Origin of the sequence: Pseudomonas saliphila (assembly GCF_008638345.1) — a bacterium.
GTDB lineage: Bacteria > Pseudomonadota > Gammaproteobacteria > Pseudomonadales > Pseudomonadaceae > Halopseudomonas > Halopseudomonas saliphila.
On the sequence record NZ_VTVA01000003.1, the window covers coordinates 261643 to 319313 of the forward strand.

Here is a 57671-nt window from a genome sequence, read left to right on the forward strand (position 1 = left end):
CAATCCAGATCTCGCTCACCCCGCGCGCGGAGAGACTCAGACCGATGTAGGTACTCAACAGGCCGCTGCCCAGCAGCATCAACAGGGTAGCGAAATACAGGGAGGAGAAGGCAGTAAGGGCTTTGGGCATTAAAACTCCACGTACAATCCGATTAACAAGCGAGTTGGTTCAAGTGCTACAGAGGATAGCCGCTATGGTCCGGGAGTTCCCCAGACGCATGTGCTGTCCCCTATAGCTTTAACAGATTTGGTTGACGCTGAGGTTGCAGATGCCGAATCTGACGGTTCGGCATCCGAGAGCTGACAGGTCGCGAAAACCGCGCAGCTTACTGACAGTGCCGTTGCGAAGATAGCCCCCTTTGAGCCCCGCGTGCACTTTTCTGACAAAGTCCGCTATGCCGTGTTTATCAGCCGCCATACCGGCTCAGGCCGCGGTGCTTATTTCTTCAGAAATTCCAGCAGCGCCCGGGTGAACTCATCGCCCATCTGGACATTGGACATATGTGCCGCGTTGAATTCCACCAGCTCGGCACCTTCAATTGATGCCTGCATATAGCGTCCATGTTCTGGGGTTGTGACCTCATCACCAGTACCGGCAATAATCAACGTAGGCGCCTTGATTGTCTCAAGCTGGCCACGGAAATCGGCGTCCCTGACCGCCGCACAGTTGCCCGCGTAACCTTCGGGCGAGGTCGCCGCCAGCATCCGGGTGATGCGCTCAACGGTCTGCGGATTGGCCTCAGCGTAATCAGGTGTAAACCACCGCGCCACCGAACCATCGCGCAGCTCACGCATGGCCTGCTCCCGGCCTTTGAGCACTGTTTCGATACGCCCGTTCCAGACTTCGTCATTGGCAATCTTCGCCGCTGTATTGCACAGGATCAGCTTGTCGAGGCGCTGGCCGGCGTTGATGCCAAGCCACTGACCAATCAGGCCACCCATCGACAGGCCGCAGAACGAGGCGCGCTCGATTTCCAGGCTATCGAGCAGCGCCAATACGTCCTGCCCAAGCTGCTCGATGCTGTAAAAGCCTTCACTGACCACAGACTTGCCATGGCCACGGGTGTCGTACCGCAGCACCTGAAATTCCCTGGTCAACGCGGGCATCTGCGCATCCCACATACCGAGATCTGTCCCGAGAGAATTGCTCAGCACCAGCACCGGCGCACCGGCCGGACCTTCGAGCTGGTAATGCATGGCGCCGTTGGCTGTGTCTACGAAAGGCATAGGAAGCTCCTTGTACAGGTGAAAGATCGGTAATCGTTATTCGTCGAGTCGCCAGATCTGCAGGCTGCCCGAACGTAAAACGCCCCGAACTTGATTAAGACAGTCCGGGGCGCGGTTTTTTTCACTTCAATTCAAATCAGACAAGCTCAAGCGCCAGCGCGGCACCCTGCCCGACACCCACACACATGGTCGCCAGACCGCGACGGCCGCCGGATTTCTCCAGCTGATGCACGGCCGTCAGCACCAGACGCGCGCCGCTCATGCCCAGAGGATGACCCAGGGCAATGGCGCCGCCATTGGGGTTGACCTGCGGCGCATCGTCGGCCAGACCCAGATCGCGCAGTACTGCCAAGCCCTGACTGGCGAAGGCTTCGTTCAGCTCAACTACGTCGAAATCCGTTACCTGAAGCTCCAGACGTTGCAGCAGTTTGCGCACAGCCGGGACCGGCCCGTAACCCATCACTCGCGGTGCTACGCCAGCGCTGGCCATGCCCAGCACCCTTGCACGCGGTGTCAGGCCATGTTTCTTGACCGCTTCCGCGCTGGCCAGAATCAGGGCAGCCGCGCCATCGTTGACGCCAGAGGCGTTGCCAGCGGTAACTGTCTTGTCTGGACCATTGACCGGCTTGAGCTTGGCCAACGCTTCGGCCGTCGTCTGCGGACGCAGATGCTCGTCCTGCTCGACAACAGTGTCACCCTTGCGGCCCTTGATAGTGACCGGCACGATTTCGTCGGCAAAAAAACCGGCTTGCTGCGCTGCGCCGGCGCGTTGCTGGCTGCGCAGTGCGAAGGCGTCCTGATCTTCACGGGAGATGCCATACTGCTCGGCCACGTTATCAGCGGTCTGCGGCATGGAATCCACACCGTACTGCTCTTTCATCAGCGGGTTAACGAAGCGCCAGCCGATGGTGGTGTCTTCGAGTTTCTGGCCACGGCCGAAGGCAGTATCAGATTTGCCCATGACATAGGGCGCGCGAGACATGGATTCCACACCCCCAGCAATGGCCAGTTCCATCTCGCCGCTGGCAATTGCGCGGAAGGCGGAACCGACAGCATCCATTCCCGAGGCGCACAGGCGATTCAACGTGATACCGGGAACACTTTCCGGCAGACCGGCCAGTAGCAACGCCATACGCGCGACGTTACGGTTATCTTCGCCAGCCTGGTTGGCGCAGCCCATGAATACTTCATCGACCTGAGCAGGGTCCAGCGAGGGATTGCGTTCAAGCAATGCCTTCAATGGCGCAGCGGCCAGGTCGTCTGTGCGGACGGCGGAGAGACCGCCACCGAAGCGGCCGATGGGTGTGCGTATCGCGTCACAAATAAAGACGTCGCGGCTCATTCTTCACCTCCGGTTTGACCATGGGCTGCAGCAGTGCGGGCTTCCAGCGCGCGTAGCGCTTCCAGTTCTTCGGGCTTGGGCGCCTCGGTCTCGACGACATTCTCGGCGAAACGGATTTTCCAGCCGGTGTTTTCGACCACCTGTTCGCGAGTAACGCCTGGGTGCAGCGAGGTCACTACGAATTCCCGGGTGCCCTCCTCGGGCTCCATGATGCACAGATCGGTGATAATGCCCATCGGACCGGCACCAGGCAGCCCCAACCGTTTGCGATGATCGCCGCCTTCGCCGTGGCCCACAGAGGTAATGAAAGACAACTTGTCGACAAAGGTGCGATGCGACTGCTTGAGAATAATCAGCACTTCCTTGGCGCTGCCGGCAATTTCCGGTGCGCCACCGGCGCCGGGCAGGCGAACCTTTGGCTGATTGTAGTCGCCAATGACTGTGGTATTGATGTTGCCAAACCGGTCGACCTGCGCCGCGCCGAGAAAGCCGACGTCGATGCGTCCGCCCTGCAGCCAGTAACGGAAAATCTCGCCGGTGGGCACCACAGTGTCGGCGGTTTCTGCCAACTCGCCATCACCGATCGAGAGCGGCAATACGCTGGGCTTGCAGCCAATAGGGCCGGATTCGTAAATCAGCACTACGTCAGGCGAGGTAGTGAGCCGCGCCAGGTTGGCGGCCTTGGATGGCAGGCCAATCCCGACAAAACACACAGCGCCATTCTTCAGGCGCCGCGAGGCGGCCACGGTCATCATTTCATTGGTGTTGTAGGCAGTCATTATTTGCCCTCCTGCGGTGCGGCAAGCGTGGCTTGACTGAGTTTCTGAACAAAAGCACCGAAATCAGCGGTGCCACGGATGTACTCATCAATCCAGGCGGAGAAGGTCTCGCGGTCGCGGGCGATCGGATCCCAGCTCTGATAGAAGCGGTTGTCCCGTTCGGTATAGCCCAGCGCGTAGGATGGGTGCGCACCGCCCGGTACGTGACACACAGCAGTCAGCGCCCACTGCGGCAATACACAGGAGTTCATCGGTGCTTGCAGGTCGTCGACGATTTCCTCGACGGTGACGATGCAACGCTTGGCTGCCAGCGCGGCTTCCTTCTGCACACCCAGGATGCCCCAGAGCAATACGTTGCCCTTGCGGTCAGCCTTCTGCGCGTGGATTACCGTGACGTCAGGGCGTACCGCAGGCACCGCCGCAAGCTCTTCGCCGGTGAATGGGCAGGTTACGCTCTTGATCAGCGGATTGACCTTGGGCAGATCTGATCCTGCGTACGCGCGCAGCACGGCGAAGGGCAGACCGGAGGCACCGGCAATGTAGGCGTTGGCCAGATCAGCATGGCTGTGCTCTTCAATTTCCAGCGGCTTGGGCCAGCCCTTCTCGACTGCGTCACGCAGACGATGCAGGGATCCAACGCCCGGATTGCCACCCCAGGAAAAAATCAGCTTTTTTGCACAACCCGCACCGATCAGCAGGTCATACACCAGATCAGGGGTCATGCGGATGAGGGTCAGATCCTGCTTGTTCTGACGGATGATCTCGTGCGACGCAGCGGTCGGAATGAGATGGGTAAAGCCTTCGAGGGCGATGCTGTCGCCATCGTTGACGTAGCGGTCTATCGCTTCGGCAAGGGAAATGATCTTGGACATCGGTATAGCTCTCGACTGAATGAGGGGGGCCACCGGATTGGGGTGGCGTAAGTCCTACCTTAAGCCGCCTCTACCTGGCAATCAATCCGATTATCGGATTAGTGTTCGATTATCGAACGAATCGGGCGTCAGCCAACCGGCTCCTGTTCCTGTTCCTGTTCCTGTTCCGCAAGAGGTTCAGCCGCAGGCCGGCGCAGACTCAGCACCAGGTGCGCCGCTACGCGGCAGGGATTCTGGTTCCGACTACTGAAGGCGATTCCCTGCCTCAGCGCTTCAAAACCAGATAACACCCATACCCGATAACCACCCCCCAAAGCGCAGAGGACAGCCCAAACAGCGACATGCCTGACGCGGTGACGATAAAGGTGATCAGCGAAGCCTCACGGTGACTGGCGTCTTCCAGAGCCGAAAACAGGTTGCCCGCAATGGCACCCAGCAACGCCAGCCCAGCCAGTACCGCAACAAAGGCGGCAGGCAAAGACGTGAAAAGGCTGACGATGGTACCGGCGAAGATGCCGCCCACCAGATAGAAAACCCCGTTGAATACACCGGCAACGTAGCGCCGGGAGGGATCTTCATGAGCGTCCTTGCCCGTACAGATGGCTGCGGTGATGGCCGCCACCACGGTGGTTATCCCGCCGAACAACGCGATAGGGATCGAAACCAGGCTGGTGACACCGATAACCGGCCTTGCTCTAACCGCGTAGCCCGCGCTCTGCAAGATGGCCATGCCCGGCAGAAACTGCCCAGTCAGGCTGACCAGCACCAACGGAATGGCCAGACTCAGGGTGGACGTCAAAGACCACTGTGGCTCAATGAACTGGGGTATCGCCACGCTCCAGCGCACACCAGAGAGCGAAGCCCCCTCGAGCACCACTGCCAGAAGAACCCCGACGATCAGAAGCAGAACCAGAGTGTATTTGGGGCAGAACCGCCGCAGCATCACGTAAGCGGCCAACATTCCAATAGCCAGTGCAGGAGTAGACTCAATCGCCGTGAAAGCGCCGACGCCGAACTGAAAGAGGATGCCGGCCATCATCCCGGCGGCAATGCCCCCGGGAATGGCGCGAACGAAGGCGTCGAAGGTGCCGGATACACCGATGATAAAGATGATGACGGCGGCCGTGATATAGGCGCCAACAGCCTCATTCAGTGACAGGTCCGGGAAAAGCGTTACCAGCAATGCCGTCCCCGGCGCTGACCAGGCAGTGACGATCGGCGCCTTCAGCCAGACTGACAGGATGATGCCGGACACCCCCGCCCCCACAGAGATGGCCCAGACCCAGGAGGTCATCATCTGCGTGGAGATTCCGGCACTCGAGCCGGCCTGGAAGAAGATTGCCAGCGGACCGGAATAGGACACCAGAACAGCCAGGAAACCGGCCACCACCGCTGGCAACGAAAGGTCTTTCACAGACTTAATTCCTCAGCTACCGGTGGTTCTCATTGCTGCGGCAGGGACGGCAGTTGTTTTGGGTTCCACTCCGAATCCGCTACGCCCTACCAGAGCGATGGCAACGGTGGCGATGACGCCCGGGACGGCCAATGCCAGGAAATTCAGATGGTGTGGCATAGCCATCGCCAGCAAGGCGCCGCCCACCAGCGGACCGACAATAGCGCCGTTGCGGCCAATACCCGAAGCCCATCCCAAACCGGTGGAGCGGATACTGGTGGGGTAGTATTGGGCGACGTAGGCGTACAGCAGTATCTGCGAGCCGATGGTAGTCGCTCCGGCAATACCCACCAGTGTATAGAGAACCCACATCGGGTTGTCGTAGCCCAGGGCTACGAGCGACGCCGAAGCCAGCATAAAGAAGGCCACCAGCACCGACCGCAAAGACAGTCTATCCGCCAGCCAGCCACCGCCTACCGCGCCAATGATTGCCCCCACATTGAGCACCATCAGGAACATCAGGCTTGAGCTCAGGGCATAGCCAGCGCTGGACATCAGTTTTGGCAGCCAGGAACCCAGCGCGTAGACCATCAGCAGACAACAGAAGAAGGCAACCCAGAACATCATGGTGCTCATGGCCCGGCCATCGCGAAAGAGCTCCAGCACGGGTGCCTTGCTGTTGCTGGTCGGCGGCACTTCTAGCACGTCTTCCTGACGGATATCCATCAGCGGAGCGACCTGGCGGAGCACATGGCGCGCTTCATTCTCGCGCTTTTGCGCCATCAGGAAAGCGACTGATTCAGGCAGATACTTCAGCATGAGCGGCAACAGAAGCAGCGGCACACCGGCCAGGAAAAACATGATCTGCCAGCCAAAATTCGGCACGATCCAGATACCCAGCCCGGCGGATATCATGCCGCCAACGGCGTAGCCACTGAACATCAGCGCTACCAGCGTGCTGCGCCGGCGAGCCGGCGAGTACTCGCTCATCAGTGAGACAACGTTGGGCATAACGCCGCCAATGCCCAGGCCGGCAATGAAGCGCAACGCGCCGAACTCCCAGGGGGTGGTGGCCAGGCCATTGATCACCGTGGTCACGCTGAACAGCATCACGCAGCCGATGATGACTTTCTTGCGTCCTACCCGGTCCGACAGCATGCCGAAACCCATGGCTCCGAACATCATCCCGAATAGCGCACTGCTGCCGAGCAAGCCGGCCACATAGGGGCTCAGCTGCCACTGGTCCATCAGGATGGGCAGCACTACGCCGTAGATCACCAGATCGTAGCCGTCGAAGATAATGATGAGGGTGCACCAGAACAGCACCTTCCAGTGAAAGCGGTTGAAGATGGCGTTATCGATAACGTCATTTACGTCTATGTTTTTCATCAGTCTGTACTCACCTTACTTGTTTTTATGCGGGAGTTACCGTCCTGGCGTGGGTGTCGTGCTATGACCTCCTTGTTTTATCCGAGGTCTCCGCCAGCCACAGGAATCACTGTGCCGGTAATGAAGCTGGCAGCATCCGATGCCAGGAACAGAATGGGTTCGGCCTGCTCGTCCAGCGTGCCGTAGCGGTCCATGAAGCTGTGCTGCCGGGTCTGCTCGACCAGCGTCTGGTACCAGGCTTTATCCTGTTCGCTCTGCTCACTGGTATTGCGCGGCGTCAGCCGTGGCGGCGCTTCAGTTCCGCCGGGGGCCGTGGCGTTCACGCGAATGTTGTGCGACGCATATTCGTAGGCCAGGTTGACGGTCATGGCGTTAACGCCCCCCTTGGCAGCGCCGTAGGGCACGCGCATCAGACCCCGCGTGGCTACTGAGGAGACGTTAACGATCACCCCGCCCTTCTGCTCCAGCATGTAGGGCAACACCGCGCGGCAGCACCAGAGGGTCGGAAACAGCGACCGCTGGATCTCCTTCTCGATCTGCTCAGGGCTGTAGCTTTCAAAGGGCTGCGCCCAGATGGTGCCGCCAACGTTATTGATGAGGATGTCGATGCGGCCAAACTCGCGATGGGCTTCGGCCATGACCTGCTCGGCGCCGGCCCAGGATTCCAGGTCAGCCTGTACCGCAACGGCCCGGATGCCCTGATCTCTGAGTTCCGCCGCGACGCCCTGCACATAGTCTGCGATATCGACCAGCAGCAGCCGCCCGCCCTCGGCGGCCGCCAGCTCGGCAACGCGTTTGCCAATCCCCTGCGCAGCGCCGGTGATGACCATGACCTTGTCAGTGAAGCGGGCCTTCATGCGACCTGCTCCTGCACCGCTGCCAGGCTGGGTGTGAACTTCTCGTAATGGAAGGAGTTCGGCGTGATGCCCTGCTCACGGAAGTAAGCCAGCACCGAGTCGACCATGGGCGGCGGCCCGCAGAGATAGACGTCAACATCACCTTCGTTGAGCGGCGCTCCGTCCATGTGCTCAGTGATGTAACCCTTGCGCTCGTGACCGCTGTCCTTGCTCGATATGCAGGTGACGTACGTGAAATTCTGCAGCTCCTCGACAAAACGATCGAGGATGTCCAGACACACCAGATCGTCGTCGGTGCTGACGCCGTAAACCAGGTGGGTAGGCAGATCGCAACCATTGGCCTTCATGTGCTCGAGCTTGGCCAGGAACGGGGCCAGGCCGGTGCCGCCGGCCAGCATCAGCACCGGGCGCTCGATGGGGCGCAGATAGAAGCTGCCCATCGGTCCCGTGAGGGTTACCTTGTCACCCGTACGTGCCTCGCCCACCAGCCAGGAACTCATCAACCCGCCTGGCACGTTGCGGATCAGGAAACTCAGATCACGGCTGCCGGGCTTGGAGCTGAAGGAATAGGCGCGGGTTTCATCGGTACCCGGGACCTGGATATTGACGTACTGCCCAGGCAGAAACGCCAGATCCTGCTCGACGCTGATTTTCAGTTCGATAGATGTCGACGAGATGAGATTGACCTCAGCCACGGCGCCGGACACGGTGGCATTGCCGGTCTTGCACATGGTCGAGGGCACCGGCACCTCAACCACACAGTCACTGGAGGGCACCATCTGGCAGGTCAGAACCATTCCCTGGCTCACTTCCTCATCGGACAATGCTTCCTCGATGTATTCCTCGCCCAGGTCGAACTCGCCCTGACGGCAGGCACCCTTGCAGGTGCCACAGACGCCGTCGGAGCAGTCCATGGGCAGGTTGATCTGCGCACGATAGGCCGCATCCAGTACGGTTTCGCCTTCGTTGCAGGGCACAAAGCGGGTAACGCCGTCTTCAAAATTCAGTGCGATGTTGTAGCTCATGATGATGCTCTCCCATCAATTACAGGTGGTAAATGTCCAGCACCTGATTGATGCAATCGTTGTTCAGAACCAGACGCTTTTCCCGGATCAGCGGCTGGTCGCCGGTGACATCCAGGGTGTAGAAGGAGGTGCCGAAGAATTCGGCGGTCTTCTTGTAGCGATAGGCCTTGGTAAGCCAGTTGAACCGCAGCTTTACTTCACTCTCGCTCTGGGACAGAACTTCCAGGTTGCTGGTGAAGTGTGTAGTGCGCGGCTCGGGCATGGAGCTGGCACCGGAGCGATCGGTCTTGATGCGGTAGATCCGATCTTCCAACCCGTCCTTGTTGGGGTAATAGATGAGCGATATCTCGCGCTGCGGGTCTTCGGTCAGCTCATCGTTGTCATCCCAGGCAGGCATCCAGTAAGTGACCTCTTCGTGGTAGCACGCCAGCCACTGGTCCCACTGGCGGTCATCCAGATAACGCGCTTCGCGGATGATGAACTGCTCGATGTCGTGATAGCTCAGGCTCATGCTGAAGCCTCCTCTGTAGTCACAGGAATGAGGCTGGCACGCTCGGCCGCAATGGCGCGGGCCATCTCGACCTGCCAATGCTGGTGGTGATTGACGTACAGGCCTTCATCATCGGGTTTGGCACCGCTCATGATGGGCTTCATGTCGATCTGATTGGCGTGCTCGTCAGGGCCATCTATCCAGTGCGCGGCGCCACGGCTCATGTCATTCCAGCGCATGCCCTGGGCTTCATAACCGTTCTGACAGGCGCGGAATTCCTCCAGGTCGTCAGGCGTACCCATGCCAGTGACGTTGAAGAAGTCCTCGTACTGGCGAATGCGCTTGGTGCGAAGCTCGGCCGACTCGTTCTTCGGGGCGAAGGCGTAGATGGTCACCTCGGTCTTGTCGACGCTGATGGGACGCGTCACGCGGATCTGCGTGGAGAACTGATCCATCAGGTACACGTTGGGGTACAGGCACAGGTTCTTGGTAGTGCCCACGATCGAGTCGGCACGGGCCTCACCGAAGGTCTGGCGCAGGCGCTCGAGCTGGCTGAAGATGGGCCGCACTTCCGGGTTGAGCAGGCGCGTCCAGAGCATCATGTGGCCGTTTTCAAAGGAATAGAAACCACCATCAGCCGACCAGCTCTTGGCATCAACGGCCTCGGTGCCGCCCTTGTCGTAGTTGCGCTGGCCCATGGTGGACAGGTAGTTCCAGTGCACGGTGCCGACGTGGTAACCGTCCGCGCCATTCTCCGCGGTGAGCTTCCAGTTACCCTCGTAGGTATAGGTAGAGGTACCACGCAGGATCTCCAGGCCGTCTTCCGACTGATCCACGATGTTGTCGATGATCTTGGTGGCTTCACCCAGGTGCTCTTCAAGCGGCACCACATCAGCGCTCAGGCTGCCGAACAGAAAGCCCCGGTAGTTGCCGAACTTGGGCATCTGCTTGAGATCATGCGAGCCATCGGTATTGAACTGCTCGGGATAGCCGCCCTTCTTCTGATCCTTTGCCTTGAGCAGCTGACCGTCGTTGCGGAAGGTCCAGCCGTGGAAGGGACAGGTGAAGGAGGCCTTGTTGCCACGCTTCCTGCGGCACAGGGTGGCGCCCCGGTGCGAGCAGGTATTGAGGATGGCCTTGAGCTCGCCATCCTTGGTGCGGGTGACGATCACCGGCTGGCGCCCCACCGTTACCGTAAAGTAATCGCCCGGCTCAGCGACCTGGCTCTCGTGAGCCAGGTATACCCAGTTGCCTTCGAAGATGTATTTCATCTCCAGGTCGAACAGTTCCTGATCGGTGAAGATGCCGCGATCACATTGGTAGCGGCCGGTTGCAGGGTCTGCTACCACTGCGCCCTTGACCTTTTCGGCAAGCATGTCGAGTCTGTTGGTCATGTCGTTTACTCCGTGGTTTCCAGGGCGCGGCGGCGAGCATGGCGCTCTTGCAGCTCGGCCTTGTCAGTGGCTACCAGCGTCACGTTGAACTCGACCTCAGTAATCGGGCCGGTAAGTCCGTGCTGCGCAGCGGTATCGGAGTGCTGCACAGGCTTGGCCTCAACCACCAGCTCTTCACGCGTTGCGAAGGCAAAGTCATCGAAGGTGTATTCATCACCGGCAATGTTGATCTGGGTGGTGAGGTGCTTGAAGCCCGGCTTGGAAACGAAGTAATGGATATGTGCCGGGCGCTGGCCGTGGCGGCCGAGCTGGTTCAACAGCTTCTGGGTAGAACCGTCGGGTGGGCAACCGTAACCAGAGGGCATGATGCTCTGGGCGGCGTAACAGCCGTTGGCATCGGTCTTGATGCGGCGGCGCAGATGGTATTCGCTCTGCGACTTGTCAAAGAAGGAATAGGCTCCCTTGGTGTTGGCGTGCCAGATGTCGACCACGGCGTCGGCCAGTGGTGCGCCCTGATCATCGGTAACCCGACCCTTGATCAGAATGACTTCGGCATCCTTGGCGGAGCCGTCGTCCATACGGGCGAAACCTTCACTGATGGGGGCACCGGCCACATACAGCGGACCTTCGATGGTGCGTGGCGTGCCGCCGGCCAGACCGGCCTGCTCGTCTTCAGCGTCCAGACGGATATCCAGGTAGCGATCCATGCCCAGTCCCGGCGCCAGCAGCGCTGTTTCACCATTGGCGCCCAGCTCACTGACGTAGTAGACGGCACTCCAGAACTCTTCCGGGGTGACATCGAAATCCTCAACGATCTGGAAGATGTCGTGCATGACGCGGTGGACGATCTTCTTCACGCGCTCGTCACCACCGGATGTGTTGAAGCCTGCTACCTTTTCCAGCAGCTCTTTCACGTCGGCAGATTGCATGGTTTTAACAGTCATTGTCGTTCTCCTCAGTTTCTTGTTGTAACGTCTCGGAGGCGCTTGGATCTGTGGATGCGCCGGTTCCGGTGGGGTATACCTGTCAGCTGTCGTCGTCACGGATGGAGGACGGATGGCGGCACAGGGGTGCGACGGAAATGTCCATATAAGGAAACAGGGGCAGACTGCTGATCAGCTCCTGCAGCTCGGTGTTGTCCTCAACATCGAAAATGCTCACGTTGGCGTAGCTGCCCGCCACGCGCCAAAGGTGACGCCACTTGCCCTGCTGCTGCAGGTCCTGAGCGTAGGTCTTTTCCGCGGCCTTGATATCCGCAAGCCTGTCCGCAGGCATGTCGTGCGGGATGTTCACTTTCATTTCTACTTTAAAAAGCATGGTTGCTCTCCGGTTGTTGGGCCTTGGGCCGGTTATGCCTTGCGGCGATAGAAGGCCAATTTGTCTTCGTCCAACTCCACACCCAGGCCGGGACCAGTGGGCAGATCCACACCGTTGCTGTGGAAATTCAAAGGCTTGATGACGATGTCGTCCTTCATAAGCAGTGGTCCGAACATTTCGGTACCCCAGTGCAGGGTGTGCAGCGTCGACCAGGCATGCAGCGACGCGGCGGTGCCGATCGTGCCTTCAAGCAGCGTGCCCCCGTACAGGCCAATACCGGCTGCCTGGGCAACCGTTGCCTGCTCAAGCGCACGCAGAGGGCCGCCGGCCTTGGCGATCTTCATGGCAACGGCACCTGCAAAACCGGCCGCTGCCAGAGCAAAGAGGTCCTTGGCATCGGCGACCGATTCATCGGCCAGAATGGGGATATGAAACTTGCTCGACAGCCTCACCAGCGACGCGAAATCCTTCATGGGGGTGGGCTGCTCGACCAGATCGATACCCGCCGCCTGCAACTCGGCCATGCCCTTTGATGCCGTGGTTTCATCCCAGGCCTGGTTGACGTCGACCCGCACACTGGCGTCGTCGCCAACCGCGTTCTTGATGGCTGCCACATGGCGCACGTCGTCCATCAGCGCTCGGGAGCCGATCTTCAGCTTGAAATCGCAATGGCGTTTTTGCGCCAGCAATGTCTGAGCCTCGTCGATATCCTTGGCGGTGTCGCCGCTGGCCAGTGTCCAGAGCACAGGAATGTGAGCATGCAAGGCGCCGCCGAGCAGATCCGACATCGGGCGATCCAGATGCTTGCCCTGAAGATCCAGCAAGGCCGTTTCAATAGCGGACTTTGCCAGGTTGTTTCCTCGGATAGCTTGGTTTAGCCTTACCCTGAGGGTATTGACGGCCGCAGCGGGCTGATTGAGCAGAAGCGGTTTGAAATAGGTATCGATGCTGAGCTTGACGCTTTCCGGGCTTTCCGGGCCGTAAGCCAGACCACCGATGGTAGTCGCTTCACCCAGACCTTCGAGGCCATCGGAATCCATCATGCGTACTATCACCATGGTCTGAACGCCCATGGTTGTCATGGATAGCTTGTGCGGCCGGATGGTCGGAATGTCGACCAGGATGGCTTCGATGGACTGAATGGTTGCGGACATGTGCTCTCCGAATCGCAATTTGATAAACCCGTGATTCGAACAGTACGAAGTTTCAGTATGATGAACCAATACAGTTTAGGTTCGCAGCGATACCTTGGAGGTATGGATGGAGCTAAGACACTTGCGCTACTTCATCGCGGTGGCTGAAGAGCAGAACTTCACGCGGGCCGCAAAAAAGCTATTTATCGCCCAACCGCCGCTGACCCGCGCCATCAGACAGCTCGAAGAAGAGGTGGGCGTCGAGCTGTTCATTCGCAAGCCCCGCGGCCTCGAGTTGACGGCCGGCGGCAAGTATTTTCTGGAGCAGGCGCGCCAAATCCTCGACAAGGTGACGAGCACCATCAGTGATACCCGACGAATTGCCCAGCACCGCAAGACGGTTTTCTCCATCGGCTTCGTCCCCTCTGTGTTCTACGGCCAGCTACCCTCCATGGTCCGGCGGCTGCGACAGAATAAGAATCTGGAAATCGTGCTGCACGAGCTCAAAACCCGCGAACAGGTGGATGCGCTCAAGGCGGGCAAGATAGATATAGGCTTTGGTCGCATCCGTATCGAAGATCCGGACGTGGATCAGGAGCTGTTATTCGACGAGCCCATCATCGCCGCCATTCCATCGGGTAGCACCTTGACGAGCCATCGCCCTTCCATGAAGGAGCTATCGGCATGGCCCATGATTGCCTTCCCTTCCGGCCCGGGTCCTAATTTATCCGATCTGACGCAGGGCCTGTTCCACCGCCGCGGTTTGCGCGTCAATGTTATTCAGCAGGTCAACGATCTGCAGACGGCGTTATCGCTGGTGGCATCGGACATGGGGTTCACTCTGGTGCCAGAGCAGGTCCGGCGGCTTCAGCGTGAAGGGGTGGAGTACATGCCGCTGGAGGATGAAAACATCACTGTGCCGGTAATAGCCTCCCGGCGACGCGGGGAAAATCCGAATGCGGTGATGCGGCTGACCAATACCATCCTCGACGGGCTGGTGGAAAATCGATTGACTGGCCGCTACCCCTGACTGCCAACCCAACTAAAACGCTTACGCGATGCTTGGCCCGCCTCAAGATCTATTCAGACCGGATTGAATAACTGGCTGCTCAATTCTTCGCTGGCCTTCAGCATTACGGGCAGTATCCGCTGCTCAAGATCAGCCGCCGGCACTCGACCCGCATGGGTACTGACGTTCATGGCCGCCAGCACATGCCCCGCCGAATCGAACACCGGTACCGCGATCGAGCGCAGCCCCTGCTCCAGCTCCTGGTCGACAATGCACCAGCCCTGGCGCCGCACCTGCTGCAGGCACTCCCAGAGGCCTTCTGGCGTGGAAATGGTGCGGCTGGTCTTGGGCTGCAGCTCAGCGTTCGCCAGATAGTCGGTGAGCTCTTCATCGCTCATCGCAGCGAGCAGTACCCGCCCCATCGAGGTGCAGTACGCAGGCAGACGGCTACCGACACTGAGATCCACCGAGATCAGCCGCTGAGGGATCGCGGAGCGGGCGATATACAGCACCTGATCACCTTCCAGCGTCGCCAGATTGCAGGCTTCGTGCAGCTGCTCGCTGAGCCGATCCAAATAGGGCTGCGCGGAGACCGCCAGCGGCGTGGAAGACAGATAGGCATGGCCCAGCGTAAGCACCTTCGGGAGCAGAGAATAGGTCCGTCCGTCTGTGGTGGCGTATCCAAGCTTCATCAAGGTGTACAGACAGCGACGTACCGCCGCCCGCGGGATCTCCGTGCGGTGGCTTATCTGCGCAATGGTGAGATGCCGTTTGCGTTCCTGAAACGCATTGATAACCGCAAGCCCCCGGGCCATGGACGTCATGAAATTCGGGTCGCCACTCATCGCGGCGATGCGCTTGGCCGGTGAGATATAGGCAGGCGGAGCGAGGGACGACCTGGGTGGCAGCGTATCGGGCATCAGTAGACTCTGACGAAAGAAATAATAGGCGATTATCGGACAGGTGTGCGGATAGCGCAACATGCGCGCCACAATGGGCGACGGGTACTGGATTCGTGGCGGTGGATTGACGGGGGTTTAGAACGAGAACGGCCGGTAAGGGGAGCATTTTGCTATGGTGCGCGAGCCCGGATTCGAACCGGGGACCTACCGCTTAGGAGGCGGTCGCTCTATCCAGCTGAGCTACAAGCGCAGATTCACAGCAAAAAACCGATCCGCATATTAACCGATCGAGCGCAAGCTTGGCCACTTGGCAAACAAGTTTGATGCCAGCTAACGCAGCTACGCCTGCAATCTGTCACATTCTGCAGACATTTTTTTGTCACAAAGGTGGGAAAATTAAAAAAAACAGGTATAAAGGAGCATTGAGCCTGAATCTGTTGTCTGCATCACATCGGGGGTTCCGCTCCTCCTGAAAAAAAGCCGGCGCACGCTCTGACGGAGTATCAAGCAGCTTCAGTTGCCGCCATCGACCATATCTAGACAAAGCGATTATCCTTGCCTTATGAAAACTGCAATCCAACACTACACCAGCAGGACCGCGGACAAATTCGTTGTACGATTGCCGCAGGGTATGCGGGACCGTATAGCTGAAGTTGCCAAGCAGCATCACCGCAGCATGAATTCCGAGATCATCGCGCGTCTCGAGCATAGCCTGCTGGATCTGCCCACCCTTCCAGAACAGCCATCTAGGCAGGTGTTGAACGATCAGCAGCTCGAATCACTGAGCCATCCCGAACAGGAACTTCTGGTACGCTTCCGCGAAATGAGCCGTCGTCAGCAGAATGCCCTGCTAGCACTATTGGTAAACGAAGCGTCCTGATCGTTGTAGGGCAAAAAAAACCCGCTCACTGAGCGGGTTTTTTTTCGCTTCTACTACCTAGCCGACAAACGTCAACAGGACACCTGCTGCCACCGCCGAGCCAATCACACCTGCAACGTTCGGCCCCATGGCATGCATGAGCAGGAAGTTGTGCGGATTGGATTCCAGACCGACCTTATTGGATACCCGAGCGGCCATGGGTACGGCAGACACGCCCGCCGAGCCGATCAATGGGTTGATGGGGGTCTTGCTGACAAGGTTCATCAGTTTGGCCATCAATACCCCGGTAGCAGTGCCCATGCAGAAGGCGACCATGCCCAGCACCAGAATGCCCAGCGTCGTCAGCTGCAGGAAGGCTTCGGAAGACAGCTTGGCGCCAACCGACAGACCGAGACCAATGGTCACGATGTTGATCAGAGCGTTGCGACTGGTATCCGCCAGACGCTCCACGACGCCTGACTCGCGCATCAGATTACCCAGACAGAACATGCCGATCAACGGCGCCGCATCCGGGAGCAACAAGCCAACCAGCATCACCAATGCCAAGGGAAAGATGATCTTCTCAGCCTTGCTCACTACACGCAGCTGAGTCATGACGATTGAGCGTTCTTTTTCCGTGGTCAGCGCGCGCATGATCGGCGGCTGCAGCAGTGGCACCAGGGCCATATAGGAATACGCCGCGACAGCGATCGGCCCCAGCAGCTCAGGAGCAAGCTTGGAGGTCACAAAGATCGAGGTCGGACCGTCCGCTCCGCCAATAATGGCAATCGACGCCGCCTGCTTGAGACTGAACTCAAAACCCGGGATCCCCCAGGCGGTAAGGGCCAAAGCACCAAGCAGGGTACCGAAGATACCAAATTGTGCAGCGGCGCCTAGCAGCAAGGTACGCGGATTGGCCAGCATGGGTCCGAAATCAGTCATCGAACCGACACCCATGAAGATCAGCAGCGGAAAAACACTGGTCGGAATACCCACGTCGTAGATCAGTTTGAGGATACCCATACCCTCAGACATGTTCGCGACCGGGATATTGGCCATCAAGCCACCAAAGCCGATCGGAATCAGCAGTAAAGGCTCGAATCCCTTCTTGATTGCCAGGTAAATCAAACCGAAGCAGATGAAGATCATGAACAGCTGACCCGGCTGTATGTGATACAGGCCGGTGGAGTGCCAAAGAATCAAAAGCTTATCCATTCAAGGATCTCCTTAACCGATCGTCAGCAAAGTGTCGCCGACGTTAACCGCGTCGCCCACTTTGACATTGACCGTACCGACAGTCCCCGCTCTGCGCGCGCAGACTTCAGTTTCCATCTTCATGGCTTCCAGAATCATCACTACCTCGCCGTCCTCTACCGCATCACCCGGGGCAACCAGAACCTTGAAGATATTCCCCGCCAGCGGCGCAGGTTGCGCTTCGCCAGCGCCGGCAGCGGGAGCTGCAGCAGAGGCTGCAGGTGCGGCAGGCGCTGAATCAGCGACCGGTTTGATGCCAGTAACGTCGCCGCCATCAGCAACCTGAACCACAAACTCCTTACCGTTCACCGTAACCGTGTAGACCTCTGCCTCGCCGGGCTTGGTTGTTTTGGCAACCATTTCCTGGCCAGTCGGTGCCGGCTCGAAGGCATCCGGATTACCGCGGTTCTCGAGGAACTTCAGGCCGATCTGCGGGAACAGCGCGTAGGTCAGTACGTCGTCAATTTCATTGCTGGCCAGCTTGATGCCCTTCTCCTGTGCAATACCTCGGAGCTCGGCGGTCAGCTTGTCCATTTCCGGTTCCAGCAGATCAGCTGGCCGGCAGGTAATCGCCTCGGCACCTGCCAATACACGCTGCTGCAACTCGTAGTTAAAGGGCGCCGGTGCTGCGCCGTACTCACCCTTGAGAATCCCGGAGGTTTCCTTGGTGATCGACTTGTAGCGCTCACCCGTCAGGACGTTAATGACTGCCTGTGTGCCGACGATCTGGGAGGTAGGTGTCACCAGCGGAATAAAACCCAGGTCCTCACGAACGCGGGGGATTTCTGCCAGTACTTCATCAAACTTGTCGCCGGCGTCCTGCTCTTTCAACTGACTTTCCATGTTGGTGAGCATGCCGCCTGGGACCTGAGCAACGAGAATGCGCGAATCCACGCCTTTCAGATTGCCTTCGAATTTGGCGTACTTCTTCCGCACTTCACGGAAATAGGCCGCAACTTCCTCAAGCAGCAACAGATCCAGGCCGGTGTCGTGCTCGGTGTTCTGGAAAATCGCCACCACGGACTCGGTCGGCGAATGGCCATAGGTCATCGACATCGAGGAGATAGCGGTATCGACATTATCAATGCCGGCCTCGACTGCCTTGACAATAGCGGCAGTGGACAGACCTGCAGTCGCGTGGCACTGCATGTGCACAGGAATGCTCAATGATGCTTTCAGGCGCGAAACCAGATCGAAACCAACGTACGGATTCAGGATACCCGCCATGTCCTTGATCGCGATGGAATCAGCGCCCATGTCTTCGATGGTCTTGGCCAGATCCACCCACATCTCGATAGTGTGAACCGGGCTGGTAGTGTAGGAAATCGTGCCCTGGGCGTGCTTGCCCTGGGCCTTGACCGCCTTGAGCGCAGTCTCCAGATTCCGCGGATCGTTCATCGCATCGAACACACGGAACACATCTACACCGTTAACCGCGGCTCGTTCGACGAACCGCTCGACCACATCATCAGCATAATGACGATAACCAAGCAGGTTCTGCCCGCGCAGCAGCATCTGCTGGCGCGTATTGGGCATCGCTTTCTTCAGCTCGCGAATGCGCTCCCATGGATCTTCACCCAGATACCGGATGCAGGAGTCAAACGTCGCACCACCCCAAGACTCAACTGACCAGAAGCCTACCTGGTCCAGCTTGCCGGCTATCGGCAGCATGTCCTCAAGGCGCATGCGGGTGGCCAGGATGGATTGATGGGCGTCTCGGAGAATGACATCAGTGATGCCCAAGGGCTTCTTGGTATCGGTCATAGTTGTATGGCCTTTTTGGATTTTATAGTGAAGTTTTCGTCAATATGGATCAGGACGCACGCGAACGATGCTGCTTTACGGCAGCGGTGATCACGGCAATAAGTTCGGAATCGACTACGTCTGGAGCAGGCTGCGCCCGACGTGCCGGCTTGGAAACCGGGACCGCTTCGGGAAAATATTTCCCCAGCAGCTTGGACATCAGCGTAACAATAATCACCAGGGAGATTAGGAACGTGAAGACCGCCCCCATTCCCATCAGCATCAGATCGACGCCTTCCATAAGCAGTTCGGTTGAATTCATTCTTGTCTCCCGCCCTCGCACGCCCGCGAAGCGAGCTGTTGAATATTCGATTTTACTGTTCGGAAAAAGCGACACCGGCCTGTCGATTTGACCGGTTCTGCTCGCGCAAAACCGGTGTAATGTATCCTGATGTGACATTCTTGGCAATCCAGGCGACATCATAAACGACACCGGAAAGGGAAGCTGGGCCCGGCCCCGCAAGGTTTTATCACGCTCAAAAACCTCCCGCCAGACCGACCCCACACGAGGGAAAAAGTTTCGGCCGACACCGATGGACCCGACGTCAAAGCAGAAATATTGTAGCCAGTCCAAGGAAAATGAAGAACCCACCGCTATCGGTTATTGCTGTAATCATCACACTGGCGCCAAGCGCCGGGTCGCGTCCCATACGCATTCTCGCCAGCGGGATAACCACCCCCATGATCGACGCCAGCAACATGTTCAGCGTCATGGCTGCAAGCAGCACGATAGCCAGCGCCACGCTTGCATAGAGCCAGTAGGCGATCACTGAGAGCACTACACCCCAGAACAATCCATTGATCATGGCGACCAACGCCTCCTTGCGGATAAGCCGTCTGCCGTGGGCAACCTGAACCTGACCGGTGGCAATGCCGCGCACAATCATGGTGATGGTCTGATTACCCGAATTACCACCGATGCCGGCCACGATCGGCATTAGCGCCGCCAGCGCCACCAGCTGCTCAATGGAATTCTCGAACAGCCCGATCACCCGGGATGCGATCAGGGCGGTACACAGATTCACTGCCAGCCAGGCCCAACGATTGCGTACTGACTTCCACACCGACGCGAAGATATCCTCTTCCTCGCGCAGGCCCGCCGCGTTGAGCGCTTCGGTTTCACCTTCTTCACGGATATAGTCAACCATCACATCAATGGTCAAACGGCCTTGCAACCTGCCCTGCGCGTCAACCACTGGTGCAGATACCAGATCGTAGCGTTCGAACGCCTGCGCAGCCTCGCCAGCATCATCCAGCGGGCCGAAAATGACTGGCTCGCCGGCCATGGCGTCATATACCAGCTCATCCGGCGAACCCACCAGCAGGCGCTTGATCGGCAGAACGCCCTTCAGCACGCCTTCACCGTCGACCACAAACAGCTTGTCGGTGTGGTCAGGCAAGACTTCGAAGCGACGCAGGTAGCGGATCACCACTTCCAGCGATACATCATCCCTGATGGTGACCATGTCGAAATCCATCAAGGCCCCGACCTGGTCGTCATCGTAGGATAATGCTGATTGCAATCGCTCGCGCTGTTGCGCATCGAGCGTATCCATCAGTTCGCGTACCACATCACGTGGCAAGTCGGGCGCGAGATCAGCGAGCTCATCGGCGTCAAGACTGTTAGCCGCCGCTATGATCTCGTAGTCGTCCATATCCGCTATGAGCGTTTCACGCACCGCATCGGATACTTCGAGGAGAATTTCCCCATCCCGCTCCGAACGTACGCGCTGCCATACCGCCAGCCGCTCTTCAAACGGAAGGGATTCGAGGATATAGGCAATATCGGCAGGGTGAAGCTCGTCAAGCAGACGCTGTAACGCGATCAAGGATGCGCCATAGGCGAGACTGCCTTCAGTCTCTTCTACTGCTCCACGGTGATCACCGATACCGAGCTGATCGAGCAACAGGACAACTTGGTCAAGTCGATCCTGGAGACTGTCGGGGGAGTTGGGGCTGGAATCTGACATGGATGCTTCCCGAGGGGTCTGGCGGTACGTCAGCGAGACAGGCCAAGCGGCGCAATGTCTGGCAAGCCTGGTGTCAGCCTAGCAGTTTGTGCGTTCCGCCATACCTTCACCGATCAGGTGAGGAGCAAAAAAAAACCCACCGGCTTTAACCAGTGGGTTTTTCGTTTGGTGCACTCGGAAGGATTCGAACCTTCGACCGCTCGGTTCGTAGCCGAGTACTCTATCCAGCTGAGCTACGAGTGCATTGTGGGGCGTATTATAGGGCGTTAATTTCAACTGTCAAACATTTTTTTCTTTAGAATTCAGAAGCTAACGTCTGACTGCCACTACAACCACAAAGTGGCGGAGAGGGCGGGATTCGAACCCGCGATACCCTTTTGAGATATACTCCCTTAGCAGGGGAGCGCCTTCAGCCACTCGGCCACCTCTCCGTAACGCGCTGAATATTACCGATGCGCTCTGCCCAATGCAATGAAAACTTTAAGAAATTTAAACGCTTGGCTCTTCACCTTTCTCTTTTTGAATACGCTGATAAATTTCCTCGCGATGAACGGCCACTTCTTTGGGCGCATTCACCCCGATGCGAACCTGGTTGCCCTTGACACCCAGCACGGTCACGGTTACTTCATCACCTACCATCAGGGTTTCACCAACCCGACGAGTCAAAATTAGCATTCCTTTCTCCTTGATTTTGATCAGCACACAGCAGTCTGCAAAAACCGGCTAGTTGCCTGTCGGCCGCCTTGCTGGCATGGATGTTGACCACGCGATGCATCAGGGGTTCGATGCATCCTATGGTTAACTGATGCCGGGTAGCCAATATGGCACGGCCTCCACAATAGCCGTGCCCTCGAAAAGCTCCCAGAGGCGCTTGTTAGACTATGGACGACAACTCAAAGACGATCAGCCCCTGATACTTCGGTATCCAGATCAAAGGCTGAGTGAAGTGAACGCACCGCGAGCTCAAGGTATTTTTCGTCGATCACCACCGAAATCTTGATTTCAGAGGTGGAGATCATCTGAATATTGATACCTTCTCGCGACAGCGCTTCAAACATCTTACTCGCCACACCCGCATGGGAGCGCATTCCAACGCCAACAATCGATACTTTTACGATCTTGCTGTCGCCAGCCACTTCGCGGGCCCCGATCTCGGTAGCAATTTGACGCAGAATATCTTCGGTCTTGCGCACATCGTTGCGATTGACGGTAAAGGTAAAGTCAGTCGTATTATCCTTCGACACGTTCTGCACGATCATGTCGATCTCAATGTTCGCCGCGCTTACCGGCCCCAGGATCTTGAACGCCACACCGGGGGTGTCGGGCACGCCACGAATGGTCAGCTTGGCTTCGTCACGATTGAATGCGATGCCTGAAATGACGGGTTGTTCCATGGATGAGGCTTCCTCAAGGGTGATTAGCGTACCGGGACCTTCTTTGAAGCTATGCAGTACCCGTAGTGGAACACTGTATTTGCCGGCAAACTCGACCGCCCGAATCTGCAGCACCTTAGAGCCCAGACTGGCCATCTCGAGCATTTCCTCGAAGGTGATCTGGTCCAGTCGCCGGGCACTTTCGACAACGCGCGGATCGGTGGTATAGACCCCGTCGACGTCGGTATAGATCTGGCATTCGTCGGCTTTGAGCGCCGCTGCCAAGGCGACGCCTGTGGTGTCAGAGCCTCCACGACCCAGCGTGGTGATGTTGCCCTGCTCATCCACGCCCTGAAAGCCTGCAACGATGACCACCCTGCCCGCGTCCAGATCAGTGCGAATCCTGGTTTCGTCAATGTGCTGGATCCGGGCCTTGTTGAAGGCATTGTCGGTCACAATGCGCACCTGGGATCCGGTGTAGGACACCGCCGGCACATCAATGGCTTTCAATGCCATGGCCAGCAGGCCAATAGTGACCTGCTCGCCGGTCGACAGGATCACGTCCAGCTCCCGGGCATCAGGATCGGTCTGCACCTGGCGCGCCAGCTCAATCAGGCGGTTGGTCTCGCCGCTCATGGCAGATACCACCACCACGAGATCATCTCCCCGGGCCCTGAAGCCTTTTATCTTCTCGGCGACCTGGCAGATGCGCTCGACACTGCCAACCGAGGTACCGCCAAATTTCTGGACAATAAGTGCCATCGTATTGCACCAACCCCCATAGCGAAATCGGAAAACCCGATCATTCTCCAGGCATCACAGATGCCCGGGCCTTTAGTGCCTTTACCCCAGCAACATATTCAGTGCTTCGGCCAACGCATTGTCCAGGGCCGCAACATCGGTGCCGCCGCCCTGAGCCATGTCGGGACGTCCACCGCCCTTGCCGCCTACTAGCGCCGCGGTGTTGCGAATCAGATCACCTGCTTTGACGCGGGCGGTCAGATCTTTAGTCACACCAGCGACGAGGATAACCTTACCGTCCAGCTCACCGCCCAACAGAATAACCGCCGAACCCAGCTTGTTTTTCAGCTGATCGATCAGCGCCAGCAATGACTTACCATCCTGACCGTCGACCCGCTTGACCAGTACCCGCATGTCGCCAAGCTGCTGCGCCTCGGCCGCCATATCGGTGCCCGCTGCGCTGGCGGCCTTGGCCTTGAGCTGTTCCAAATCCTTCTCCAGCTGGCGGTTGCGCTCGATCAGACCGGTCAGCTTGTCGATCAGGTTGTCGCGGCTGCCTTTCACCAGCTGGGCGACCTGCTGGAGCTGCTTTTCCGCTTCGGCCATGTGTGCCAATGCCGCCTTGCCGGTGACCGCCTCGATACGCCGGACCCCTGATGCAATACCGCTTTCGCTGACAATCCGCAGCAAGCCAATGTCACCGGTGCGGCTCACATGGGTACCGCCACAGAGTTCGACCGAGAAGCCATTACCCATCGTCAGCACGCGCACTTCATTGCCGTACTTCTCGCCGAACAGCGCCATAGCGCCTTTTTGCTTAGCGGTTTCGACATCGGTCAGCTCAATCTTCACTTCGGTATTGAGCAGGATCTGCTCATTGACGATATCTTCCAGCGTCTGCAGTTGCTCAGGCGTGATGGCTTCGAAATGACTGAAATCGAAACGCAGGCGCTGGCTGTCGACCAGCGAGCCTTTCTGCTGCACATGCTCACCCAGCACCTGACGCAATGCCGCGTGCAGCAGGTGCGTGGCCGAATGGTTGAGTTTGGTAGCCTGGCGCACGCCTTCCTCGACAACCGCCTTGATTGAGGCGCCAACACTCAGGCTGCCGCTGGCCACGATCCCATGGTGCAGGTGGGCATTACCGGCCTTGGTGGTGTCGCGTACATCGAAACGTACGCCCGCGCTTTCGAGGTAACCGGTATCGCCAATCTGACCGCCCGATTCCGCATAAAACGGCGTCTGATCCAGAATGACCACGCCCTTCTCGCCCTCGACCAGACTATCGACTTGCTGACCGTCACGGTACAGCGCCAAAATCTTGCCGGCGCCGGTGGTGCCTTCGTAACCCTGGAAACGGGTTTCGGCATCGACTTTCACCAGGCTGTTGTAGTCCAGACCAAACTGGCTGGCGGACCGGGCGCGCTTGCGCTGCGCCTCCATAGCTGCTTCGAAACCGGCTTCATCCAGCGTCAAGCCACGCTCACGGGCGATATCGCCGGTCAGGTCCATGGGGAAGCCAAAGGTGTCATACAGTTTGAACACCACCTCGCCGGGAATTTCATTGCCCTGAAGATCCGCCAGATCCTGCTCGAGAATCCGCAGGCCCTGTTCAAGCGTCTTGGCAAATTGCTCTTCTTCGGTTTTCAGTACACGTTCGATATGCGCCTGCTGAGCCTTGAGTTCGGGAAAAGCGTCGCCCATCTCGGCAACCAGACCCGCAGCAATTTTGTGAAAGAAAGGTCCTGACGCGCCCAGCTTGTTCCCGTGGCGACAAGCGCGGCGGATGATCCGGCGTAACACGTAGCCGCGCCCTTCGTTGGACGGCAGCACACCGTCAGCGATCAGGAAACTGCAGGAACGGATATGATCGGCCACGACTTTCAGTGACGCAGCGTTGTTCTGCTCGCAGCCAATGGCTACTGCCGCAGCTGTCAGCAGGTTCTGGAACAGATCAATATCGTAGTTGGTATGCACTTTCTGCATCACCGCACTCACCCGCTCCAGGCCCATGCCTGTGTCCACGCTGGGTGCCGGTAGCGGATGCATCACACCATCGGCGGTGCGATTGAACTGCATGAACACCAGGTTCCAGATTTCGATATAGCGGTCACCGTCTTCGTCCGGACTACCCGGCGGGCCGCCCCAGATATGCTCGCCATGATCGAAGAAGATTTCGGTACAGGGACCGCACGGACCGGTATCGCCCATCGCCCAGAAGTTATCCGAGGCGTAGGGGGCGCCCTTGTTGTCGCCGATACGCACCATCCGCTCGACCGGCACGCCGATTTCCTTGGTCCAGATATCAAAGGCTTCGTCATCATCGGCGTAGACCGTGACCCAGAGCTTTTCAGACGGCAGATTCATCCACTGTTCGGAGGTCAGAAACGCCCAAGCGTATAGGATTGCATCACGCTTGAAATAATCGCCAAAGCTGAAATTCCCGAGCATTTCGAAAAATGTGTGATGCCGCGCGGTATAGCCGACGTTCTCCAGATCGTTGTGCTTGCCACCGGCACGCACACACTTCTGGCTGCTGGTGGCGCGGGTATAGGCACGCTTGTCCAGCCCGAGGAAACAGTCCTTGAACTGATTCATGCCGGCATTGGTGAACAGCAGTGTCGGGTCGTCCGCCGGAACCAGCGAACTTGAGGCGACACGGGTGTGCCCCTGGCCTTCAAAGAAACGAAGGAAGGCTTCACGAATTTGTGCGCTTTTCATAATCCCCTTACCAGAACAGGTCAGCCGGACAGTGAGGACATAATGTCTGTCACCAAGGCCAAAGGCCGCATTATATAGGTATGAACGCCCAGCGTGCATTAGCAGCACGCTGGATAATCCCTATCGTATCAATAGACTCACCTGAGCGCGGTCAGGTCAGGTCATTGGCAGCCGTTCAGGCCTGGCGGGCGCACAAGGATACGGCTCGTACCGGCGTGCCAGCACGCACGCCGAGGCGCGCGGCGGTTTCCGGCGCCACCACCAGGGTGCCTGCGGCAACCCGTGCGGGCGCGCAAGTGATGCGGCAGCCTTCGCGTCCGCGATTATGGATGAGAAAGGATTCGGCGGTGTCACCGGGCGTGCCGGTGGCCAGCACCAACACCTGACTCTCATGAATAGCGCGAATCTGCTTCAGTGGCGCTTCAAGTGTTGCGCCGCCATCGAAGATGTCGATATAGCCCTGGTAGCTCATACCCTCTTCCTGAGCCATTTCCAGATTGGACTCCGAATCGGGATGCACCTTGCCCATCGCGTTCCGCGCTTCTTCGCTGAGAAAACAGGCGTAGAGTGGAAACTTCGGCATCATCTCGGCAATAAACGCCTTGCTGCCGATCCCCGTCAGATAGTTCGCACGCGAGAATTCCATACGGAAGAAGTGCCTGCCCAGGCTTTCCCAGAAGGGCGAACGGTCCTGCGCGTCCGAGACGCCGCGCATTTCAACAATCACTCGTGAAGAGAACGACTGCGGGAATTCGGCCATGAACATGAAACGCGCCTTGGACAATAACCGGCCTACCTGGCCACCACGGTGCTGCGGCTCGAGATACAGCGAGCACAGCGCCGACGCCCCGGTCAGATCATTCACCAGAAACAGCGTTGGATGCTGACGATAGACCTGTAATTCGCGGCTCGCCGTAACGGTAAGCCCCAGGCGATAGCTATACCAGGGATCGCGCAGACCGGCGGCGGCGAGCATCCCGGTGGTGCCGATAATGTTGCCGCTTTCATCCTCAAGCACCAGCAGGTAATCCGCGTCAGCCTTCTCGACTTCGCCGCGAAAGCTGGCTTCAACGTTGCGCAAACGGCGACTGAGGTCTTCTTCACTGGCGGGCAGCGTGGTCAGCACCGCTCCTGCAGTAACCGCCAATTGGGTCAGGCTCGCCAGATCACTGACGCGTGCAGCACGAACCAGCATATCAAGCCTCCCTGACAAGTCTGAGGGTGTCGCCGGCATCCACCTGAAGCAGGTCGGCCTGCTCTGCCGAAAGCACCAGTGGTGCATCCGCACGGCAGGTCAGACGCAATGCGCAGGCCCGATACTCGGCAACTTGAGTGTTCGCAGCCAGCCAGAGGGCATCGGCTGGCTCCGGGACGCCTATTTCCACCTGCGCCACCTGACTGGTAGCCACGGTGCGCAGCGCAGCGGTTCTGGCTTGAACCACCGGCCCGCCATCGAAGATGTCTATATAGTTGTCCGTCTCGAAGCCTTCACGCATCAGAATGTCGAAAACCGCCTGAGCCGTTGGATGCACCTGGCCAATCACCTCCTGCGCTTCATCCGATAGCATCGGCACGTAGATGGGATACCCCGGCATCAGTTCGGCGAGGAAATTGCGGCCACGACTGCTGCCGATCTGCTCCGCCTCGCTATAGCTGACTGCGAAGAAATGCCGGCCTACCGCATCCCAGAAGGGCGCATTGCCGCCATCACTGATGCCGACGATTTCTGCCGCGGTGGATTCTGCGAAACGCTGCGGATGACTGGCCATGAATAACAACCGCCCCAGCGCATTCAGCTCGCGGGCGCTGGATTGCGATCTGGCTGCTGGCTCCAGATGGAAACCCGTCAGCAGGCTGTGCCCGGTCAGATCGTGACACAAGGACAACACGTGAATCCGGTTATGCAGGCCCAGCTCGCCCGACGCATGCACAAAGGTTTCATTGCGGAAGGTATAGAACGGCTGGCTGAATCCTGCAGCGGCGATCACGCTGCTACAGCCAGCGAGCCGCCCCGATGACTTGTCTTCCAGCACGAACAGATAACGCTCTTCCCCACTGAAGACAACGTCTTCCGCCATCGATGCCACCGAGGCCTCGATGATATCGACCAGGCGTTGACGCTCGGCCGGCAGCGCCGTGACGCCCACCGGGCTGGCGCTGGCAAGCCGCTCTATTTCAGGCAGGTCAGCCAGGGTGCATAAACGTTGAATGAGCATCGACGGCGCCCCGGCTCAGCCGACCAGAGCGGATAAAGCAGTGCGCAACCGCTCCAGCGCTTCGTGTATGTCTTGCGTTGAAATGATCAGGCTTGGCGCCAGCCGCACTACGTCGGGGCCGGCCTGCAACACCAGCAGCCCCTCGCGCTGCGCTGCCTCCTGAATCTGTCTGGCCTGGCCTTTCCATGAGGGCGACAACACGGCGCCGATCAGCAAGCCTCTGCCACGTACCGACTCGAACACATCCAGATCGGCGGCAATGGCCATCAGGCCATCGACCAGCAGCTTATTACGCTCAGTTACGCCCTCCAGCACTTCACTGGTATTGACGATATCCAGCACCCGCTCGGCCACCGCGCATCCCAGCGGATTACCGCCGTAGGTACTGCCGTGCGTTCCCACACCGAAATGCCGGGCGATACGATCAGTGGTCAGCATCGCCGCAATCGGGAATCCCCCACCCAGACTCTTGGCACTGGTGAGTATGTCCGGCTGCACGCCACTGTGCATATAAGCAAACAACTTGCCGGTACGCCCCATGCCAGTCTGCACCTCATCGAAGATAAGCAGCGCGTCGTGCTCATCACACAATTGCCGGACAGCCTTGAGATACTCATCGCTGGCGAGAATAACCCCGCCCTCGCCCTGAATGGGTTCGATGACCACGGCGCAGGTACGCTCCGATATCGTCGCGCGCAGCGCATCGATATCGTTGTAGGGCACATGGCTGATGCCTTCAATGGCAGGCCCGAAGCCTTCGGAGTATTTCGGCTGACCACCGACGCTTACCGTGAACAGGGTGCGGCCATGGAAGCTGTTGGTGCAGGCGATGATTTCGTGCTTCTGCGGGCCAACAACGTCATGCGCGCGGCGCCGCGCCAGCTTGAACGCCGCCTCGTTAGCTTCGCCACCGGAGTTGGCGAAGAACACCTTGTCGGCGAAGGTGGCAGCGATCAGTTTGGAGGCCAGACGCAGTGCCGGCTCGTTGGTCAGCACGTTCGACACGTGCCACAGTTTGCCGGCTTGTTCGGTCAAGGCCTCGACCAGAGCAGGATGCGCGTGGCCCAGCGCATTGACCGCGATGCCACCTGCGAGGTCAACGTACTCACGACCTTGCTGATCCCACACGCGGGCACCAGCACCGCGCACCGGAATCATGTCCACCGGAGAATAATTTGGCACCATGACCCGGTCGAAATCCGACCGGCTGACCTGCGTCGACTCTGTCATTCCTTTCTCTCCTGCTGCCGCGCTATGCGGCGTGAACACATACCTGATGAATCCGTCGCCCCGCTGGGCGCCGGCAAAAATTACTTGGCGGCCACATCGGCCACTTGCTGCGCCCGGCGTTGATTGCGATCTTCACGCGGCGTGACGCCAAAGCAGTTTCGATAGGCACTGGAAAAATGCGGACCTGATGAGAAGCCGCAGGACAGACCTACCTGGATGATCGATTTACTGGTCTGCAACAGCATCTGTCGCGCCCGGTTCAAGCGCAGCTCCAGATAATACTGCGAGGGCACGCTATTGAGGTATTGCTTGAAAATCCGCTCGAGTTGACGCCGCGATACGCACACATGCCGGGCAATCTCGTCGGTGGTCAGCGGCTCCTCGATGTTGGACTCCATCAGGATCACCGCCTGGGTCAACTTCGGATGGGCGCTACCCAGACGATTGCGTAGCGGCACGCGCTGGCGCTCACTGCCATCACGAATGCGCTCAATCACCAGATCTTCAGCCACCAGTGCCGCCAGCTCCGCCCCGTGGTCTTCGGCCACCAGCGCCATGAACAGGTCGGCGGTAGCCTGCCCACCGCTGCTGCTGAGGCGACCGCTATCCTGTTCGAACAACTGAGTGGTGGCCTGCACAGCAGGGAATCGCTCGCGAAACTCATCAATCACCCGCCAATGGACGGCGCAGCGGTGATCGTCCATTAATCCGGCCAACGCCAGCGGAAATACCCCGCCTTCCAATCCGCCCAGCACCACGCCTTCGCGAAGCATTTCCCGCCAGCGCAAAATGATGGACGGAGAAAGGGATTCCGGTGGAGCAGCAAGATCAGCGACGATCCAGAAGCGATCGAACGCCATGTCTTCATTCCAGGGCTTTGCAGGCAACTGCCAACCTTCGTCGCTGAGAGTTGGCTCGTCATCCAGCGTTAGGCATTGCGCCATGTAGCACTCGAATCCAGCCATTCTATTCGCGGACCGTAACACCGACAGGCCAGCCATCATCGCCGCAGGGTGACTACCCGGCCACATCAGAAAGGCGATCTTTCGCTGCTCAGATGACATCAGCCGACCTGCGCGCACTCATTAACACGAATAGGCTCCGTTCGAGCTATAAACAGTGACGCATTGTGCCACAAGCGGTTGAAACTGGCACCGCGCGGACAATAAAAAGGCGCACCCCGCGGAGTGCGCCTTTAACCTGGACCGTCGCCAGACGTCATGGCGTAGACGTGGCCAGTCGTTTCTCCATCAACCGCGTCATCTCGGCATAGACCGCGTCGGGATTGGTCTGTTTCAGCGCCCACGCCTGCCGCCCGCTTTCGTGCGGCAAGATCATGAATCGCCCTGCTTCGCTCTGCGTATAAATACTCTCTGCCACCTCCGCAGCCGATATCGGAGAGCTTTGCAGCAACTTGGCAATCTGGTCCTTGGAGGCCTGGTCCGGGCCGCGGTAGGAATCCAGCAAATTAGTCTGGAAGAACGACGGGCAGGCTACATTGACCTCTATGCCCAGCGGCTTAAGCTCTGCCAGCAGACTCTCTGACAGCGCGACCACGCCCGCCTTGGCGACGTTGTAGTTGCTCATGCCCGGGGACTGCATCAAGGCCGCCATCGACGCAATATTGATGATGCGCCCGCTACGCTGCCGGGTCAGCATCGGCACGAATGCCTTGCAGCCTTTGACCACGCCCATCAGGTTGACGCTGATCTGCCACTCCCAGTCCTCGAGCGTGAGCTCCCAGAACAGTCCGCCCGAGGCAACGCCAGCATTGTTGATAAGCACGTCAATGCCCTCCATGCGCTCCTGGCAGCTTTGCGCGAGCGCCGCGAGCTGGCTGAAATCCCGCACATCACACCGCTGAGTAAACCCCCATCCGCCCGCCTCCCTGACCATCGCGAGAGTTTCTACCAAGCCGTCGTCATGAATATCGGCAAGCGCCAGCTGCGCCCCTTCCCGCGCGTAACGCAACGCCAATTCGCGCCCCAGTCCGCTACCCGCCCCTGTGATAACTACCCGTTGCCTCGAACTCTGCATAATCGCTCCCGGTTCCATGCGGCCCTGCGCCAGAACGCTTTTCAGTGGCCTGTTGTTGTTATTCGATACTCATCCAGTTTAGCGGCAAGCGGACCGGTAACTCTTGCGACGCGACCCAAAATAAGCGCGGCGAATAGCACGCACGCAGTCAGACCCTAGAGGGGTGATTCCGATGGAAGCGCTCTTCGCCCATGGCTTCGATCTGACCGTTGATCAAGGCCTCGAACGGGGTGAGTAATGCGCGAAAATCAGTATCGGGCTCAATAATATTCAGCGCTGCCACCCCGGCCTCAACAGTCGATAGCGCGCCCTCCATCGGCGCCTTGCGCACTCGATAGCGACTATGCAACCCCGCCGGCAGGGCGACACGGGGCAGATGCTGTAATACCGGATTGAGATACAGAAGCTTGCGTGCCTTGCGCCAGGTGCCATCCAGCAGTACCAGCCGACGCGGTCGATCGTCGTCTGCAGCGCAGGAGATTAACGTCGCCTGGGCGCCAGGAAATAACAATTCGGTACGCCAGCGGGGATCCTGTAGCTGCTGATACCAGGCACAGTCTTCAGACAACTGTTCGGTAATCAGCAGATGCGCATTCTTCAGTCCACGCACCAACAACCTTGCGGTATTCAGCGGATGGCGCTGCTCGCTTGGATGCTGAATGACCAGCAGGCTGGTGCGCGAATCCAGATCTGGTATGAGGCTACACAGGCAATGGCTGACCGGTCGTGCGCAGGCAGCACACCAGGGTCGTCGATTTGGGCAGGTGGTCATTCGGCTAACCGACATCTCAGGACTGGCCATGTTAACGCGCCTGATCAGAGCAAATCCATTTGTAAGCCCGGTGGCGCAAACTGACTGCAGTCCAGCTGCTCGCTCAACTCACGACGGTTCAGCCCCAGCCGCTTGATCGCCAGGGTAAAGCGTTGCGACAACAGCGTGGCGAATGCACCCTCCCCGCGAAACCGTTTACCGAAGCGGGCATCGTAAAGCGCGCCACCACGACATTGCCGGATCAGACTGAGCACATGGCTTGCACGCAACGGCATGTGTGTTTCCAGCCATTGCTCAAACAGCGGACCGACTTCATGGGGCAACCGCAACAATATATAGGAGGCACTACTCGCTCCCGCATCACGGGCCGCCTCCAGCAGCCGCTCCAGTTCCGCGTCATTGACCATGGGGATGATCGGCGCGCACAGCACGCCCACCGGAATGCCCCGTGCCGATAACGCGCGAATGACCTTGAGCCGTGCAGCTGGTGCGGCGGCACGGGGCTCAAGTGTGCACTTCAGTTCGTTATCGAGTGTCGTCAGACTGATCATGACCTGCACCAGCCGATGGCGTGCCAGCTCCTCGAGCAGATCAAGGTCCCGCAGAATCAAGGCGCCTTTGGTGACCAACGTGACTGGATGCCGGAAACGCAGCAGCACCTCCAGGCATTGGCGGGTGAGCTGATGCTCGCGCTCGATTGGCTGGTAGGGATCGGTATTGGCGCCGATATTGATTGGCGCGCAGCGGTAGGCCGGCTTAATCAATTCGTTTTCGAGCAGCGCGGCAGCATTGGTCCGGGCAATCAACCGCGTCTCGAAATCCAGTCCCGCAGACATATCCCAATAGGCGTGGCTGGGCCGCGCGTAGCAGTACACGCAACCATGTTCACACCCCCGATACGGGTTAATCGAGCGGTCAAATGGCAGGTCCGGAGACTGGTTGCGGGTAATGATGGTTTTGGACTGTTCGACCCGCACTTCCGTCGCGGCAGTTGGCGGCACATCGTCAGCCCAACCGTCATGCTCCGCTTCGCTTGTGGTACTGGCGAAACGACTAGGCGGGTTGGCTGCGGTGCCGCGGCCGCGGATAGCACGTCCGGCATCGGAATGGAGCTGTGTACTGTTCATTCATACAGTATATCCGCGACACTCTGTCGTAGGCGACCGCTGGTCAGGCAAAAAAAAGCGACCAGTCCGAAGAGTGATCGCTCAAAGGCCTTGCGAGCCATGCCTGTGCCGGGTCGAGGATGTCGACCCGCAAATCTGGTGACGTCAGTGAGGGCGCTTGATTGCTCGGGCCGGCTTGCGGCTGTCGCGCCAAATAAACACACCCACACCGCCAAAGAAAGCGACCATCAAGCCAACAGTCAGGATTCCAGCGATTACGGTTTCGTCGATAAACATGAGAGGTGCTCCTCAATCCGGTCTAGATTCAAGAATACACAGGAGCACTTGGCGAACTATTGACCAGGATCAAGATTGAGCAGGTTTTTCAACACGGCGGGCAAAGCAGCGATCACCTACTGGCGATCAGCGTTTGGGCTTTTTCTTGCGGGACTTTTTTGCTTTGGATTTGCCAGGTCCCGAGGGTAACGGCAGAGCCTGCTCGAACCGCGCACGCATACTCATCAAGCGGGCTTCTTTGATATCGTGCTGACGGCGCTGACGCGCCTCAACAAGATCGATAACGGGAGCTGATTCTGATTCGTCTGTCATAGGCGAAGCGTATCAGACTTCAATATCTATCAGCAGCCCCTTGGCGGGCAGATCCGGAGACTGCTCAGGAATATCCTCGGTCGAATACTCGGTCTGAACAGTGAGGTCGGCGCGCTTGCGACGAGCACGCCGCCGATCAGGCACGCGATCCTTGTTGCGGCGGCGACGTTCCAACGGCTCGTCGAGCGTTTCATGCACCACCTCAGTCTTCGCCGTCGGCGTCACTCCGCGCTTCGGTCGAGTCGCTTCCGGTTGTGCACCCAATGGCGGGAGCCCTGGAATAAGCATTCGTCTGCCTCACATGACCCTGTTGCAGGGGCTAACAACTTCATATTGACGCTATTGACCACGAAATACCGCAGCCTATCCCACAACATGCGAAATTGTTCACGCTTCACTTATACCCCGCATCACACCTGGGAGCACTAAAGGAAGGCAAATAACCCAACCCGGGAGCCTCCGAAAACATCGACCGACAGAACGATCCGCCAATAAAACCGCCGCGCGAAGGCAGTTGAGTGGATGCGCATCCGTCCCCTGGGCGCATTTTAATCCCGGCTTGGCCGAGTGCAGTCGTATTCATCGGTCGCTTAGGTTTGTGGAGGCTGTCGCATCAGTTAATATAGCGGGCTTTTCAGCACGGCAGGAGTAAGGCATGACAGTATTCACCCCGGGACAACGCTGGGTCAGCGATAGCGAATCGGAACTTGGCCTGGGGACGGTGCTGTCGCAGGAAGACAGGCTAGTTATCATCCTGTTCCCTGCAAGCGGCGAAACCCGCCACTATGCGATGCGCAACGCACCACTGACCCGGGTTCGCTTTACGCCTGGCGATAACATCAGCCATCACGAAGGCTGGACGTTAACCGTCAGTGACGTGGGCGAAGAGGACGGGTTGCTGGTCTATCGCGGACTGCGCGACGACGGCAGCCCCGCCGAATTCTCGGAAACCATGCTCGATAGCTTCATTCAGTTCCGCCTGGCCAGCGACCGCTTGTTCGCCAGCCAGATCGACCCCTTACCCTGGTTCGGTCTGCGCTACGAAAGCCTGCGTCATCACTGCCGCATCCAGCGCTCTCCCCTACTCGGCCTGGCCGGCGTAAGAACTCAACCGATTCCCCACCAGCTACATATTGCCCGCGACGTTGCCGACCGCATTGCCCCCCGCGTACTGCTGGCTGATGAAGTCGGATTGGGCAAGACCATTGAAGCCGGCCTGATCATCCACCGCCAGATTCGCTCCGGCCGGGTGCGCCGCGTGCTGATCGTGGTCCCGGAAAACCTGCAGCATCAATGGCTGGTCGAGATGCGCCGCCGCTTCAACCTGAGCTTTGCGTTGTTCAATCAGGAGCGCTGCGACGGCGCGGAAGACAACCCGTTCGAGGAAGAACAACTGGCGCTGGTCTCGCTGGAGATACTGCTGGAAGACGAAAAAGTGCACGAGTACCTGCTTGCCTCGGATTGGGACATGCTGGTGGTCGACGAAGCGCATCACCTTGTCTGGCATGAAGAGGCTCCCAGTCAGGAGTACGCACTGGTCGAACAGCTCGCCACCCAGATACCGGCGATACTGCTGCTGACAGCCACGCCTGAGCAACTCGGGCAAGCCAGCCATTTCGCCCGTCTGCGCCTGCTTGATCCCGACCGCTTCCATGATCTGGAAGCCTTCCGCGAGGAAGCCGCCCGCTACCAGCCGGTCGCCGAAGCAGTACAACAATTGATGGAAGGCAGCGTACTGGCGCCGGCCGACCGGCAAGCCATCAGCGACTGGCTGGGCGGCAATGCCGAACAGCTGCTCGATGCGCTCAACACCGCCGGAGCAGACGCCGAGCAAGCGCGATCCAGCCTGATCCGCCAATTGCTCGACCGCCACGGCACCGGTCGGGTGCTATATCGCAATACCCGCGCCGCGATTGCCGGTTTTCCGGAGCGCCAGCTGCATGCCCATCCCCTGCCCTGCCCCGAAATCTATGCCGACCTCGAAGGGCGTACGGCGCTGTATCCGGAAGTGGGCCTGCAGGATGAATTCGAGCCGGTCGAAACCGCCTGGTGGCAGGACGACCCGCGCGTCGACTGGTTGATCGACACACTGAAGTTGCTCAAACGCAGCAAGGTGTTGGTGATTTGCGCCCATGCCGAAACGGCGCTGGATCTGGACGACGCCCTGCGTATACGCAGCGGCATCCCAGCGACCGTCTTCCACGAAGGCATGAGTATCGTCGAGCGAGACCGGGCCGCGGCCTTCTTTGCCGATGAAGAGTTTGGCGCCCAGGTAATGATCTGTTCGGAAATCGGCAGTGAAGGTCGTAATTTCCAGTTCGCCCACCATCTGGTGATGTTCGATCTGCCGACTCATCCCGATCTGCTTGAGCAACGCATCGGCCGTCTCGACCGCATCGGGCAGCGCGAAGTCATCCAGTTGCACATTCCGTATCTGGAAAACACCGCTCAAGAAGGCCTGTTCCACTGGTATCACGATGCGCTTAATGCGTTTCAAGCGACCTCACCCACCGGCAGCGCCATCCAGCATGAATTTGGCAGTCAACTACTGCACTTGCTTGATCATCCGGACGAGGCGGCCTGGTCCAGCCTGATCCAGCAGGCGCTGGCCCGTCGGACCGCCCTGGAAGAGGACATGCATAACGGGCGTGACCGTCTGTTGGAACTGCATTCGCGCGGCCACGGCGATGCCGAGGAAATGATCGCGGCCATCGAGCAGCAGGACAATGACTTCCAGCTGCCTATCTACATGGAACGCTTGTTCGATGTATTCGGCGTCGACAGTGAAGACCATTCAGACAACGCGCTGGTCCTGCGTCCCGGCGAGCGCATGCTCGATGCTGGCTTCCCTCTGGGCGATGACGAAGGTGTGACTATTACCTATGACCGCGAAACCGCACTGACCCGCGAGGACATGCAGTTTGTCACCTGGGAGCATCCAATGCTCGAGGGCGGCATGGATCTGGTGCTGTCAGGCAGCATGGGCAACAGCTCGGTGGCACTATTGAAGAATAAGGCGCTGAAGCCTGGCACCATGTTGCTGGAGTGCCTGTTCGTCAGCGAGGCCATTGCGCCGCGCGCCCTGCAGATGCAACGCTATCTGCCGCCGACACCGATTCGCTGCCTGCTGGATGTGAATGGCACGGATCTCGGCGCCAAGGTCGCGTTCGAAACACTGGAAGCACAGATTGAGAACCTGCCCAGACACCTGGCCAGCAAGATCGCCAAAAGCCAGCGCGAGATCGTCGAGCTACTGCTGGATCGCGCCGAAGCGCTGGCTGACGTGCAGCATGCTGACCTGGTGGAACAGGCCAGTCAGCGCTTTACTTCAGATCTGGACGAGGAGATTAATCGACTCAAGGCCTTGCAGCAGGTCAATCCGCTGGTACGCAACAGCGAAATCGAGACGCTGGAGAAGCACAAGACCGAGGGTAGCGTTGCGCTGCAGCATGCCAAGGTTCGCCTGGACGCCCTGCGCATGCTGGTGGCGGGGTAATCAGGGTTGAACAGAGCCTAAATCGGACAAACCATCCCGAGAAACTGTTGCAACTCATCGCTCTTGGCCAGTGCATCGCGGCGGCCAAGCGCGATGAGTTCGTTGCAATACTCCGCTTCGAACAGCAAGTAACTGACAACGCTGCCGCCAGAGGCACGGGTCGCACCGCTGCCGCGCAAGAACATCCTCAAACCCGCAGGCAAGGCCTTGCGATGCCGACTAGCGATCAGATCCAGCGGCTCGCTGGGCGAAATCGTCAACACCTCAACCGGCCTGATGCCCTTGCCCAGCGTCTGCGACGCCTGGGGCATCAACATTGCCAGTTGATTCATCCGCTCAATCTGCTCCATGTCCGACTCAAGATTGTCGACAAAGGTGCTGTTGAGTAGATGACCGCCGATCTGCGCCAGACTAGGAGCCGGCGGCGTGCGCCGACGCGGCCTGGGCTTGTCGGAAACCGGCTCATTGACCGGATTATCCGATACCCCGATGACCAATACCCGGTTCGCTCCAAGGTGCAACGCAGGACTGATCGGGGTCCGCTGACGCACTGCTCCGTCGCCGTACCAGCTCCGGCCCAACAGAACCGGCTCGAACAGCAGCGGTATGGCCGCCGAGGCGACAAGATGATCAAGCGACAGTGGCGTCTGGACGCCAACACGACGGTGACGATTCCAGGGCTCGATACGCTGATGGCCCTGATAAAAACAGACCGACTCGGCCAACTCGTAGTTAAACGCGCTGACTGAGACCGCACGCAGTTGGCCCGCCATCAGGGCCTCCTCGATCTTGCCGAACTGCATCAGATTACCCAGCAAGTCCCGCAACGGGCGGCTATCGAGCAGCGAGGTGGGACGCGCGCCACCCAACCCCAGAAGATTGGTTCGGGTCCAACGCCAGGCCTGGGCTACCAGGCCTGGCCAATCGGTGCGGTATACCTGATTGCAGCGAAAGCCTCCCCAGACCGCCCGCATACGCTCGACCCCAGCGTCGAAGTCGGAAGCATTGGTCGCCAACGCCACCGCATTGATGGCCCCCGCAGAGGTGCCGCAAATGATCGGAAAGGGGTTTACTGAATGGTCCGGCAGCAGTTCGGAAATAGCGCTCAGAACGCCGACCTGATAGGCCGCTCTCGCCCCGCCACCAGAAAGTATCAGGGCGGTGCAGTCTGTCTGTCTGGCCCAGGCCTGCGCTGTCATCAGCGAGCCTTGGCCACATGGCGACGCTTGCGACGTTGCCTCTTGGGGTATGGACGCTCTTCGCCTTCGGGACGCGTTTTGAATCGGCGATGGACCCACATGTACTGCTCGGGCTGCTGCAGTATCGCCTGCTCTACCCACTGATTGATGCGCAGCGCATCGGCTTCTTCATCACCCACCGGAAAATTCTCCAGCGGCGGATGCAGCGTCAATCGGTAGCCCTGAGCGTTAGGCAGACGGGTCTGCGTGAAGGGGATGACCTTTGCCTTACCCAGGCGCGCGAAGGTGGCGGTCGCCGTGACTGTGGCCGCCTGTACACCGAAGAACGGCACGAATACGCTCGCCTTGCGGCCATAATCCTGATCCGGCGCATACCAGATAGCACGACCTGAACGCATGGATTTGAGCATGCTGCGTACATCTTCGCGTTCCACCGCGATCGCGTCGGCATTGTGCCGCTCGCGGCCGCGGCGCTGAATGAAGTCAAAGGTAGGATTGGCATGCTCGCGGTACATCCCGTCGATCGTCGCCTGCTGACTGAGCAAGGCCGCGCCAATCTCCAGCGTCGTAAAGTGCAATGACATCAACAGCACCCCGCGCCCCTCTGCAGCAGCGTGCTCCAGGTGCTCCAGCCCTTCGATTGTGGCCAGTTTGGCCAGCCTGCGCGGCGGCCACCACCAGGCCATGGCCATTTCGAACAGGGCGATGCCGTTAGACGCGAAGTTTTCCCGCAGCACCTGTTCGCGTCGTTCGCTGGACCAATCGGGGAAACACAGCTCGAGATTGGTCGCAGCGATCAGCCGACGCTCTGGCATCAGGTGATACATGGCTCGACCTACTAGCCGTCCAACTGAGAGAATGGCCGGATAGGGAAGCTGAATCAGCAGCCACAACAGACCGATGCCCATCCACAGCAACCAATAACGAGGGTGCAGCATGGCGCTGCTGAAACCAGGACGTTGCATACACCAACCATAACGGTGAAAACCGCATTCTACCGAAGCCGGGCGCGGCTTGCGATCAACGCAGCCAATCTATATAAGTGTGCCCACTAAACTGTGCTCCTGGATCTTACATGACTGCTGAATCTCACTCCGACAAGCTCGACACTGATCTCGCGTTCAATCTCAAGGGCGGCATGCTGACCATGACCGTGATTGAACTGGTACGGCAGGAGCCTGAACGTTTTGCCCGTCAACTGGCAGAAAAAGTCAGGCAGGCGCCGAATTTCTTCAAGGACACCCCGGTGGTATTCAGCCTCGACAAGCTGAGTGATGAACTGGACGCCACCACCCTCGCCCATTTGCTGCAAATTTGCCGCGACAGCGGCATGCAACCCATGGCACTGCGCGGCAGCGAAGCCTTCCGGCCCCTGGCGCAACATTGCGGGCTCGTATTGATGTTGCCAGGTCGCGTGCGCGACAAAAGCGGCGAAGGCGAGCGACGCGGCGCGGCAGGGCCGAAGAAACCTGAAGCCGTCAGACGCGAAACACCCGTTGCCGCCGCGCCCGCCCCGGTTGCGGCCGAGGGCATCCCCAGTAAAGTAATCACGCAACCGGTTCGCTCTGGCCAGCAGGTCTATGCCCGCGGCGGGGACCTGGTCGTGCTGGCATCAGTAAGCCCCGGATCGGAACTTCTTGCCGATGGCAACATCCATGTTTATGGCCCGTTACGGGGCCGCGCACTGGCTGGCGTAAGGGGGAATACCGAAGCCCGTATTTTCTGCCAGTCACTGGAAGCGGAACTGGTATCGATTGCAGGACAGTACAAGGTTGCAGAAGACCTGCGTCGCCATCTTTGGAAGGAAGCCACGCAGATCAGCCTTGACGGGGATAGCTTGAAGATAGTGCCCCTTTAACAGATACTGTTCAGCCATCCGAGGAAGCCCACAATTCGTGGTCTTTAGCCATCCCGGGCTCCTCAATAATCAGGTCTCGAATACGCCGGAATTCACGCCCGGAGTGTTCTTTTTTTTACTCATTTGCGCTCCGACGGGAAGGTCATCTTGGCAAAGATCATAGTCATCACATCAGGCAAGGGCGGCGTAGGTAAAACCACTACCAGCGCTGCCATCGGTACCGGGCTCGCCCTACGCGGGTTCAAAACAGTTATCGTCGACTTCGACGTCGGTCTGCGTAACCTGGATCTGATCATGGGCTGCGAGCGCCGCGTGGTTTACGACTTCGTTAACCTGATCAACGGCGACTCGAACCTCAATCAGACCCTGATCAAGGACAAGCGCTCTGACAACCTGTACATCCTTCCCGCGTCGCAAACCCGGGACAAGGATGCGCTGACGCAGGATGGCGTGGAAAAGGTTCTGGAAGAACTGAAACTGACCTTTGACTATATCGTCTGTGACTCACCGGCCGGCATCGAGAAAGGCGCACACCTGGCAATGTATTTTGCCGACGAAGCCATAGTCGTGACCAACCCGGAAGTGTCGTCAGTGCGTGACTCCGACCGCATGCTGGGACTGCTATCAAGCAAATCCCGCCGCGCCGAGAGCGGTGAACGCATCAAGGAGCACCTGTTGCTGACGCGCTACAATCCGGTCCGCGCAGATCTGGGCGAAATGCTCACTGTCAGCGATGTCGAAGACATCTTGTCGATTCCGCTGTTGGGTGTCATTCCCGAGTCCCAGGCCGTTCTCAAGGCATCCAACCAGGGTGTACCTGTGATCATGGATGAACTCAGCGACGCAGGTCAGGCTTACGGCGATGCCGTGGACCGCCTGCTTGGCGAAACCATACCGCACCGTTTCCTCGAAGCTCAGAAGAAATCACTGCTACAGCGACTGTTCGGAGGTCGATAATGAGCCTGTTCGACTATTTCCGAGACCGGAAAAAGCCCGCCAAAACGGCATCGGTCGCGAAAGAGCGTCTTCAGATTATCGTAGCTCATGAACGGGGCCAGCGCTCCCAACCTGACTATCTGCCGCAGCTGCAGCAGGAGATTATCGATGTGATCAGCAAGTACGTTCAGATCGACCGCGATCAGGTGCATGTCGCGCTGGATAACCAGAGCGACTGTTCCATTCTGGAACTGAATATCACCCTTCCCGAACGTCCCTGACCCGATCGGCGCCCTCGTTCAGGGGGCGCCATGGAACCCGAATGCCACTTACTGACATCGGCATCCTTCATGAGGATCCGACCTTTCTAATCGTCAACAAACCCAGCTTGCTGCTTTCTGTTCCTGGCCGCGCCGAGGACAACAAGGATTGCCTGATCACCCGCCTGCAAGAAAACGGCTATCCCGAAGCGCGCATCGTGCACCGCCTGGACTGGGAAACCTCAGGGCTGTTGGTCATCGCCCGTAATCCCGACAGTCACCGCGAGCTATCGCGGCAGTTTCACGACAGGGAAACCCAGAAGACTTACATCGCCCTGTGCTGGGGTCAGCCTGATACCGAGTCGGGACATATCGATCTACCTCTGCGCTATGATCCGCCCAACAAGCCGCGGCACATCGTCGACCATGAACTGGGAAAATCCGCGCAGACCTTCTGGCGCGTATTGGAACGACTGAGCGATCATTGCCGTATCGAGCTGACGCCCATCACTGGGCGTTCTCACCAGCTACGGGTGCACATGCTGGCTATTGGGTATCCCCTACTTGGTGATCAGCTCTATGCGCAGGACGAGGCCCTCGCAGCGTGCCCGCGCCTGGCATTGCATGCAGCGCGACTCGGGATAAAGCATCCCGAGAGCGGTGAACCCATGGTATTTGATTGCCCGGCCCCCTTTTGAGCCGCAGCGAAGTAAAGGAGCTTTCGATGCACCAGAGTTCAACCAATCAGGATCTTGCTGACTTTATTCAGGCCTCGCCGACTCCCTTTCATGCGACCCAGAATCTGGCTGATCGCCTCCTCGCCGCCGGCTTCGAACAGCTGGACGAGCGTGACGAGTGGAACCTCCAGTCCGGCGGCAAATACCTGGTTACGCGCAACGGCTCCTCGCTGATCGCCTTTCAGATGGGTGTCTCTGGATCGCTGGACCAGGGCATGCGCATGGTCGGCGCTCACACCGACAGCCCGTGTCTGCGGGTGAAGCCGATACCGGAGATGAACCAACAGGGACTCTGGCAGCTGGCGATCGAAGTTTATGGCGGTGCGCTGCTTGCACCCTGGTTCGACCGCGACCTGTCTCTTGCCGGCAGAGTGACCTTTCGCACCCTTGAGGGCCGACTGGATAGCCGCCTGATCAACTTTGAACGCCCTATTGCGGTGGTACCCAGCCTGGCGATCCATCTCAATCGCGGCGTCAATGATGGCTTGAACATCAATGCGCAGACTGACCTGCCGCCGATCCTGGCCATGGCACTGGAGCCACAGCGCGATTTCCGCGCTTTGCTGGGTGCGCAGCTGGCTCAGGAACATCCCGATTGCCAAGCGGATCAGGTGCTGGACTACGAGCTATCCTTTTTTGACACACAGCCGCCAGCGACCGTCGGCCTGGAACATGACTTCTTCACCTCGGCCCGTCTGGACAATCTGCTGTCCTGCCACACAGCGCTGCAGGCGCTGCTTGCCAGCAGCGGCCAGGAGCCTGCGCTGCTGGTTTGTACCGATCATGAAGAAGTAGGCTCCACCTCAGCCTGCGGCGCGGATGGTCCCTTTCTGGAAGACGTTCTGAGCAGAGTAATACCGGATCCGATCAAGCGTATCCAGATGATCCAGCGGTCGATTATGGTCTCGGCGGACAACGCCCACGCGGTGCACCCGAACTTCGCAGACCGCCACGATACCAATCATGGTCCAAAGCTGAATGCCGGGCCGGTGATCAAAATCAACAGCAACCAACGCTACGCAACCACCAGCGAGACCGCTGCCTACTTCCGCAACCTGTGCAACGAAGCCGATGTGCCGGTGCAGAGTTTTGTCGTGCGCAGTGACATGGGCTGTGGAAGCACCATTGGCCCGGTTACGGCCAGCCGGCTGGGCATTCGGACCGTGGATGTGGGCGTTCCGACCTTCGCCATGCATTCCATCCGTGAGCTGGCCGGCAGTCGGGATGCAGCCTATCTTACCCAGGTGCTGACCCGATTCTATGACAGCCAGGATCTAATCTAGGCGCAAGAAACCAACGTCAGGAAGGCCCGATCGAATCGGGCCTTTGCCTTATTCGTTCACCAGAATTATCTTGCCGATCACCTGGTCGCTGGCCAGCTCGGCGAAAGCCGCTTCGGCGTCATCAAAGCTGAACGTCTTCGCCACTAAAGGTTTGAGTTCGCCGGTAGCAAACAAGGGCCACAAGCGCTGCTCCATCCGGGCCAACAGCTCAGCCTTGAAATCTGCATCCCGGGTTCGCAAAGTCGAGCCGATCAACTTGATACGCTTGGCCAGCACCGCCCGCAGATCCAGTGTCGCCTCGCGGCCACCCATTAGCCCGATCAGCACCCAGCGCCCATCCAAGGCCAGCAAGTCGAGATGATCCTTGGCGTAATTCGCGCCCACCGGATCCAGCGCCACGTTGAACGGCCCTGATTCTTTCAGACTGCCAATACCGTTCTGGCGCAGCACGCCACCGCTAGCCCCTAATTCTTTGCAAACCTTCAGTTTTTCCTCACTGCCAAGCGTCACCCAGCAGGGGTTGCCCATGGCCTTGCACAGCTGGATAGCTGCGGTACCCACACCACTGGCACCCGCGTGGATCAATACTTTCTCACCTAGCTGAGCGCCACCCAGCTCGAAGACATTCAGCCAGGCAGTGCTAAACACTTCGGGAATCGCGGCGGCTTGCGCCCAGTCGAATCCATCCGGAACGGGCAGCGCATGACGGCCATCGACGGTGACTTCTTCGGCCATCCCACCACCCGCTAACAATGCACATACCCGATCACCCACCTTCCAGCGGCTTTCGCCCTTTACCTCGGACACTTCACCGGCGCATTCCAAACCCAGTACAGTGGTCACTCCGGGGGGCGGCGGGTACATTCCAGCCCTTTGCAACAAATCGGCACGATTTAAACCTGCGGCCTTGACGCGGACTCTTATCTGACCATCCAACAGCTCTGCGCTGGGCTGTTCGCTCCAAGTGAGGGTCTTCGCCTCAGCTTGCAATCCTCTCATGGTGCCTCCATAGTGCATTTGTCAACAATTGAAAAGGGAACCCATGTTCCTTTATAAGACCTAACAGCATACTTCCTATCTCTCCGGACACGATACCCTACATGAGACTCACTCTATCACTGCGCAATACCTGCCTGGTTGCACTGCTAACCCTCGGCGGTAGTGTATACGCGGCCGAGAAACTCCCGGTTCTTGACGTGGAGAGCTTGCAGTCAACGCGCGAGCAACGCATTGCCAGTTTGAACACTGTCGAACTGCTCCGCCGCCACCACTACAACAAGATCGAGCTCGATGACGAACTGTCGAGCGAGATTTTCGACACTTACCTCAAGCAGCTCGATCCCCAGCGCAGCCTGTTTACCGCCAAGGATATTCAGGGGTTCGAGAAGCACCGTCTCAAGCTTGACGATCTGCTTCTGAGTGGCGATCTGAGCGTTGGTTTCGATATTCATCGCACGCAGATCCAGCGCGCCAATGAGCGGATGATCTACGCGTTGAGCCTGCTTCATCAGGGGCTCGACAAGATGGACTTTGAGAGCGATCAACAGATTCGTATTGATCGTGAAGACGCCGACTGGGCGGCCGACCGCGCTGCGCTTGAGGATCTCTGGTACCGTCAGATCAAGGATGAGGTACTACGCCTTAAACTGGCCGGGCGCGAGACTGACGCCATCGCCGAGCTGCTGGAAAAACGCTATAACAGCCAGCAGACTCGCTTGTCTCAAACCCGTAGTGAAGACATATTCCAGAGCTACATCAACGCATTCGCCCAGGTGTTCGATCCGCATACGCAGTACATGTCACCTGAAAATGCCGAGAATTTCGATATCAACATGAGCCTGTCTCTCGAAGGGATAGGCGCTGTACTGCAGAGTGATGAGGAATACACCAAGATCGTCCGCCTGGTACCCGCCGGCCCTGCCGAGAAAAGCAAGCAACTCGCCCCCGCTGATCGAATTGTCGGCGTGGCCCAGGAAAAAGGCGAAATGGTTGATGTGGTGGGCTGGCGCCTGGACGAGGTCGTCAAACTGATCCGCGGACCAAAAGGCTCTAGTCTCACGCTTGAGGTCATCCCCGCCGCAAACCCGACAACCGATTCAACCAGCCGTCAGGTCAAACTGACTCGCGAAGCGGTCAAGCTGGAAGATCAGGCAGCGAAAGCTGAGGTGCTGGATGTTCGAGAGGGTAACAAGGATTACCGGATCGGCGTGATCGAAGTTCCTGGCTTCTATATTGACTTCAAAGCGTATCGCCGTGGCGACGCGGATTACCGCAGTACCACCCGGGACGTCCGCAGGCTGCTCGGCGAACTGGAGGAGCAAAACGTCGACGGCATCGTGCTGGATCTTCGCAACAACGGCGGTGGATCCCTGCAGGAAGCCACAGAGCTGACCGGCCTGTTCATTGATCAGGGACCGACTGTATTGGTGCGTGACGCACAGGGTAAAGTTCAGGTTCTCGATGATCCCGAATCTGGCTCGACTTACACCGGCCCGCTGGCGGTGATGGTTAACCGGTTGTCCGCATCGGCCTCTGAGATTTTTGCAGGTGCCATGCAGGATTACGGCCGCGCTGTGGTTATTGGCGAACCCACCTTCGGCAAGGGCACCGTACAGTCGATCCAGCCACTTAACCACGGTGAGCTCAAGCTGACGCTAGCCAAGTTCTATCGCGTATCGGGTCAGAGCACTCAGAACCGCGGCGTGATCCCTGACATCGAATTCCCCTCATTGATGGAAACGGCAGAAATCGGTGAAAGTAGCCTGCCACGCGCACTGCCCTGGGACACCATCCCTGCCGCACGCTATCGGATGGATGGTCAGCTCGCACCGATGATCGCTCCCCTGACCGAGCAACATCAGAAGCGCGCAGCCAAAGATCCGGACTTCGCCTACACGATGTCGCGCATCGAGCTGAACCGTGAGATGAAGGAGCAGCAGTTCCTTCCGCTGAACGAGACCAAGCGCCGCGAACAGAAGGACAAGTTCGAGAAGCAGCTGCTTGAGCTGGAAAACAAACGACTAGCGGGCCGTGGTGAAGAACTGATCACCTCGCTTGAAGAGGATGACCCTTTGCTTGAGCAAGGCATCTCTGCTCTAACCGCTGAACAGGATGAGGAGGACGATGAAGTCGATCCCTTCCTTGCCGAGACAGGTCACATCCTCATTGACCTCCTGCGCCTGCGTGAGCAAGTAGCCGCTGCCAGCTGATATAGCGCACGCAACATCCGCAACCTGACCGCCAGCGACCCCCTAGGGCCGCTGGCGGTTTTGCATTCGCCTGCCGGAAGTCGTCAACCGCTCGTTGTGGTTAATAAGCCGGGGCCAGCTGTCGCGAGCCGGTAGCGCTGCGCCGACGCGCTGCAAGTACTCCCCTGTAAGCTCGACGATGACATCCCTGTCATCGCACGGTCGGCTCAGCCCTGACGCCCCGCTTCGCCTAATTGTTGGAGTTGCCCGGGAGGAAAGCCAAAGTGAAGGTGGTTTCGAATATCCACCTCACACCGATGCTCATCGAGTCCGCTGACTGTCAGGGTGGCGCAAGTGTCGAAAACAGGGATGTTCTCGTCAAGCCTCCAGGGATGGGTTCATGGCGTCTTGCGGCATCCTGACAGACGGTGGACGACCTCCTCCGACCATCTCGACGGTAGCAAATATCGAAAAACAGGGTTGTTTTCTCATGCCCTTACGACGGGTTCACAAGGTATTGCGCACGGGATTAATGAAACGTGACGGGTTACCCACATATTCTGTGGATAAGTCTGTGAACAAGGTATGGGCAACAGCGGCAAACGCCCGTTTAAACTAGGCTTAAGTCGAAATGAGTGAAAATTGATCAAATAAAAAGCTTTATAAATCAGCCATTTACAGCTCGTCTGGAACCAGACAATTGAAAGGGAAACGTGCTTGAGTGTTACTGAAGAATGTGCATAACGGTAACGACCCACGCCCCGATACGTCTGCACCGGGGCATGGAAGTGTTACTTTGCCATTACTCGGCGGGTGCCGTTTCGTTGGCGTCAGCTTCTGCATCGGCCTGGTCGATTCCAAGCAGCTCCATTTCGAATACCAGAATCGAATTCGGAGGAATGACCGGGCTCGGGCTGTTTTCGCCATAAGCCAACTCACTTGGGATGGTAACGCGCCATTTATCACCCACGCGCATCATCTGCAGCGCTTCTACCCAACCAGGGATAACTCCACTGACGGGTAGATCGACTGGCTCACCGCGGCTGATCGAGCTGTCGAATACCGTGCCATCCAGCAACTTACCTTCGTAGTGGACCGATACTGTATCGGTCGGATCAGGCTGCGGGCCATCTTCGGCACCAGACTCCAGCACCTCGTACTGCAAGCCTGAGTCAGTCGTGGTGACCTCATCCTTCTCGGCGTTCTCGGCAAGATACTTTTCGTTGGCCTCGTTCGTTTCGGAGACCAGCGCAGTTGCGCGCTCTTCTGCGCGGCTCTGCAGCTCTGTGAACGCGGCACGAAGCTCTTCTTCGCCTACTCGTGGTGGTTGCTTGGACAGAGCGTCCTGCATACCCAGGGCGAGCGCCTGGGGATCAATGTCGTCGAGGCCGTCCTGTAACAGGCTTTCACCCATATTCAGACCGATACCATAGGACGCTTGTTGAATTGGGGTGCTGATTTCGACTTCCGTTTCCTTGTCGCCGCCACAACCAACAAGAGTGAGAATACTCAGGGCAACGCCTGCTGCCAGCAGATTACGCTTCATGCTTACCTCAATTGACAAGCCCGACCGGGCGGAAATAAAGGAGGCAGCTTAACAGGGGAATACGACCCAATCTACCAGCTGACTGGCAAAGTTTGAGCAGAATAGGAAAGGCATTACAATTTGGATACAACAGGAGGGGTAAAAATGGCGCAGCGGACGGGACTCGAACCCGCGACCCCCGGCGTGACAGGCCGTGCCAGCTAGAAAATGCTAATCGACCTTATTCGATGACCATTGATTTTAAAGGACTTTATCCTAAGCCATCGGCTTTTCAGGCTGATGCAGATTGAGATCAATTGAAGGCAATCATCTGGTCACGGTCACGGAAACCTATGTTTTTAATGGCTAGTTTTTAGCCACTTTTCAGCACTTTTCCGTATCCATGCAGGCGATGGTTGAACGAACTACCTGCCCAATAAGGCACCATCAGACCTAATCACACCGCGCAGTATGCTTCAGCCCAATCCGATGGAAAAGTAAGCTTTTACCATTGCTACAACTCCCCTATTCGCTGTAAGTAGTTATAGACACAAAGTACTGTGTAACCGTACGGTTGAAATATCATTGTCGGCTCACTTCAATCCTTTCCGTCGAGATTTCAATGGCAAGGGCGTCACTTTGATCGAGCCTTTGAGTACGCAGGCATGCCTCAGTTAAAACAAAGCACCCAGACCACAAAGATCACCCTCCACCCCGCTGCACTAGCTGCCCATACCTGGAGCAGAGAGCTACACCGCTGGTTCAACAGATCAGCACTTCCGGAAACCATGCGAAAAGCGTTGGCGCAACAACCGCTGCAATGCATCGCCACTCCCAGCACACTTGAGCTTTATGCCCCTCTCTGGACAAGCGTGCTATGGCAGAGCGACCAGCCCCCCATTGGCACACTCTTGGTTTGCCTGACTCCAGATGAAATATCGGAAGCAGAGATTGAGCGCGCCGCCTGGGTGTCTGTGCTTGGTGAGGTGTTCAACAGCCTCCACCCTCATGGAATATCAGACCTGCGGGATACACTGAAAGAGTCCATGTCGCATGGCCTGCACCGGGAACTGTTCAATGCAAAAATGCTAAATGACAATCTCATGTGCAAATGGACAGGCATCTCACGGGCAGCTCTGGGCGAACAACGGCGGCGGAATCGTACTCAAGCGAGCCCGCCAGCAACGACGCAGGCAATCATCAATGCGCTAAACCAGCCATGGGGTGTCGATGACTAGCTCAGGCAACCAAATCGACTTTCTCAACGCTCTTTTTCCAAAAGAGCTTCCGGAGACAGTCCGGCAAACTTCTCTGAGTTACCTGCAGCAGCTCTGCCTACCCCTACTTGAAGAGTGGCAACGCGCAGGTGAAATGACGGATCTACCCACTGAATATCTCACCTATCCGTCTCAGAATTTTCAAGCAACCACTACAGACAGAGCAGCCGCTTATAAAACCTTGGTCAGTTCAAAAATGTTGACGCTGTCACCGTTCGCATCTGCATTGAACACCCCCTGGGCCTCTCTCCCCAACGCCGCGAAGTACGAGCAGTGGTTGGGGCTAGTGATCCTGTGCTGCTGTAGTCTGCATATCAAAGGGGATCATAACAGTGCTATTGAATCGGCACTTCGGGAAATCCGCTTGATCGCAACAAGCGCCAAACATAAACCGTTGCTGGAGCTGCTGCCGTCTCTACAAGATTTAGATTATCTCCTGCAACTGGACATGCATCTGAATGGGCTACGGAAGAGCCATCTCCACTTGCCTTCTGTACAACAGCTGGGGCTTGGATATCTGGCCGTTGTAATCCGGAGTGTTGCGCGAAAACGGAAAGGGGTTATTCGCCAGCGCGGCGAATCTTCCAGCCCAACCTCAGCCCCCCGAACCTCAGCCCCCCCAACCCCACAGACTGCAGCCAACTCTTTCGTCCCGTTGGTCGATACCGGCGTGGATGACCCGGAATTTCGTATTGAAAAGCTGACTAGCTTCAGCAAAGCAACTGAAAACGAGGATGAGCCTACAACAATCGTCACAAGCGTTCCCTATCGATTTCACGATCGTAGCCTGCGCAAAAAGGAAATTGCTCTTCAGGCTATTCACAGCATACGAATTGCTGAGCAAATGCGGGTTCGGCAACAATCACTACCCTGCTCTTTCGAACAGGCCTCCGAGTGGGACATCAAGCATCTGCTTACCCATGCATTGTCGGCTTTAACCAGAAATGACCATACCGCTGGCTGGGTGTTGCTATCGCTGCTAAGTGGACGGGATCCCGGCTGGCACCTTGCCAATGCACATAAAGTACAGATCGCCATCATCAATAAAGTGCCTTCCCGTACCCTCACGCATCAGGTCCCTGCCGGCCACCAACCCCAGCACCTGGATGACCTATTACCCGCTGTGCTAAATACGCTTCACCTGCCACTACCTCGGCAGATGGACGCATGGGTTAAGTCTGCGCCACTCCAGAGACCGCTACCGACGGCACAGGAAATAAGCGCTTGGCTGAAGGATGTAAACCAGGCACACAGTACCAGGCTGACTATGGGAAGAGTTAACCGCTATATGGAGCATTGGCTTCTGAATCAGGGTACAGATCGTGCTGTTATTTCACTACTGCGCGGGGACACCCATCAGGAGCGTCCTAGCCTTTCTTATAGCCATCAGGAACGTATTGATGTGCTGGCACACCACTACCGTTTCGTTAACGCCATGTTCAACCTCGCAGGGCAGCAAGCTTCGCTACCGCCCATAAAGGCCAAATCAGGCGCCCTCGGAAGCCGCCTGCACCTGCCCAGTCGAGTACTGCACAACCTGTTCAGCGTGCTTGCTCAAGCGTTCGACTTGGAAAAAGATTTCGTTAATTTCCACAACCAATACGTAGTTTACGTGTGGGCACTTCTGTCTTTCGTGACAGGCCATAGGGATGTAAACGCCCCCATGGGCCTGCTGTCAGACCTGAACCCACTCCAGCAGACCTGGTGGATAAGCGACAAAGAACGAAGGCATGGCTTGGCTGCGCGGACGCTGGTCGTGCCTGCTACCGCTATTGAGCAAGTCAACTTATATAAAGAGCACCTCAGCAATATCGCCAGCTACGCTCGCCTGAGTAATGCAACTGTATGCGCACGCTGCGAACGCACACTCAGCGGCGATGAGAATTTATTATTTTTTTTGAATGAAAATGATGGAGCGGTTGTGCCTGTCGAAATTACCCCTGCCCGCCTGGCGCTCATCCTGGGGGAGCAGTTGCCCTGGGCACGTAACTGGGGCAGACACCACATGCGCAGTGAGTTGCTGAGACACCAAGTCAGCCCCGAGGTGCTCGATGGCTGGATGGGTCACGAAGAACTGGGCGAAGAAGCAATGGGGCCATTTAGCCAACTCGGCATGAGCCAGCTCCGGCGTGTAGCTGACGTGATACAAGCCATCCTCACTCATCACGAAATCAAGGCGCTACCCGGATGGAAAACCCGCTGACTACTGATGCCCAGCAAACCTATAGGAATGTTCGTCTTGGGCGCGATAGCCGCACCGCAGCGAGGCGCCGCGAGGACGAAAGAACCGTTCAGGCTGCTCTTACTATTCTTCAGGAAACCATCCCGGGACTATTCAGGGCACAGCCTGACGCGAGCCAGTTCGAAGAACTCTGGCCAAAAGCCGATAAGAAGATTGAGCAACACCTAGCCAACTTCAGAGCGTACCGCCGGGTTTACAGCTGGATCAGAAAGCAATTGGAAGCCGGAAATCAGGCAGGGATCTGGGCCATCGATATCCCGCCACCTATCATTACTCTCCGCCAACGCAAAACCACACGAAATCTGCGGCGGCACCAACACGCCAGGCTTGTTGCTCTGGCGGAGAGCGACTGGAAAGCGAGGTTAACAGCAGCAGACTCTGTTAGCCCGTCAAAGCAGTTGGCAAGACTGCTCCTGTCTTCGATCCTGTATGGCGGATTAAACCGAGCACAGCTGTGGCCAGCTCTGGCTGAGGCGCTCAGCCAGCCCAAACCGCTATTCGGGAACAGTTCACTCTGCTGGGTTCCCTTGCACATAACCCCAGGGCAAGGCTGGGCCAGCAATCAGAGGCAACCGGTTGATAATGCAGACTCGGAAAAACCAGTCTGCGAGGTTCACTACTTTCCCGACCCGATTACTCTGGGCTTGTTACGCCAGTACCTGAGCAGCAAAGATGGAAAAAAACCGCAGGCTCCGGGCAATCTATCGGCCTGCCTTGAGCTTATCAATAAAGAGCTGAAAGCATCCTTCACCCAACGCCAGCTTGAATGGGGCGGAATCACGGTAGCTGAAAGCCAGCCAGGCGTTGAGTTACCGCAAGTCCTGGTTGAATACGCGACAGGGAGACAGCCGAGTAGCAGCCTACCCACGTGTTATTGGAACCGTTTGCTACAACCCAGCATCGGCCCATGCGATGAGTATCTATTTGCAGACTTCGCGGTTTTCAGCGGCCCCGTATCCAAGCTGGGCAGGACACCTTCCAAGAAGCAACGTCAGACCCATATATTGTCCAAACTGACTCGCATATTCAGAGTTGATCCCGCCAAGCCTAGGGCCAAACGCCAGTTGATTACCGAGCTCGCTGCGCTGGCAGACGAATGCGAGAAAACCTCTGAACAGGTGCTGCTTGGCTGGCTAATCCATCATCTCAATGAGCGTGGTAACGCTGAGTCTACCGCACGTCGATACATGAATACGGTTGCTGCGGAATGGCTCAACGCTACAGAATCACATGACCTGTTGAGCTTTGACCAGGAAGACTTCCAGTCTCTGTACTCGCATATACTGGACACACAACGCAGCCAGAAGGAGCGCTCGTACCGCGCTGGGCGGCTGGAGGATCTGCACCAGTTTGGTGTTCAGACAATGGACTTTCCGCCACTCCATGAGCCATTGCAAGAAGGCACCGGTACCATTCCTCATGTCAGCGCTGCCATCGTGGATGAACCTCTTTTTTCTGGGCTGCTATTACAGTGCGACCAGTTCAAAGATATAACTCCGCCTCACCGCACCATGCTCAAATGTTTTCTGATCATGGCTTTCAGGACTGCCCTGCGTCCTGGTGAAATAGCCAAGCTGCGCTTGCGGGATATTGAGCCTTCCCCGGATGCCTGGTTGTTTGTTCGCGACAACAAGCACGGCAGCAACAAAACAGCAGCAGCGTTGCGTAAGGTCCCCCTTTTCCCACTGCTGACGGAACCAGAAAGTCAGTTAATGCGCGACTTTATCCGAAGCAGGCGCCTTTACAGCCAAAGTAGTGCAGAGCTGTTGTTTCACCAACCGGACAACCCCAGAGAACCTCTGGATACGGGAACACTGTCCATCGCAGTGAAAAAAATTCTTGCGGATGTGAGCGGGGGCATCAACTACCGGCTTTATCATCTGCGCCACAGCGCCCTGACACGTCTCCAGTTGTTGATACACCATGATCAAGTTTCACTCCCAGCTGAAGTAGATGCCCTTCTGCCCTACCCACCCATGCATCGGCAAGCCCTGCTAGAAAAGCTCTGTGGTCAAGGCCGCCTGAGGGACCGATACCAGGCAATCGCCGTTTTGGCCGGCCATAGCAGCCCCGGCATGACTCTCAGCACCTACATGCACTTCAGCGACCTGCTTCTCGCCCTACACTTGCAGGAAAATACCCGCGAACTATCAAGCACCGAAGCGTTCGCACTGCTAGGCCTGCGACGCCACCGCATCAGCCACATGCGTAGAAACAACTTGCCAATCACACCAACAGCATTAGCAGGCTTTCTGCATAAGCGGCTAACTCGATTTATTAAAACACCGCCACCCAGCCGGGCTGATGGAAGGTTCCACCTTACTAAAACAGCCAAGATGCGCATGGACCAAACAGCCTACGCCAAAGCACTGGGTGTACTGGGCAAGATCCAGGCGGGCCAGGACCCTACTGAAACAGCCATGTATTACCAGCTGCCTCCAGAGCAAATAAACCATTGGCTCCAGGCGGCACAAGCTTTACGAGAACTGAAAACCACCAAGAACGCATCGCGCTTGTTCCCGAAAAGTCGCCGTCATCATTTGCTGCCGCCAGATCCTGTCGACGTAGCAGAAAAACGTGATCTGGCCGCTGCACACCATCATTGCCGAAAACTCTTTGCAAAAAGCCATAGTCGCCCTGAGCTGCTTTGGTTGATCGAATACACCTTGACCCACATCAACAGCGCCCACTCCGGCATCACTTTCCACAGTGCCCAAGACTTTAAACGGTACATGAGGACAATGACCCAGATATTTGAGTGGCCGCGCTGGCGTTTGCATATTGGTGTTACGGACACCGAAACGTTATCTCAGTGGCGCTGCGGTCGCCTGCTGATGGAATACAGCCTGATGAAGCAGGAGGCAAGATTCGCCCATGGAAAAGGGATACTGAAACTCCGCCACCCGGAGGAAAAAGGTCGAACGGAAGCGGGCAAGAAAGGGTACTCATCGCACACGCTTATCACCTTGTTCCATCGGCTGGCTATCATCCTGTTCAAACCTGATGAGATTCGTGCCTGGCAAGACTGAAGCGTCGGCGTAATCCCGTAATTACTTTGAATCGCCCGAGCTGCGCCACACTTGAAGCAGTGCATACACGATCATCGCTGCCAGCTGCGTTGATGGTTTGGCCCAAGGTGTCAGCAAATAGGTCTGGTCTCGACTGTGTCGTCGCAACCCGAGGCCGGCATCCCCAGTCAACAAGCAGCCTGCTCCCTGCTGAGCCCTCAGCGCTTTAAGGCATCCAGACAACGGCGCAGTTATCCGACAGGTTCGCCTCCATTCCGTAAGCGTATGGGGAATACACCTTGCGCTGATCAACCCGGCATCCACCGATGCGGCAGTAGTTGCGTATTCCACGCTGACTCGGACACCCATTCCACGCGCATCCGGACAGTGATTCCAGGCTGATCCGGACACTTATTCCACGAGTATCCGGACACCGATTCCACGGCCATTCGGACACTTTTCAGGCAAGCAGCGACGTAGGATAACTCACTATCATCGGCCTCTTTTTCGAAGCGAAGGGGTCATTGTGGAGCGTTTATCTATGCGTAAGATTCGAGAGGTGCTGCGCCTCAAGTTCGACTGCGGTCTGTCCGTCCGCAAAATCGCCCGCAGCCTTGGCGTTGGCCGCAGCACCGTCGGCGACTATCTCAGCCGCTTTGCCGCCAGCGGCCTCACTTGGCCCTGTGCGTTGTCCGATGTTGAGCTGGAACAGCAGCTGTTCCAGCCGACCCCGGTGGTACCCAGCGAGCAGCGGCCACTGCCCGATTGGTCTTGGGTACATGCCGAACTGCGCCGCCCTGGCGTGACCCTGGCACTGCTCTGGCAGGAATACCGGCTGGTGCACCCGCAGGGCTATCAGTACAGCTGGTTCTGTGACCACTACCGGGCCTGGCAGGGCAAGCTGGATGTGGTGATGCGCCAGGAGCACCGCGTCGGCGAGAAGCTGTTCGTCGACTACGCCGGGCAGACGGTACCGGTGATCGACCCCCACAGCGGCGAGATCCGTCAGGCGCAGGTGTTTGTCGCAGTGCTCGGCGCTTCCAGCTACACCTTCGCCGAGGCCACCTGGTCGCAGCAGTTGCCGGACTGGCTGGGCTCCCATGCCTGCTGCTTCGCCTTCCTTGGCGGAGTGCCGGAGATCGTGGTGCCGGACAACCTGCGCAGTGCGGTGAGCAAGGCCCATCGTTACGAGCCGGACATCAACCCCAGCTACCGCGACCTGGCCGAGCACTATGGCGTGGCGGTAGTGCCGGCGCGGGCGCGTAAGCCTCGCGACAAGGCCAAGGCCGAGGTTGGCGTGCAGGTGGTCGAGCGCTGGATCCTCGCCGCCCTGCGCCATCGCCAGTTCTTCTCCCTGGACGAGCTCAACACCGCCATCGCTGTGTTGCTGGAGCGGCTCAATCATCGGCCCTTCAAGAAACTGCCGGGCTCCCGCCAGTCGGCCTTCAACAGCTTGGATCGTCCGGCCCTGCGCCCGCTGCCGGAGCAGCCCTACGTCTACGCCGAGTGGAAGAAAGCGCGAGTGCACATCGACTACCACGTCGAGGTCGACGGGCATTACTACTCGGTGCCCTACCAGCTGGTGAAAAAGCAGCTGGAGGTTCGCCTGACGGCCCGCACCGTAGAGTGCTTCCACGCCAACCAACGGGTGGCCAGCCACGTACGCTCCCAGCACAAGGGCCGTCACAGCACGCAGGTCGAGCACATGCCCAAGAGCCATCGCGAGCATGCCGAGTGGACGCCGCAACGGCTGATCCGCTGGGCTGAACAGACCGGCCCGAACACCGCCGGGGTCATAGGCCACATCCTCGAACGGCGCGTCCATCCACAGCATGGCTACCGCGCCTGCCTGGGCATCCTGCGCCTTAGCAAGGCCCATGGCGAAGTGCGTTTGGAGCTGGCCTGCCGACGCGCCCTGAGCCTCGGCGCGTGCAGCTACAAGAGCCTCGAATCCATCCTGCGTCAGGGTCTGGAGAGCCTACCCTTGGCGCAACAGAACCTGCCCCTACTGCCGGACGACCACGCCAACCTGCGCGGTCCCGGCTACTACCACTGAACAAAGGAATCCCACCATGCTGCCCCATCCAACCCTGGACAAGCTCCAGACCCTGCGCCTCAATGGCATGCTTAAGGCCCTCGCCGAGCAACTGAAAACCCCTGACATCGACAGCCTGAGCTTCGAGGAGCGTCTTGGCCTGCTGGTCGACCGTGAACTCACCGAACGCGACGACAAGCGCCTGAGCAGCCGCCTGCGCCAGGCCAGGCTACGCCACAACGCCTGCCTCGAAGACATTGACTACCGCAGCCAGCGAGGGCTGGACAAGGCGCTGATCCTGCAACTGGGCAGCGGTCAGTGGTTGCGCGACGGACTCAACCTGATCATCAGCGGTGCCACCGGCGTGGGCAAGACCTGGCTGGCCTGCGCTCTGGCTAATCAGGCCTGCCGGCAAGGCTATAGCGTGCGCTACCTGCGCCTGCCACGTCTGCTGGAGGAACTGGGACTGGCCCATGGCGACGGGCGCTTCACCAAGCTGATGAATGCCTACGCCAAGACCGACCTGCTGATCCTCGATGACTGGGGACTGGCCCCGTTCAGCGCTGAACAGCGCCGCGACATGCTGGAGCTACTGGACGATCGCTACGGCCAGCGCTCGACCTTGGTGACCAGCCAGATGCCAGTGGATAACTGGCACGAACTGATTGGCGACCCGACTCTAGCCGACGCCATCCTCGATCGCCTGGTGCACAACGCTTACCGGATCAACCTCAAGGGCGAATCGATGCGCCGCCGGCCAAAGCAGTTGACGGCACCGAGCACCTCGGACTAAGAATGCCACCCCTG

The 57671-nt window shown here is 58.1% G+C and carries 49 protein-coding genes and 3 tRNA genes (1 of these 52 running past the window's edge); 14 read left to right on the forward strand and 38 right to left on the reverse strand.

What is annotated here, in order from left to right; all coding sequences use genetic code 11:
* The 14 genes from FHK95_RS05140 to FHK95_RS05205 form a co-directional block, all read right to left on the reverse strand.
* Positions 1-130 carry the 5' end (the start) of an MFS transporter gene (locus tag FHK95_RS05140; RefSeq protein ID WP_150303536.1) on the reverse strand. The gene continues 1190 nt to the left of window position 1, outside the view, so only the first 130 of its 1320 coding nucleotides appear in the window; its start codon is at positions 128-130; the stop codon falls past the left edge of the window.
* A 308-nt stretch (positions 131-438) separates the two neighbouring features.
* Positions 439-1227, reverse strand: coding sequence for a 3-oxoadipate enol-lactonase (pcaD, locus tag FHK95_RS05145; protein ID WP_150303537.1), 789 nt, complete (start codon positions 1225-1227; stop codon positions 439-441).
* A 136-nt stretch (positions 1228-1363) separates the two neighbouring features.
* Complete coding sequence (pcaF, locus tag FHK95_RS05150) at positions 1364-2569, reverse strand: 3-oxoadipyl-CoA thiolase (RefSeq protein WP_150303538.1); 1206 nt, start codon at positions 2567-2569, stop codon at positions 1364-1366.
* Complete coding sequence (locus tag FHK95_RS05155) at positions 2566-3348, reverse strand: CoA-transferase subunit beta (protein ID WP_150303539.1); 783 nt, start codon at positions 3346-3348, stop codon at positions 2566-2568. Before FHK95_RS05155 ends, pcaF begins: the two co-directional genes overlap by 4 nt.
* The gene (locus tag FHK95_RS05160) at positions 3348-4220 is read right to left on the reverse strand and encodes a CoA transferase subunit A (protein ID WP_150303540.1); all 873 of its coding nucleotides are present in this window, start codon (positions 4218-4220) and stop codon (positions 3348-3350) included. The genes FHK95_RS05155 and FHK95_RS05160 overlap by 1 nt, the downstream gene beginning before the upstream one ends.
* A 265-nt stretch (positions 4221-4485) precedes the next feature.
* Positions 4486-5634 carry a benzoate/H(+) symporter BenE family transporter gene (locus FHK95_RS05165; protein ID WP_328592923.1) on the reverse strand — a complete coding sequence of 383 codons (1149 nt, stop codon included), beginning with the start codon at positions 5632-5634 and terminating at the stop codon, positions 4486-4488.
* 12 nt (positions 5635-5646) lie between these two features.
* Entirely contained in the window at positions 5647-7002 is a 1356-nt protein-coding gene (locus FHK95_RS05170; RefSeq protein ID WP_150303542.1) for an MFS transporter, read from the reverse strand.
* A gap of 77 nt (positions 7003-7079) precedes the next feature.
* Entirely contained in the window at positions 7080-7859 is a 780-nt protein-coding gene (gene benD, locus FHK95_RS05175) for a benzoate diol dehydrogenase BenD (protein WP_150303543.1), read from the reverse strand.
* Positions 7856-8884 carry a benzoate 1,2-dioxygenase electron transfer component BenC gene (gene benC, locus FHK95_RS05180; protein WP_150303544.1) on the reverse strand — a complete coding sequence of 343 codons (1029 nt, stop codon included), beginning with the start codon at positions 8882-8884 and terminating at the stop codon, positions 7856-7858. The genes benD and benC overlap by 4 nt, the downstream gene beginning before the upstream one ends.
* 19 nt (positions 8885-8903) lie before the next feature.
* Complete coding sequence (benB, locus tag FHK95_RS05185) at positions 8904-9395, reverse strand: benzoate 1,2-dioxygenase small subunit (RefSeq protein WP_150303545.1); 492 nt, start codon at positions 9393-9395, stop codon at positions 8904-8906.
* Positions 9392-10768: a Rieske 2Fe-2S domain-containing protein gene (locus FHK95_RS05190; RefSeq protein WP_150303546.1), complete on the reverse strand. Its 1377-nt coding sequence runs from the start codon at positions 10766-10768 to the stop codon at positions 9392-9394. The genes benB and FHK95_RS05190 overlap by 4 nt, the downstream gene beginning before the upstream one ends.
* Positions 10769-10773: 5 nt before the next feature.
* Entirely contained in the window at positions 10774-11712 is a 939-nt protein-coding gene (gene catA / locus FHK95_RS05195; protein ID WP_150303547.1) for a catechol 1,2-dioxygenase, read from the reverse strand.
* Between the two features lie 82 nt (positions 11713-11794).
* Positions 11795-12085, reverse strand: a complete 291-nt coding sequence (catC, locus tag FHK95_RS05200) for a muconolactone Delta-isomerase (RefSeq protein ID WP_150303548.1) — start codon at positions 12083-12085, stop codon at positions 11795-11797.
* Positions 12086-12117: 32 nt separating this feature from the next.
* Positions 12118-13239, reverse strand: a complete 1122-nt coding sequence (locus tag FHK95_RS05205) for a muconate/chloromuconate family cycloisomerase (protein WP_150303549.1) — start codon at positions 13237-13239, stop codon at positions 12118-12120.
* A 106-nt stretch (positions 13240-13345) separates the two neighbouring features.
* Here FHK95_RS05205 and FHK95_RS05210 point away from each other — a divergent pair, with 106 nt between their 5' ends.
* Positions 13346-14248 (forward strand): LysR family transcriptional regulator, encoded by a 903-nt coding sequence (locus tag FHK95_RS05210; protein WP_150303550.1) that lies wholly within the window; start codon positions 13346-13348, stop codon positions 14246-14248.
* 53 nt (positions 14249-14301) lie between these two features.
* On the opposite strand, the gene FHK95_RS05215 is transcribed toward FHK95_RS05210, so the two are convergent.
* Together FHK95_RS05215 and FHK95_RS05220 are read right to left on the reverse strand one after the other, a co-directional pair.
* Positions 14302-15147, reverse strand: coding sequence for an IclR family transcriptional regulator (locus FHK95_RS05215; protein ID WP_150303611.1), 846 nt, complete (start codon positions 15145-15147; stop codon positions 14302-14304).
* A gap of 155 nt (positions 15148-15302) precedes the next feature.
* A tRNA-Arg gene (locus tag FHK95_RS05220) sits at positions 15303-15379 on the reverse strand.
* Positions 15380-15691: 312 nt separating this feature from the next.
* On the opposite strand from FHK95_RS05220, the gene FHK95_RS05225 reads away from it, so the two are divergent.
* Positions 15692-16009: an Arc family DNA-binding protein gene (locus FHK95_RS05225; RefSeq protein ID WP_150303551.1), complete on the forward strand. Its 318-nt coding sequence runs from the start codon at positions 15692-15694 to the stop codon at positions 16007-16009.
* A gap of 57 nt (positions 16010-16066) precedes the next feature.
* On the opposite strand, the gene FHK95_RS05230 is transcribed toward FHK95_RS05225, so the two are convergent.
* The 18 genes from FHK95_RS05230 to FHK95_RS05315 form a co-directional block, all read right to left on the reverse strand.
* Entirely contained in the window at positions 16067-17203 is a 1137-nt protein-coding gene (locus FHK95_RS05230; RefSeq protein ID WP_150303552.1) for a sodium ion-translocating decarboxylase subunit beta, read from the reverse strand.
* Positions 17204-17215: 12 nt separating this feature from the next.
* Positions 17216-19006, reverse strand: coding sequence for a sodium-extruding oxaloacetate decarboxylase subunit alpha (oadA, locus tag FHK95_RS05235; RefSeq protein WP_150303553.1), 1791 nt, complete (start codon positions 19004-19006; stop codon positions 17216-17218).
* A gap of 49 nt (positions 19007-19055) precedes the next feature.
* Positions 19056-19307, reverse strand: a complete 252-nt coding sequence (locus FHK95_RS05240) for an OadG family protein (protein WP_150303554.1) — start codon at positions 19305-19307, stop codon at positions 19056-19058.
* 283 nt (positions 19308-19590) lie between these two features.
* Entirely contained in the window at positions 19591-21015 is a 1425-nt protein-coding gene (gene mgtE, locus FHK95_RS05245; protein WP_150303555.1) for a magnesium transporter, read from the reverse strand.
* A 166-nt stretch (positions 21016-21181) separates the two neighbouring features.
* A tRNA-Arg gene (locus tag FHK95_RS05250) sits at positions 21182-21258 on the reverse strand.
* A gap of 97 nt (positions 21259-21355) precedes the next feature.
* Positions 21356-21446, reverse strand: a tRNA-Ser gene (locus FHK95_RS05255).
* 58 nt (positions 21447-21504) lie between these two features.
* On the reverse strand, positions 21505-21690 hold the full coding sequence (gene csrA / locus FHK95_RS05260; protein WP_150300421.1) for a carbon storage regulator CsrA: 186 nt from the start codon (positions 21688-21690) through the stop codon (positions 21505-21507).
* A gap of 218 nt (positions 21691-21908) precedes the next feature.
* On the reverse strand, positions 21909-23150 hold the full coding sequence (locus FHK95_RS05265; protein ID WP_150303556.1) for an aspartate kinase: 1242 nt from the start codon (positions 23148-23150) through the stop codon (positions 21909-21911).
* Between the two features lie 81 nt (positions 23151-23231).
* Positions 23232-25850 carry an alanine--tRNA ligase gene (alaS, locus tag FHK95_RS05270; protein WP_150303557.1) on the reverse strand — a complete coding sequence of 873 codons (2619 nt, stop codon included), beginning with the start codon at positions 25848-25850 and terminating at the stop codon, positions 23232-23234.
* A gap of 175 nt (positions 25851-26025) precedes the next feature.
* Positions 26026-27045, reverse strand: a complete 1020-nt coding sequence (astA, locus tag FHK95_RS05275; protein ID WP_150303558.1) for an arginine N-succinyltransferase — start codon at positions 27043-27045, stop codon at positions 26026-26028.
* Position 27046: 1 nt separating this feature from the next.
* Positions 27047-28066: an arginine N-succinyltransferase gene (locus FHK95_RS05280; RefSeq protein WP_150303559.1), complete on the reverse strand. Its 1020-nt coding sequence runs from the start codon at positions 28064-28066 to the stop codon at positions 27047-27049.
* Positions 28067-28081: 15 nt separating this feature from the next.
* Entirely contained in the window at positions 28082-29296 is a 1215-nt protein-coding gene (locus tag FHK95_RS05285; RefSeq protein WP_150303560.1) for an acetylornithine transaminase, read from the reverse strand.
* Positions 29297-29376: 80 nt separating this feature from the next.
* The gene (locus FHK95_RS05290) at positions 29377-30360 is read right to left on the reverse strand and encodes a GlxA family transcriptional regulator (protein WP_150303561.1); all 984 of its coding nucleotides are present in this window, start codon (positions 30358-30360) and stop codon (positions 29377-29379) included.
* A 154-nt stretch (positions 30361-30514) separates the two neighbouring features.
* Positions 30515-31333 (reverse strand): SDR family oxidoreductase, encoded by an 819-nt coding sequence (locus FHK95_RS05295; RefSeq protein WP_150303562.1) that lies wholly within the window; start codon positions 31331-31333, stop codon positions 30515-30517.
* A 148-nt stretch (positions 31334-31481) separates the two neighbouring features.
* Positions 31482-32105, reverse strand: a complete 624-nt coding sequence (locus FHK95_RS05300) for a tRNA-uridine aminocarboxypropyltransferase (RefSeq protein WP_150303612.1) — start codon at positions 32103-32105, stop codon at positions 31482-31484.
* A 44-nt stretch (positions 32106-32149) separates the two neighbouring features.
* The gene (locus tag FHK95_RS05305) at positions 32150-33232 is read right to left on the reverse strand and encodes a PA0069 family radical SAM protein (RefSeq protein WP_150303563.1); all 1083 of its coding nucleotides are present in this window, start codon (positions 33230-33232) and stop codon (positions 32150-32152) included.
* Between the two features lie 144 nt (positions 33233-33376).
* Positions 33377-33508, reverse strand: coding sequence for a cytochrome c oxidase subunit CcoM (ccoM, locus tag FHK95_RS20320; RefSeq protein WP_268977544.1), 132 nt, complete (start codon positions 33506-33508; stop codon positions 33377-33379).
* Positions 33509-33832: 324 nt separating this feature from the next.
* Positions 33833-34108: a hypothetical protein gene (locus tag FHK95_RS05315; protein WP_150303565.1), complete on the reverse strand. Its 276-nt coding sequence runs from the start codon at positions 34106-34108 to the stop codon at positions 33833-33835.
* Between the two features lie 367 nt (positions 34109-34475).
* Between FHK95_RS05315 and rapA the strand changes: the two genes are divergently transcribed.
* The gene (gene rapA / locus FHK95_RS05320) at positions 34476-37316 is read left to right on the forward strand and encodes an RNA polymerase-associated protein RapA (protein ID WP_150303566.1); all 2841 of its coding nucleotides are present in this window, start codon (positions 34476-34478) and stop codon (positions 37314-37316) included.
* Positions 37317-37333: 17 nt separating this feature from the next.
* Here rapA and FHK95_RS05325 read toward each other — a convergent pair whose 3' ends face one another.
* Both FHK95_RS05325 and FHK95_RS05330 read right to left on the reverse strand, forming a co-directional pair.
* A complete protein-coding gene (locus tag FHK95_RS05325; RefSeq protein WP_150303567.1) occupies positions 37334-38515 on the reverse strand; it encodes a patatin-like phospholipase family protein in 1182 nt (393 codons plus the stop codon).
* Entirely contained in the window at positions 38515-39480 is a 966-nt protein-coding gene (locus FHK95_RS05330) for a lipid A biosynthesis lauroyl acyltransferase (RefSeq protein ID WP_150303568.1), read from the reverse strand. The genes FHK95_RS05325 and FHK95_RS05330 overlap by 1 nt, the downstream gene beginning before the upstream one ends.
* A 110-nt stretch (positions 39481-39590) precedes the next feature.
* Between FHK95_RS05330 and minC the strand changes: the two genes are divergently transcribed.
* The 5 genes from minC (at position 39591) to FHK95_RS05355 (ending at position 43589) form a co-directional block, all read left to right on the forward strand.
* Entirely contained in the window at positions 39591-40373 is a 783-nt protein-coding gene (minC, locus tag FHK95_RS05335) for a septum site-determining protein MinC (protein WP_150303569.1), read from the forward strand.
* Positions 40374-40520: 147 nt separating this feature from the next.
* On the forward strand, positions 40521-41330 hold the full coding sequence (gene minD, locus FHK95_RS05340) for a septum site-determining protein MinD (protein WP_150303570.1): 810 nt from the start codon (positions 40521-40523) through the stop codon (positions 41328-41330).
* On the forward strand, positions 41330-41590 hold the full coding sequence (gene minE / locus FHK95_RS05345; protein ID WP_150303571.1) for a cell division topological specificity factor MinE: 261 nt from the start codon (positions 41330-41332) through the stop codon (positions 41588-41590). The genes minD and minE overlap by 1 nt, the downstream gene beginning before the upstream one ends.
* A gap of 41 nt (positions 41591-41631) precedes the next feature.
* Positions 41632-42267: an RluA family pseudouridine synthase gene (locus tag FHK95_RS05350; RefSeq protein WP_150303572.1), complete on the forward strand. Its 636-nt coding sequence runs from the start codon at positions 41632-41634 to the stop codon at positions 42265-42267.
* Positions 42268-42293: 26 nt separating this feature from the next.
* Positions 42294-43589 carry a M18 family aminopeptidase gene (locus tag FHK95_RS05355; protein WP_150303573.1) on the forward strand — a complete coding sequence of 432 codons (1296 nt, stop codon included), beginning with the start codon at positions 42294-42296 and terminating at the stop codon, positions 43587-43589.
* A gap of 48 nt (positions 43590-43637) precedes the next feature.
* Here FHK95_RS05355 and FHK95_RS05360 read toward each other — a convergent pair whose 3' ends face one another.
* Positions 43638-44588 (reverse strand): NAD(P)H-quinone oxidoreductase, encoded by a 951-nt coding sequence (locus tag FHK95_RS05360; protein WP_150303574.1) that lies wholly within the window; start codon positions 44586-44588, stop codon positions 43638-43640.
* A gap of 101 nt (positions 44589-44689) precedes the next feature.
* Between FHK95_RS05360 and FHK95_RS05365 the strand changes: the two genes are divergently transcribed.
* Positions 44690-46798 (forward strand): carboxy terminal-processing peptidase, encoded by a 2109-nt coding sequence (locus tag FHK95_RS05365; protein ID WP_150303575.1) that lies wholly within the window; start codon positions 44690-44692, stop codon positions 46796-46798.
* A 781-nt stretch (positions 46799-47579) separates the two neighbouring features.
* Here FHK95_RS05365 and FHK95_RS05370 read toward each other — a convergent pair.
* On the reverse strand, positions 47580-48323 hold the full coding sequence (locus FHK95_RS05370) for an FKBP-type peptidyl-prolyl cis-trans isomerase (RefSeq protein ID WP_150303576.1): 744 nt from the start codon (positions 48321-48323) through the stop codon (positions 47580-47582).
* Between the two features lie 644 nt (positions 48324-48967).
* Between FHK95_RS05370 and FHK95_RS05375 the strand changes: the two genes are divergently transcribed.
* The 5 genes from FHK95_RS05375 (at position 48968) to istB (ending at position 57657) form a co-directional block, all read left to right on the forward strand.
* Positions 48968-49540: a hypothetical protein gene (locus FHK95_RS05375; protein WP_150303577.1), complete on the forward strand. Its 573-nt coding sequence runs from the start codon at positions 48968-48970 to the stop codon at positions 49538-49540.
* A complete protein-coding gene (locus FHK95_RS05380) occupies positions 49533-51782 on the forward strand; it encodes a hypothetical protein (RefSeq protein WP_150303578.1) in 2250 nt (749 codons plus the stop codon). Before FHK95_RS05375 ends, FHK95_RS05380 begins: the two co-directional genes overlap by 8 nt.
* Complete coding sequence (locus FHK95_RS05385) at positions 51767-54850, forward strand: site-specific integrase (protein ID WP_150303579.1); 3084 nt, start codon at positions 51767-51769, stop codon at positions 54848-54850. The genes FHK95_RS05380 and FHK95_RS05385 overlap by 16 nt, the downstream gene beginning before the upstream one ends.
* A 520-nt stretch (positions 54851-55370) precedes the next feature.
* A complete protein-coding gene (gene istA / locus FHK95_RS05390; RefSeq protein ID WP_143069540.1) occupies positions 55371-56885 on the forward strand; it encodes an IS21 family transposase in 1515 nt (504 codons plus the stop codon).
* 16 nt (positions 56886-56901) lie between these two features.
* Positions 56902-57657, forward strand: a complete 756-nt coding sequence (gene istB, locus FHK95_RS05395; protein WP_083724417.1) for an IS21-like element helper ATPase IstB — start codon at positions 56902-56904, stop codon at positions 57655-57657.
* Positions 57658-57671 lie beyond the last annotated feature (14 nt).

Bases quoted from the DNA above. Each gene is read 5' to 3' on its own strand.
- pcaD (WP_150303537.1), bottom strand. From the start codon at position 1,227: ATGCCTTTCGTAGACACAGCCAACGGCGCCATGCATTACCAGCTCGAA.
- pcaF (WP_150303538.1), bottom strand. From the start codon at position 2,569: ATGAGCCGCGACGTCTTTATTTGTGACGCGATACGCACACCCATCGGC.
- FHK95_RS05155 (WP_150303539.1), bottom strand. From the start codon at position 3,348: ATGACTGCCTACAACACCAATGAAATGATGACCGTGGCCGCCTCGCGG.
- FHK95_RS05160 (WP_150303540.1), bottom strand. From the start codon at position 4,220: ATGTCCAAGATCATTTCCCTTGCCGAAGCGATAGACCGCTACGTCAAC.
- FHK95_RS05170 (WP_150303542.1), bottom strand. From the start codon at position 7,002: ATGAAAAACATAGACGTAAATGACGTTATCGATAACGCCATCTTCAAC.
- benD (WP_150303543.1), bottom strand. From the start codon at position 7,859: ATGAAGGCCCGCTTCACTGACAAGGTCATGGTCATCACCGGCGCTGCG.
- benC (WP_150303544.1), bottom strand. From the start codon at position 8,884: ATGAGCTACAACATCGCACTGAATTTTGAAGACGGCGTTACCCGCTTT.
- benB (WP_150303545.1), bottom strand. From the start codon at position 9,395: ATGAGCCTGAGCTATCACGACATCGAGCAGTTCATCATCCGCGAAGCG.
- FHK95_RS05190 (WP_150303546.1), bottom strand. From the start codon at position 10,768: ATGACCAACAGACTCGACATGCTTGCCGAAAAGGTCAAGGGCGCAGTG.
- catA (WP_150303547.1), bottom strand. From the start codon at position 11,712: ATGACTGTTAAAACCATGCAATCTGCCGACGTGAAAGAGCTGCTGGAA.
- catC (WP_150303548.1), bottom strand. From the start codon at position 12,085: ATGCTTTTTAAAGTAGAAATGAAAGTGAACATCCCGCACGACATGCCT.
- FHK95_RS05205 (WP_150303549.1), bottom strand. From the start codon at position 13,239: ATGTCCGCAACCATTCAGTCCATCGAAGCCATCCTGGTCGACATTCCG.
- FHK95_RS05210 (WP_150303550.1), top strand. From the start codon at position 13,346: ATGGAGCTAAGACACTTGCGCTACTTCATCGCGGTGGCTGAAGAGCAG.
- FHK95_RS05215 (WP_150303611.1), bottom strand. From the start codon at position 15,147: ATGCCCGATACGCTGCCACCCAGGTCGTCCCTCGCTCCGCCTGCCTAT.
- FHK95_RS05225 (WP_150303551.1), top strand. From the start codon at position 15,692: ATGAAAACTGCAATCCAACACTACACCAGCAGGACCGCGGACAAATTC.
- FHK95_RS05230 (WP_150303552.1), bottom strand. From the start codon at position 17,203: ATGGATAAGCTTTTGATTCTTTGGCACTCCACCGGCCTGTATCACATA.
- oadA (WP_150303553.1), bottom strand. From the start codon at position 19,006: ATGACCGATACCAAGAAGCCCTTGGGCATCACTGATGTCATTCTCCGA.
- FHK95_RS05240 (WP_150303554.1), bottom strand. From the start codon at position 19,307: ATGAATTCAACCGAACTGCTTATGGAAGGCGTCGATCTGATGCTGATG.
- mgtE (WP_150303555.1), bottom strand. From the start codon at position 21,015: ATGTCAGATTCCAGCCCCAACTCCCCCGACAGTCTCCAGGATCGACTT.
- csrA (WP_150300421.1), bottom strand. From the start codon at position 21,690: ATGCTAATTTTGACTCGTCGGGTTGGTGAAACCCTGATGGTAGGTGAT.
- FHK95_RS05265 (WP_150303556.1), bottom strand. From the start codon at position 23,150: ATGGCACTTATTGTCCAGAAATTTGGCGGTACCTCGGTTGGCAGTGTC.
- alaS (WP_150303557.1), bottom strand. From the start codon at position 25,850: ATGAAAAGCGCACAAATTCGTGAAGCCTTCCTTCGTTTCTTTGAAGGC.
- astA (WP_150303558.1), bottom strand. From the start codon at position 27,045: ATGCTGGTTCGTGCTGCACGCGTCAGTGATCTGGCGAGCCTGACCCAA.
- FHK95_RS05280 (WP_150303559.1), bottom strand. From the start codon at position 28,066: ATGCTCATTCAACGTTTATGCACCCTGGCTGACCTGCCTGAAATAGAG.
- FHK95_RS05285 (WP_150303560.1), bottom strand. From the start codon at position 29,296: ATGACAGAGTCGACGCAGGTCAGCCGGTCGGATTTCGACCGGGTCATG.
- FHK95_RS05290 (WP_150303561.1), bottom strand. From the start codon at position 30,360: ATGTCATCTGAGCAGCGAAAGATCGCCTTTCTGATGTGGCCGGGTAGT.
- FHK95_RS05295 (WP_150303562.1), bottom strand. From the start codon at position 31,333: ATGCAGAGTTCGAGGCAACGGGTAGTTATCACAGGGGCGGGTAGCGGA.
- FHK95_RS05300 (WP_150303612.1), bottom strand. From the start codon at position 32,105: ATGACCACCTGCCCAAATCGACGACCCTGGTGTGCTGCCTGCGCACGA.
- FHK95_RS05305 (WP_150303563.1), bottom strand. From the start codon at position 33,232: ATGAACAGTACACAGCTCCATTCCGATGCCGGACGTGCTATCCGCGGC.
- ccoM (WP_268977544.1), bottom strand. From the start codon at position 33,508: ATGTTTATCGACGAAACCGTAATCGCTGGAATCCTGACTGTTGGCTTG.
- FHK95_RS05315 (WP_150303565.1), bottom strand. From the start codon at position 34,108: ATGCTTATTCCAGGGCTCCCGCCATTGGGTGCACAACCGGAAGCGACT.
- rapA (WP_150303566.1), top strand. From the start codon at position 34,476: ATGACAGTATTCACCCCGGGACAACGCTGGGTCAGCGATAGCGAATCG.
- FHK95_RS05325 (WP_150303567.1), bottom strand. From the start codon at position 38,515: ATGACAGCGCAGGCCTGGGCCAGACAGACAGACTGCACCGCCCTGATA.
- FHK95_RS05330 (WP_150303568.1), bottom strand. From the start codon at position 39,480: ATGCAACGTCCTGGTTTCAGCAGCGCCATGCTGCACCCTCGTTATTGG.
- minC (WP_150303569.1), top strand. From the start codon at position 39,591: ATGACTGCTGAATCTCACTCCGACAAGCTCGACACTGATCTCGCGTTC.
- minE (WP_150303571.1), top strand. From the start codon at position 41,330: ATGAGCCTGTTCGACTATTTCCGAGACCGGAAAAAGCCCGCCAAAACG.
- FHK95_RS05350 (WP_150303572.1), top strand. From the start codon at position 41,632: ATGCCACTTACTGACATCGGCATCCTTCATGAGGATCCGACCTTTCTA.
- FHK95_RS05355 (WP_150303573.1), top strand. From the start codon at position 42,294: ATGCACCAGAGTTCAACCAATCAGGATCTTGCTGACTTTATTCAGGCC.
- FHK95_RS05360 (WP_150303574.1), bottom strand. From the start codon at position 44,588: ATGAGAGGATTGCAAGCTGAGGCGAAGACCCTCACTTGGAGCGAACAG.
- FHK95_RS05365 (WP_150303575.1), top strand. From the start codon at position 44,690: ATGAGACTCACTCTATCACTGCGCAATACCTGCCTGGTTGCACTGCTA.
- FHK95_RS05370 (WP_150303576.1), bottom strand. From the start codon at position 48,323: ATGAAGCGTAATCTGCTGGCAGCAGGCGTTGCCCTGAGTATTCTCACT.
- FHK95_RS05375 (WP_150303577.1), top strand. From the start codon at position 48,968: ATGCCTCAGTTAAAACAAAGCACCCAGACCACAAAGATCACCCTCCAC.
- FHK95_RS05380 (WP_150303578.1), top strand. From the start codon at position 49,533: ATGACTAGCTCAGGCAACCAAATCGACTTTCTCAACGCTCTTTTTCCA.
- FHK95_RS05385 (WP_150303579.1), top strand. From the start codon at position 51,767: ATGGAAAACCCGCTGACTACTGATGCCCAGCAAACCTATAGGAATGTT.
- istA (WP_143069540.1), top strand. From the start codon at position 55,371: ATGCGTAAGATTCGAGAGGTGCTGCGCCTCAAGTTCGACTGCGGTCTG.
- istB (WP_083724417.1), top strand. From the start codon at position 56,902: ATGCTGCCCCATCCAACCCTGGACAAGCTCCAGACCCTGCGCCTCAAT.